Source organism: Acrocarpospora catenulata, assembly GCF_018476525.1.
Classification (GTDB): Bacteria; Actinomycetota; Actinomycetes; order Streptosporangiales; family Streptosporangiaceae; genus Acrocarpospora; species Acrocarpospora catenulata.
This window is the reverse complement of record NZ_JAHCST010000006.1, coordinates 1-57,671: the sequence shown is the minus strand read 5'-3', so window position 1 is coordinate 57,671 and position 57,671 is coordinate 1. Positions and strand designations below refer to the sequence as shown.

Annotated in this window: 47 protein-coding genes (1 of these 47 running past the window's edge); 26 read left to right on the top strand and 21 right to left on the bottom strand. The window is 69.8% G+C overall.

Annotated elements, in window-relative coordinates; translation table 11 throughout:
• From KIP79_RS08115 to KIP79_RS08105, 3 genes are all read right to left on the bottom strand, one after another.
• Positions 1 to 283: the start of an enoyl-CoA hydratase/isomerase family protein gene (locus KIP79_RS08115; RefSeq protein WP_214104068.1), read on the bottom strand. It extends 479 nt beyond the left edge of the window; only the first 283 of its 762 coding nucleotides appear in the window; its start codon is at positions 281 to 283; the stop codon falls past the left edge of the window.
• Positions 284 to 389: 106 nt separating this feature from the next.
• On the bottom strand, positions 390 to 1,643 hold the full coding sequence (locus KIP79_RS08110) for a CaiB/BaiF CoA transferase family protein (protein WP_214104067.1): 1,254 nt from the start codon (positions 1,641 to 1,643) through the stop codon (positions 390 to 392).
• Positions 1,640 to 2,797, bottom strand: a complete 1,158-nt coding sequence (locus tag KIP79_RS08105; RefSeq protein WP_214104066.1) for a CaiB/BaiF CoA transferase family protein — start codon at positions 2,795 to 2,797, stop codon at positions 1,640 to 1,642. The genes KIP79_RS08110 and KIP79_RS08105 overlap by 4 nt, the downstream gene beginning before the upstream one ends.
• Positions 2,798 to 3,088: 291 nt before the next feature.
• On the opposite strand from KIP79_RS08105, the gene KIP79_RS08100 reads away from it, so the two are divergent.
• The 4 genes from KIP79_RS08100 to KIP79_RS08085 all read left to right on the top strand — a co-directional run bounded on the left by KIP79_RS08100 (position 3,089) and on the right by KIP79_RS08085 (position 7,599).
• The gene (locus KIP79_RS08100; RefSeq protein ID WP_250212876.1) at positions 3,089 to 4,222 is read left to right on the top strand and encodes an NAD(P)H-dependent flavin oxidoreductase; all 1,134 of its coding nucleotides are present in this window, start codon (positions 3,089 to 3,091) and stop codon (positions 4,220 to 4,222) included.
• Positions 4,223 to 4,289: 67 nt separating this feature from the next.
• Entirely contained in the window at positions 4,290 to 5,756 is a 1,467-nt protein-coding gene (locus tag KIP79_RS08095; RefSeq protein ID WP_214104064.1) for a class I adenylate-forming enzyme family protein, read from the top strand.
• A gap of 26 nt (positions 5,757 to 5,782) precedes the next feature.
• On the top strand, positions 5,783 to 6,091 hold the full coding sequence (locus KIP79_RS08090; protein WP_214104063.1) for a hypothetical protein: 309 nt from the start codon (positions 5,783 to 5,785) through the stop codon (positions 6,089 to 6,091).
• A gap of 104 nt (positions 6,092 to 6,195) precedes the next feature.
• Entirely contained in the window at positions 6,196 to 7,599 is a 1,404-nt protein-coding gene (locus KIP79_RS08085) for an MFS transporter (RefSeq protein WP_214104062.1), read from the top strand.
• Between the two features lie 5 nt (positions 7,600 to 7,604).
• On the opposite strand, the gene KIP79_RS08080 is transcribed toward KIP79_RS08085, so the two are convergent.
• The 3 genes from KIP79_RS08080 to KIP79_RS08070 all read right to left on the bottom strand — a co-directional run bounded on the left by KIP79_RS08080 (position 7,605) and on the right by KIP79_RS08070 (position 11,431).
• Entirely contained in the window at positions 7,605 to 8,828 is a 1,224-nt protein-coding gene (locus tag KIP79_RS08080) for a CoA transferase (RefSeq protein WP_214104061.1), read from the bottom strand.
• Between the two features lie 26 nt (positions 8,829 to 8,854).
• Positions 8,855 to 9,919, bottom strand: coding sequence for a MarR family winged helix-turn-helix transcriptional regulator (locus KIP79_RS08075; protein WP_214104060.1), 1,065 nt, complete (start codon positions 9,917 to 9,919; stop codon positions 8,855 to 8,857).
• Between the two features lie 117 nt (positions 9,920 to 10,036).
• Positions 10,037 to 11,431: an MFS transporter gene (locus tag KIP79_RS08070; protein ID WP_214104059.1), complete on the bottom strand. Its 1,395-nt coding sequence runs from the start codon at positions 11,429 to 11,431 to the stop codon at positions 10,037 to 10,039.
• 285 nt (positions 11,432 to 11,716) lie between these two features.
• Here KIP79_RS08070 and KIP79_RS08065 point away from each other — a divergent pair, with 285 nt between their 5' ends.
• From KIP79_RS08065 to KIP79_RS08010, 12 genes are all read left to right on the top strand, one after another.
• On the top strand, positions 11,717 to 12,898 hold the full coding sequence (locus KIP79_RS08065) for an acyl-CoA dehydrogenase family protein (protein WP_214104058.1): 1,182 nt from the start codon (positions 11,717 to 11,719) through the stop codon (positions 12,896 to 12,898).
• A gap of 28 nt (positions 12,899 to 12,926) precedes the next feature.
• On the top strand, positions 12,927 to 14,033 hold the full coding sequence (locus tag KIP79_RS08060) for an acyl-CoA dehydrogenase family protein (RefSeq protein ID WP_214104057.1): 1,107 nt from the start codon (positions 12,927 to 12,929) through the stop codon (positions 14,031 to 14,033).
• Between the two features lie 58 nt (positions 14,034 to 14,091).
• Positions 14,092 to 16,443, top strand: a complete 2,352-nt coding sequence (locus KIP79_RS08055) for a CaiB/BaiF CoA-transferase family protein (RefSeq protein WP_214104056.1) — start codon at positions 14,092 to 14,094, stop codon at positions 16,441 to 16,443.
• Between the two features lie 6 nt (positions 16,444 to 16,449).
• On the top strand, positions 16,450 to 17,607 hold the full coding sequence (locus KIP79_RS08050; RefSeq protein ID WP_214104055.1) for a CaiB/BaiF CoA transferase family protein: 1,158 nt from the start codon (positions 16,450 to 16,452) through the stop codon (positions 17,605 to 17,607).
• On the top strand, positions 17,604 to 18,206 hold the full coding sequence (locus tag KIP79_RS49280) for a PaaI family thioesterase (RefSeq protein WP_214104054.1): 603 nt from the start codon (positions 17,604 to 17,606) through the stop codon (positions 18,204 to 18,206). The genes KIP79_RS08050 and KIP79_RS49280 overlap by 4 nt, the downstream gene beginning before the upstream one ends.
• Positions 18,203 to 18,886, top strand: a complete 684-nt coding sequence (locus KIP79_RS08040) for an NUDIX hydrolase (protein WP_214104053.1) — start codon at positions 18,203 to 18,205, stop codon at positions 18,884 to 18,886. Before KIP79_RS49280 ends, KIP79_RS08040 begins: the two co-directional genes overlap by 4 nt.
• 348 nt (positions 18,887 to 19,234) lie before the next feature.
• Entirely contained in the window at positions 19,235 to 20,800 is a 1,566-nt protein-coding gene (locus KIP79_RS08035; protein ID WP_214104052.1) for an ABC transporter substrate-binding protein, read from the top strand.
• Between the two features lie 48 nt (positions 20,801 to 20,848).
• Positions 20,849 to 21,802 (top strand): ABC transporter permease, encoded by a 954-nt coding sequence (locus tag KIP79_RS08030; RefSeq protein WP_250212896.1) that lies wholly within the window; start codon positions 20,849 to 20,851, stop codon positions 21,800 to 21,802.
• A gap of 14 nt (positions 21,803 to 21,816) precedes the next feature.
• On the top strand, positions 21,817 to 22,722 hold the full coding sequence (locus KIP79_RS08025; protein WP_214104050.1) for an ABC transporter permease: 906 nt from the start codon (positions 21,817 to 21,819) through the stop codon (positions 22,720 to 22,722).
• Positions 22,719 to 23,816, top strand: coding sequence for an ABC transporter ATP-binding protein (locus KIP79_RS08020; RefSeq protein ID WP_214104049.1), 1,098 nt, complete (start codon positions 22,719 to 22,721; stop codon positions 23,814 to 23,816). Before KIP79_RS08025 ends, KIP79_RS08020 begins: the two co-directional genes overlap by 4 nt.
• Positions 23,816 to 24,523: an ATP-binding cassette domain-containing protein gene (locus tag KIP79_RS08015; RefSeq protein WP_214104048.1), complete on the top strand. Its 708-nt coding sequence runs from the start codon at positions 23,816 to 23,818 to the stop codon at positions 24,521 to 24,523. The genes KIP79_RS08020 and KIP79_RS08015 overlap by 1 nt, the downstream gene beginning before the upstream one ends.
• A gap of 89 nt (positions 24,524 to 24,612) precedes the next feature.
• Positions 24,613 to 27,654, top strand: a complete 3,042-nt coding sequence (locus tag KIP79_RS08010; protein ID WP_214104047.1) for a Tn3 family transposase — start codon at positions 24,613 to 24,615, stop codon at positions 27,652 to 27,654.
• A 293-nt stretch (positions 27,655 to 27,947) separates the two neighbouring features.
• On the opposite strand, the gene KIP79_RS08005 is transcribed toward KIP79_RS08010, so the two are convergent.
• The 3 genes from KIP79_RS08005 to KIP79_RS07995 form a co-directional block, all read right to left on the bottom strand.
• Positions 27,948 to 28,910 (bottom strand): acyl-CoA desaturase, encoded by a 963-nt coding sequence (locus KIP79_RS08005; RefSeq protein ID WP_308169618.1) that lies wholly within the window; start codon positions 28,908 to 28,910, stop codon positions 27,948 to 27,950.
• 91 nt (positions 28,911 to 29,001) lie between these two features.
• A complete protein-coding gene (locus KIP79_RS08000; RefSeq protein WP_214104045.1) occupies positions 29,002 to 29,325 on the bottom strand; it encodes an STAS domain-containing protein in 324 nt (107 codons plus the stop codon).
• A gap of 133 nt (positions 29,326 to 29,458) precedes the next feature.
• Complete coding sequence (locus KIP79_RS07995) at positions 29,459 to 30,013, bottom strand: DUF5994 family protein (protein WP_214104044.1); 555 nt, start codon at positions 30,011 to 30,013, stop codon at positions 29,459 to 29,461.
• A gap of 533 nt (positions 30,014 to 30,546) precedes the next feature.
• Here KIP79_RS07995 and KIP79_RS07990 point away from each other — a divergent pair.
• The 3 genes from KIP79_RS07990 (at position 30,547) to KIP79_RS07980 (ending at position 34,030) form a co-directional block, all read left to right on the top strand.
• Entirely contained in the window at positions 30,547 to 31,719 is a 1,173-nt protein-coding gene (locus KIP79_RS07990; RefSeq protein WP_308169617.1) for a ferredoxin reductase, read from the top strand.
• A gap of 11 nt (positions 31,720 to 31,730) precedes the next feature.
• A complete protein-coding gene (locus tag KIP79_RS07985) occupies positions 31,731 to 32,843 on the top strand; it encodes a fatty acid desaturase family protein (RefSeq protein WP_214104043.1) in 1,113 nt (370 codons plus the stop codon).
• 218 nt (positions 32,844 to 33,061) lie between these two features.
• The gene (locus KIP79_RS07980) at positions 33,062 to 34,030 is read left to right on the top strand and encodes a tyrosine-type recombinase/integrase (RefSeq protein ID WP_214104042.1); all 969 of its coding nucleotides are present in this window, start codon (positions 33,062 to 33,064) and stop codon (positions 34,028 to 34,030) included.
• A gap of 35 nt (positions 34,031 to 34,065) precedes the next feature.
• Here KIP79_RS07980 and KIP79_RS07975 read toward each other — a convergent pair whose 3' ends face one another.
• The gene (locus KIP79_RS07975; protein ID WP_214104041.1) at positions 34,066 to 34,377 is read right to left on the bottom strand and encodes a hypothetical protein; all 312 of its coding nucleotides are present in this window, start codon (positions 34,375 to 34,377) and stop codon (positions 34,066 to 34,068) included.
• 198 nt (positions 34,378 to 34,575) lie between these two features.
• On the opposite strand from KIP79_RS07975, the gene KIP79_RS50005 reads away from it, so the two are divergent.
• Positions 34,576 to 34,833 carry an oligopeptide/dipeptide ABC transporter ATP-binding protein gene (locus tag KIP79_RS50005; protein ID WP_372453546.1) on the top strand — a complete coding sequence of 86 codons (258 nt, stop codon included), beginning with the start codon at positions 34,576 to 34,578 and terminating at the stop codon, positions 34,831 to 34,833.
• A gap of 10 nt (positions 34,834 to 34,843) precedes the next feature.
• On the opposite strand, the gene KIP79_RS07965 is transcribed toward KIP79_RS50005, so the two are convergent.
• On the bottom strand, positions 34,844 to 36,229 hold the full coding sequence (locus KIP79_RS07965; RefSeq protein ID WP_214104040.1) for an amidohydrolase family protein: 1,386 nt from the start codon (positions 36,227 to 36,229) through the stop codon (positions 34,844 to 34,846).
• Positions 36,230 to 37,276, bottom strand: coding sequence for an enoyl-CoA hydratase/isomerase family protein (locus KIP79_RS07960; RefSeq protein ID WP_214104039.1), 1,047 nt, complete (start codon positions 37,274 to 37,276; stop codon positions 36,230 to 36,232).
• 193 nt (positions 37,277 to 37,469) lie between these two features.
• Between KIP79_RS07960 and KIP79_RS07955 the strand changes: the two genes are divergently transcribed.
• From KIP79_RS07955 to KIP79_RS07945, 3 genes are all read left to right on the top strand, one after another.
• The gene (locus KIP79_RS07955) at positions 37,470 to 38,078 is read left to right on the top strand and encodes a TetR/AcrR family transcriptional regulator (RefSeq protein ID WP_214104038.1); all 609 of its coding nucleotides are present in this window, start codon (positions 37,470 to 37,472) and stop codon (positions 38,076 to 38,078) included.
• A gap of 235 nt (positions 38,079 to 38,313) precedes the next feature.
• Positions 38,314 to 38,544 (top strand): hypothetical protein, encoded by a 231-nt coding sequence (locus KIP79_RS07950; protein ID WP_214104037.1) that lies wholly within the window; start codon positions 38,314 to 38,316, stop codon positions 38,542 to 38,544.
• Between the two features lie 290 nt (positions 38,545 to 38,834).
• Positions 38,835 to 41,576, top strand: coding sequence for a beta-L-arabinofuranosidase domain-containing protein (locus KIP79_RS07945; protein WP_214104036.1), 2,742 nt, complete (start codon positions 38,835 to 38,837; stop codon positions 41,574 to 41,576).
• A 518-nt stretch (positions 41,577 to 42,094) separates the two neighbouring features.
• Here KIP79_RS07945 and KIP79_RS07940 read toward each other — a convergent pair.
• Together KIP79_RS07940 and KIP79_RS07935 are read right to left on the bottom strand one after the other, a co-directional pair.
• The gene (locus tag KIP79_RS07940; RefSeq protein WP_250212874.1) at positions 42,095 to 42,943 is read right to left on the bottom strand and encodes a class I SAM-dependent methyltransferase; all 849 of its coding nucleotides are present in this window, start codon (positions 42,941 to 42,943) and stop codon (positions 42,095 to 42,097) included.
• A 126-nt stretch (positions 42,944 to 43,069) separates the two neighbouring features.
• A complete protein-coding gene (locus KIP79_RS07935; protein WP_214104035.1) occupies positions 43,070 to 43,777 on the bottom strand; it encodes an alpha/beta hydrolase in 708 nt (235 codons plus the stop codon).
• 325 nt (positions 43,778 to 44,102) lie between these two features.
• Here KIP79_RS07935 and KIP79_RS07930 point away from each other — a divergent pair, with 325 nt between their 5' ends.
• A complete protein-coding gene (locus KIP79_RS07930; protein ID WP_214104034.1) occupies positions 44,103 to 45,083 on the top strand; it encodes a LysR family transcriptional regulator in 981 nt (326 codons plus the stop codon).
• Here KIP79_RS07930 and KIP79_RS07925 read toward each other — a convergent pair.
• The 3 genes from KIP79_RS07925 to KIP79_RS49275 form a co-directional block, all read right to left on the bottom strand.
• Positions 45,035 to 45,391, bottom strand: a complete 357-nt coding sequence (locus KIP79_RS07925; RefSeq protein WP_214104033.1) for a hypothetical protein — start codon at positions 45,389 to 45,391, stop codon at positions 45,035 to 45,037. The two genes, KIP79_RS07930 and KIP79_RS07925, sit on opposite strands and share 49 nt — an antisense overlap.
• Before the next feature lie 342 nt (positions 45,392 to 45,733).
• Positions 45,734 to 46,486, bottom strand: a complete 753-nt coding sequence (locus KIP79_RS07920) for a MerR family transcriptional regulator (protein WP_214104032.1) — start codon at positions 46,484 to 46,486, stop codon at positions 45,734 to 45,736.
• 7 nt (positions 46,487 to 46,493) lie between these two features.
• On the bottom strand, positions 46,494 to 47,516 hold the full coding sequence (locus tag KIP79_RS49275) for a CPBP family intramembrane glutamic endopeptidase (protein WP_214104031.1): 1,023 nt from the start codon (positions 47,514 to 47,516) through the stop codon (positions 46,494 to 46,496).
• 667 nt (positions 47,517 to 48,183) lie between these two features.
• On the opposite strand from KIP79_RS49275, the gene KIP79_RS07910 reads away from it, so the two are divergent.
• Positions 48,184 to 48,369 (top strand): hypothetical protein, encoded by a 186-nt coding sequence (locus tag KIP79_RS07910; RefSeq protein ID WP_214104030.1) that lies wholly within the window; start codon positions 48,184 to 48,186, stop codon positions 48,367 to 48,369.
• A gap of 402 nt (positions 48,370 to 48,771) precedes the next feature.
• On the opposite strand, the gene KIP79_RS07905 is transcribed toward KIP79_RS07910, so the two are convergent.
• Entirely contained in the window at positions 48,772 to 51,936 is a 3,165-nt protein-coding gene (locus KIP79_RS07905) for a hypothetical protein (RefSeq protein WP_214104029.1), read from the bottom strand.
• 292 nt (positions 51,937 to 52,228) lie between these two features.
• Between KIP79_RS07905 and KIP79_RS07900 the strand changes: the two genes are divergently transcribed.
• Positions 52,229 to 52,402, top strand: a complete 174-nt coding sequence (locus KIP79_RS07900; RefSeq protein WP_214104028.1) for a hypothetical protein — start codon at positions 52,229 to 52,231, stop codon at positions 52,400 to 52,402.
• Here KIP79_RS07900 and KIP79_RS07895 read toward each other — a convergent pair.
• From KIP79_RS07895 to KIP79_RS07885, 3 genes are all read right to left on the bottom strand, one after another.
• Positions 52,389 to 53,150, bottom strand: coding sequence for a hypothetical protein (locus tag KIP79_RS07895; RefSeq protein WP_214104027.1), 762 nt, complete (start codon positions 53,148 to 53,150; stop codon positions 52,389 to 52,391). The two genes, KIP79_RS07900 and KIP79_RS07895, sit on opposite strands and share 14 nt — an antisense overlap.
• Before the next feature lie 377 nt (positions 53,151 to 53,527).
• Positions 53,528 to 54,016: a hypothetical protein gene (locus KIP79_RS07890; RefSeq protein WP_214104026.1), complete on the bottom strand. Its 489-nt coding sequence runs from the start codon at positions 54,014 to 54,016 to the stop codon at positions 53,528 to 53,530.
• A gap of 780 nt (positions 54,017 to 54,796) precedes the next feature.
• Positions 54,797 to 57,671, bottom strand: a 2,875-nt coding sequence (locus KIP79_RS07885; protein ID WP_214104025.1) for an ATP-binding protein, incomplete at its 5' end; no start/stop codon positions are given.

Here is a 57,671-nt window from a genome sequence, read left to right as displayed (position 1 = left end):
GCTTGGCCCGGTGGTTCTCCATGTACAGGTCGACGTTCTTCGAGGTCGCCTGCTGTTCCAGCGGGGTGTCGCCGGTGTTGGCCTCCTTGATGTCGCGACCGGCGCAGAAGGCCCGGCCGTTGCCGGTGATGATGCCCACCGCGATGCCGTCGTCGGTGTCGACTTCGGTGTAGGCGGCGCGAAGTTGATCGAGCATCTCGGCGCCCAGCGCGTTCATCCGTTCCGGGCGATTGAGGCGAATGATCGCAACAGAACCGTTTCGTTCAAGTTCGACGTAGCTCACCGATACTCCGTTTCCGTCAGGTTAACCATTGCCGAATGTGGCACAGTTGCCTACACGTTGGCAAGTATTTTCCAGGGTGGATCGAAGGTGCTTGCGGACCCCGAGATCATCGTCTGAATCGCGGCGCCGTGCCGATCACACCGTCGGCTTCGAGCCGCCGGACGTCGTCATCGGTCAGGCCGAGTTCGTTGATCAGTACTTCCTCGTTGTGCTCGCCCAGGGTCGGCGCGGGCCGGTTCCGCCTCGGGGGGGTCAGGGAGAGCCGGACGGGAGGGCCGGGGTAGGGAAACGTTCCGACCACGGCCCGATCGACCATCCGGAAGAACCCCCGGGCGTTGAGGTGAGGGTCATCAAGCACCTGGGCCGCATCCTGGACGGCCCCCGCCGGGATGCCCCTGGACTGCAGTTCCCGCGCGAGCGAGGCAGGCGAATGGTGCAGGGTGAACGCCGAAACGCGCGCGTCGAGGGCGTCCTGATCGGCGATCCGGCGTTCCCGCGTCGCCCATCTCGTGGTCTCGTCGTGGCCGAGGCCGGCGAGCCGGGCCAGCTGATCCCACTGTTCGTCGTTCTCGACGGAGATGGCGATCCACTGATCCTCGCCCAGGCCCGGATAGACGCCCTGCGGGGCAGCCGTGGCGGATCGGTTGCCGCGCCGCGGCGGCTCGGCGCCGGTCAGCTGCGTCTTCAGCAGAGCCGCGCCGATGAACGGCGTCAGCGCCTCGATCTGCGCGACCTCGATGTGCTGGCCCCGGCCGGTGAGGCGCCGGTACCGCAACGCCATCGCGACCGAAAGGGCACCGACGACGCCGGCGTTGGGATCGGCGAAGGCGGTCGAGGGCAGCATGGGCTCGCCGGGGTCCCCGGCCAGCGCTGCGATGCCCGCGACAGACTCGGTCGCGAACGCGGTCGCCTTGAAGTTCGCCCACGGCCCCTCCGCGCCGAATGCGGGCATCGAGACCATGATCAGCCTCGGGTTCTCGGCGGTGAGGCCGGCGTAGTCGAAGCCGAAGTTCTTCATGACGCGCGGGGTGAAGTTCTCGACCACCAGGTCGGCCCGGGCGATGAGGGCGCGGGCCAGCTCCCGGCCGCGGGGATGGTCGAGATCGAGGGTGATGCCGCGCTTGTTCTCGTTCACCGCGTTGAACAGGGGGGACCACTCCCACGCCTGGTCGAGATCTTCTGGACCGTCCACGAACAGGGCGCGGGACGTTCGCCACCAGTCGGTCCTGGTACATGACTCGATCTTGATGACGTCGGCGCCGTGGTCGGCCAGCATCTGGGTCAGGGCGGGTCCCGCCCACCCCATGGTGAAGTCGACCACGCGCAACCCGCTCATCGGAGCCTGGCTCGAATCGTTCATGCCCTCACCCCTTGCGGTGTCAAGCTGTCGAGGACCTCGGCGGTGTGCCGGCCGGGTGTCGGCGCGGGCCGGCGCAGCCATGGCGTGGCGAGCATGCGGCTGGGCGGGCCGGGATACCGCAGCGTGCCGGCGAGGGGATGCTCGGCGGTGACGAAGTAGTCGCGCGCGGCGTACTGCGGCGACGCCAGGACGTCGGCGGGCGTCAGCACCTCCGCCGAGATGACGCCGAGCAGTTGCGCGGTCTCGAAGAACTCGCGCTTCTTGAGGTGGGCCACGTGCCGGTGCAGGACCTCGGTGAGGGCGGCGCGCTCGGCGGCGGTCGTGGCGGAACTCGGATCGGGCGGGATCTCCGCTCCGGCCAGGATCACGGTCCAGAACTCCGCCCACTCCCGGATTCCGATGATCGCGACGTGGCCGTCGGACACCGGGAGCACCAGCCAGGGCGCGCCGAGGATGTTGCCGAGGCGCCGGCGGGTGTTGCCGGTGTAGGCGAAAGCAACATGGTCGTAGAGGAGGCAGGTGGCCGCGACCTCCAGGGCCGCGACCTCGACCGTCTGGCCCGCTCCGGTGGCTTCGGCGTGGAGCACGGCGCTGACGCAGCCGAAGGCGGCGTGCGTCCCGGTCAGGAATGAGACGTACGGCCCACCGATGAAGGTCGGCTGTTCCGTACGGCCCTGGGTGGCGGTCCAGCCGCCCAGCGCCGTGAGAACGAAGTCGTTTCCGGCCCACGATTCGTAGGGCCCGCCCGGACCGAAGGTGGAGATCCTGGTGATCACGGCGCCGGGGCGGGTCGCGCCGGCGTCGATGGCCGGGGCCGGGCCCGTCGCGGCGGGCCAGGCGTCGTCGGTGACGACGATGTCGGCCGTGGCGAGCAGGCGCGACAGCAGGTCTCGGCCGGTCTGGGTGGTCATGTCGAGGGTGACGGACCGCTTGTCGGCGTTCACCAGCAGATCCAGCGGCTCCGGCTCTGGCGGCGGGTGGCCGGGCGGTGGATCGACACGGATGACGTCCGCGCCGTAGCCGGCCAGCAATCGGGAGCAGTACCGGCCGGCGATGCCGCCGGTGAGCTCGACCACCCGCAGGCCGGCCAGCGGTCCGGGGATCGCGTCCCGTGGCGGTTGCGGGCGTTCGCGGGTGTCGTCGGGGGATGCCATGGCCCCCTCCTTTCTCCTTGCCGCAACATATTTTCGTACGGTCTGGCAAGTATCAAGGGATGGGGCGAGGGTCAGGTATCCGCCGGTGCCCGCCTGTGAGGGAATCGCTGCGCGCCGTGCCCGATGTTCGCAGGAAGGTCGTGGGCGGGTTGCCGATCCAGTTGACCCTCAGCCGCGCCGTGAGGTATGCATTGGGGGCCGAAAATATATGTGTGTGTTGTTACGCAATCATCTTCGCCGCAGCGGTGGCTAGCTCGTCGTTCCCTGGCGGTCGAGGTCAGGAGGAGTTCCTTGAACAAGTTCGCGTCGGACTTCGGGATCGAGTACCCGATCTTCGCGTTCAGTCACTGTCGAGACGTGGTGGCCGCGGTGTCGCGTGCCGGAGGTGTGGGGGTCCTGGGCATCCTGGCGATGCAGCCGGAACAGATCGCGATCGAGATGAAGTGGCTCGACGACAACTGCGCCGGCAAGCCCTACGGCGTCGACGTCGTCATCCCGGTCCGCACGGTGGACCGGGAATCGGGGCTGACCGACGCGGCCGCGGTGACCGACGACCTCGCCGCGATGATCCCGGCCGGGCACCGCGCCTACGCCGAGGCCCTGATGGAGAAGTTCGGCGTCCCGCCGGCGCCGCCCGCCACACACCAGGACGGCCACGGCTTCACCACCGCGGGGTTCACGGCGGCCGGTGGTGCCCAGCAGATCGACGCCGTGCTGGAGGGGAACGCGTCCTTCCTGGTGAGCGCGCTGGGCCCGCCCCCGGCGGATATCGTCGAAGCGGCGCACCGCAAGGGCATCAAGGTGGGCACACTCGTCGGCAAGCCGCACCAGGCGGCCCGCAGCGCCGCGACCGGCGTGGACTTCATCATCGCCCAGTCCTACGAGGCGGCCGCGCACACGGGGGAGATCGGCAGCATGGTCCTGATCCCCGACGTCGTGGACGCCGTGGGCGACGTGCCGGTCCTCGCGGCGGGCGGCATCGGCACCGGCCGGCAGATGGCCGCGGCCATGTGCCTGGGCGCGAAGGGCGTCTGGACCGGCTCCATCTGGCTGACCACCCACGAGTCCGGGACCGATCCGTGGATGATGGCGCGGATGTGCGAGATGACCTCGACCGACACCGTCCGGTCCAAGGCACAGACCGGCAAGCCGAACCGCCAGATGCGGACCCCGTGGACCGAGGCCTGGGACGACCCGCAGGGGCCGGGCTGCCTGCCCATGCCGCTGCAGTACATGCTCTTCGCCGAGTACACCGACCGTGCCAGGCGCGCCGGCGTCAACGAACTGGTCGGCTCCCCGGTAGGACAGATCGTCAGCCGGATGAACCGGGTGCGCTCGGTCAGCGAGGTCGTCTACGAGATCGTCGAAGAGTACGCCGATACCATGCAGCGCGTCTCCTCGGAGTTCTCCCTCCCCGAGGGCTGATCGGTCCGGTGCGCCCTGTTCCCTGCAACGTGAGAGGTGAAGCTTGAGTATCTCGCTGATACTTGAGATGGCATTGTCCGCGACGCCGGACCGCGTGGCGATCAGCAGTCCCGCCGCCACGCTGACCGTACGGCAGTTCGCCGACCGGGTGGACGCCGTCGCCCAGGCGATCGTGGAGGCGGGGGCGGGAACCGTCGCCTATCTGGGCGTCAACGGTCCGTCGTTCCCGATCGCGATCTTCGCCTCCGCCCGGGCCGGCGTGCCCGTCTCCCCGTTGAACTACCGCCTCGGCCAGGCACAGCTGAACGCCGCGCTCGACCGGCTGGACCGTCCACTGATCATCGTGGATGAGGCGCTGCGCGACATGGTGGTGGCCAGGTCCTCACCCCTCCTGGCGACCGCGGATCTGCTGACGCGGCCCGCCAAGCCGGATCAGGACGCGCCGGGCTGGCCGGAGGAGTCCGCGCCCGCCGTGCTGCTGTTCACCAGCGGGACCACGTCAACACCCAAGACGGTCGTGTTGCGCCACTCGCACCTGATGTCCTACGTCGTGCAGACCGTCGAGTTCGGGTCGGCCGAGGAGTCGGACGCCGCCCTCATCAGCGTTCCGCCCTACCACATCGCCGGCGTCGGCACCGTCCTGACCAGCCTCTACGCCGGCCGGAGGATGGTGTACCTGGAGGACTTCTCGGCCGAGGGGTGGCTGCGCGCGGCCCGCGAGAACGCCGTCACCACGGCCATGCTGGTGCCGACCATGCTCGCCAGGATCGTCGAGGCGCTGGCGGGCAGGCCGGCGGACCTGCCCCGGCTCCGATCCATCGCCTACGGCGGCGCCCGCATGCCGGCGCCGGTTCTGCTCAAGGCGTTGCGGGCGTTCCCCACCACGGGGTTCGCCAACGCGTACGGGCTGACCGAGACGAGTTCCACCATCGCCGTGCTCGGACCGGAGGATCACCGCGAGGCCGCGGCCTCCGACGATCCCGAGGTCAGTCGGCGGCTGGCATCGGCGGGGCGGCTCGTGCCCGGCGTGGAGGCGGAGATCCGCGACCCCGACGGGAACCCGCTCCCGCCGGGCGAGGTCGGCGAGTTGTGGGTCCGCGGCCCCCAGGTGTCGGGGGAGTACCTCGGGCAGGGCTCGGTGCTGGTCGACGGCTGGTTCCCCACCCGGGACCGGGCGTGGCTGGACCCGGCGGGATTCCTCTACATCGAGGGCCGGGCGGACGACACGATCATCCGCGGCGGCGAGAACATCGCGCCCGCCGAGATCGAGGCCGTGCTGGTCGAGCATGCGAACGTGCGGGACGTGGCGGTGGTCGGCATGCCCGACGACACCTGGGGGCAGCGGCTGATCGCCGTCGTCGTCCCCGCGGACGGCGCGGAGATCTCCGAGGAGGAGCTCCGGTCGTGGGTGAAGACCCGTCTTCGCAGCTCAAAGACCCCCGACCAGGTCCATGTGTGGACCGAGCTTCCGTACACTCCGACGGGCAAGCTGCTCCGGCGGGACATCGTCCTGGCCCTGGCCTCGGCGGACTAGCGGCACCCCGAACTTTGGGAGGAAACATGCGCGTACGAACCGGGCAGCGGCTGCAAAGCCAGGTCTGCACCGCAGAGTTCATCGTCATCAAGGCGCCGGACGCGGAGATCGACCTCACCGCCGGCGGCCAGCCCGTCGTCGAGGTCGGCGCGGACGTGGACCAGGGCCTGGCCCCCGACTCTGCGATGATGGGCGGCACCGCCCTGGGCAAGCGGTATGTGGGCCTGAGCGGCACCCTGGAGGTCCTGGTCACCAAGCCGGGCGCCGCAACCCTGGCGAACGCCGGACAGGTCCTGCAGCTCAAGGCCCCCAACCCGTTGCCATCCACCGACTGAAAACACCTGTAACGACAACACCGGATTGGACAGGCCGGGGATGGTCTTCTCGCAACTGTGTGTGGCCGTCCGCCGGCCCTTCCACGTTCGTACGGGGTGCCGGAATGGGTGAGCGGATCCCCCCGGCGTTCCGGCGGAGCGTCGCGTTGTTCACCCTCTGCCTGACCCAGGCGATGAACTCCTCCGACGTGACGATCGTCAACGTCGCCCTGCCGGAGATGCGGCTGGCCCTCGGCTTCGGCACGTCCACGGTGTCCTGGGTGCTCAACGGCTACCTGGTCGCGCTGACGGCGACCCTGCTGATCGCCGGACGCCTCTGCGACGTGTTCGGCCCGCGACGGATCTTCCTGCTCGGTGTCACCGTCTTCGTGGTGGCCTCGGCCTCCTGCGGCCTCAGCGCGAGCGCGGCCGGGCTCGTGCTCTCGCGCGTCGGCCAGGGATTCGGCGCGTCCCTGGCGACCGCGGTGGAACTGGCGATCCTGGCCCGGATGTACACGCGGGAGGGCGCCCGCGCGAAGGCCCTGTCGATCATCACCGTGGGCTCCATCCTCGGCTCCTCGTTCGGCCTGGTGGTGGGCGGTGCGATCACCCACTGGATGGGGTGGCGCTGGATCTTCGGCATCAACGTCGCGCTCGGGCTCGCCGTCCTGGTCCTCGGACGGGTCTTCCTGACCGCCGACGCCGTCCCGGCCCGCCGGGAGATCGGCGTCGTGCCGGGGGTGTTCGTGGCCGGCGGTCTCGCGGCCTGGGTCACGGCCATCGTCAGCGTCGGCGAGAGCGGCCGCCCTTCCACGTTCACGGGCATCATGGCGGTCGCCGGAACCCTGTCACTGGCGGGCTTCGCTCTCGCGCAGCGCATCGGCCGCGCGGAACTGGTCCCGCTGTGGATGCTCAGGTCACGGCCGATCATCGGCAGCGGGGTCGTGCTGGGCATCGCCAGCGCCTGTCTGCTCGGCCAGTTCTTCCTCCAGACCCAGTACCTGCAGAGCGTGCTGCACTACGACAGCTGGGACACCGGCTTGGCGTTCATCCCCATCAACGTGGCCATCGGGCTGGTCTCGCTGGGCCTGGCCAGGCCGCTCATCGACCGGTTCGGAGCGGGCCGGGTCGTGGTCGTGGCCATGCTGGTGCTCGCCGCGGGGCTCGCCGTCTACGCGCGGCAGCCGTCCTCCGGCCTGTCCTACTGGGTGGACGTGCTGCCACCGATGCTGCTGATCGGTTTCGGCGGCGGACTGTCGACGGTGGCCGCGACGGTGGCCGCGCTGGCCGGGGCTGAGCCGCACAACGCGGGCGTGGTGTCCGGGCTGATCAAGTTCCTGCAGATGGGCGGTGGCATCGTGGGCATCGCCGTCTTCGCGTCCGTGGTGGCCATCGCGGGCATCATGGCCGTCACGGCCTCGGCGGGCCCGGCCACCTTCGCGGCCGGCCTGCATGCCGCCTTCCTGACGGCGAGCGGTCTGGCGCTTGCCGGGGCGACGATCGCCGGGTTCGCCATGCGACGCGCCTGAGGGACTCACGGCAGGATCTCGGCGTTGTCCGCGCCGGAACGCCCGGCGGCGAGGCGGGGGATCCGGCCGACGGGCGGAGCGACGGGGAACCGGCCGCCGTCGGTGTGCACCCACCATCGGCCGCCCACGCGCGTCACGGTGTGCGGTTCGACCGCGCCCTCCGCCGCCTCGGCCGCCACGTGGTGCATCGAGACGTCGATCAGTGCGGACGCCGGGCGTAGCAGCGCCTCCGCCGCGGCGGCTGCGGCCGCGCAACCGGTGAGCGGGTCGGCGATGGCGTCGCCGCAGGGCAGGATCGTGCCGCCGTCCGCCACGAACAGGCCGGCCCCGGTCGCGACGTCGTCGCCGAAGCCGATGGTGTTCGACGCGCGGCCGCGGGCCGTGATCGACAGCCACGAGGTTCCCGAGGCCACCACCTCGTGGGCGTCGATGCCGAGCTGGGCGAGGGCGCGCGGGCGGGAACTCTCGATCACCAGGTCGCTGCCGGCGATCAGCGTCCGCAGCCTCGCGAGGTCTCCGGCGTCGGCGAAGTTCAACGACACCATGCGATGGCCGCCGTGCAGCAGGTCGAAGAACCTCGCGGGGCCCCGGCGCGCGCCGTCGGGACGTCGCACGTCCTCGACCTTGACCACCTCGGCGCCGCCGAGGCCCAGCAGGTGGGCGCAGAGTGGCCCGGCCCACAGCGCGGACAGGTCCACGACGAGGGGACGATCGCGCATGCGCGGCCTGGTCCGGCCCGGCGTCAGCGATACGGCCGGGCGGCCCGCCTCGGCAACCCCCGGCGCGGAGCAGGCCAGTCCGAGCAGGCGGGCACGCGCGACGACGTCGGCCGCGCGCTGCCGGCCGGCCCACCGACCGGCCGCCGCCCACGGGTCAGGCCCGGCATTCCCCTCGATCAGCGCGGGGACGAGGTCGATGTCGCTGTCCCGGGGAAGGGACAGGCCCACCCAGCCGTCGACGGTGGGCAGCGCCCGGAAGGCGCCGCCACACGACCAGGGGCCGTTGCGGGTGAATCCCGCGATCGCCGCGCGCTCGCCCAGCAGCCCTACGCCGGGCAACCTCGGCACCACGCCGGTCCGGTGCAGGGTGGCCTCGGCGACGCGCCGCAGCGCGCGCCGCACCGCCGACGCGGGCGCTCCCGGAGCGGCGCACGGCGGCCCGCCGCGCCGGCCGGTGAGCGCCATCGCGCCGGACGCGGCCCAGTCACCGAGCGCCGAGCGGCCGCTCATGGCATCGGGAACCGCGGGCTCCGGGTTCAGCGGGCCTTCGTCGGCTCGTCCAGCGAGGCCGCGCGGAGTGCGGCCGCCGCGAGAGGCGAGGAGGAGGGGACCGACCATCCGGCCGCGTCGACGTGCCCGGTCGCCAGGATGCGGATATAGCGGTCGAGCAGACTCATCACCTGCTGGACATCCTCCCGCGACCAGGTGCGGACGGCCTGTGCGATCCCCGCCTGCTGGACCTCGTTGACCCGGGTGATCAGGGCGACGCCCTTGCGGGTCGCCTTCAGCCGGCTGCTGCGGCGGTCCAGCGGGTCCTTGGCGCGCTCGATCAGCTCGTGGGTCTCCAGGTCGCGGGTGTGCTTGCTGATCCGGGATGACTCCATGTTCATCCGCTCGGCCAGCTCGGACACGGGCAGCGGACCGTGGCGGGCGATCACCCGGAGGGCGTCCACCGTCCGCATCGGCACCGGCGACTTGGTCTCCTTGAGGAGGTTGCGGTGGCTGGTGGGGCTGTGCGCCGCCGCCCCTGCCCATTCCACGAACTGCAGGATGACCGGGCGGAACTCGTCGAGGGCGCGCTGGCGGCTGGTCACCGCCGCCTCGTCGGCGGGCGCGGGCGGGCCGGCCGGTGCCCGCTCGGGGCCGGACTCGGTCGCGGTCAGGTCGTGGTGCAGCCGCCGCAGGTAGGTGGTCAGGGTGACGATGTCCTCGGTGCTCCAGTCGGCCAGGGCGACCAGGTAGTCGTTGGTCCAGACCTCGCGCCAGGACGCGACGACCCGCCGCCCGGCCTCGGAGGTGGCGACCCGGCTGCTGCGCCCGTCGCGCGCGTCCGCCGTCCGCTCGATCAGCCCGAGTGACTCGAGGTGGAACAGTTGCCGGCTTGCCCGGGAGGGGTCGACCTCAAGCCGGACCGCGGCTTCGCCGATCGTTATCGGCGCCTCGACATCGAGCAGCGTCAGCGCGTGGGTGTCGGTGAAGGTGACATCGAGGCCGGAGTTCGCTCGCAACCGGGCGTTCTGCTTCAGGCTGCGGGCGCTGGCCGCGATCAGGTGCACGAACCGCGCCACTGCGGCCACGTTGTGGCTGGTGTCCGCTCTCATGATGTCAAGCGTACGGCATATGTCGGATGAATGCTGCGCAACCCTTCGCGAGGTGGCGCCGCTGGCCCGATCGGCGGACGGAGATAACCCGCATGTGACATAGATGCTACAGGGCAGTCATAGATTCGGCCGAGGTGGGAAGCGGCGCACCACGCTCGCCAACAGTGCGCAGGCCAGCGCGGCCCCGGCGGCGGTGACAAAGAAGACGGTGAAGGCCGTGCCCGCCGGGTGGCCGTCGCCGCCGGCGCTGAACCCGGTCTGCAGGCCGGCCAGGGTGGCGCTGGCCAGCGCGCTCCCGATGGCGCGGAACAGGGCGTTGATGGCGTTCGCGGCGGCCGTGTCCCGGCGGGGCACATGCTCCATCAGCAGCCCGGGCAACGCGGCGAAGGTGAGGGCTCCCCCGGAGGCCGTGATCAGGGAGGTGATCGCGATGTGCCACAGGCTGTCGGTGGCGTTGAGACGCAGGACATAGCCCGCACCCATCACCAGGCTCCCGAGAACCAGGGGGAAGGCCGCGTCCCGCGCATGGACCAGGCGTGCGGACACAGGGGACAGGACGAGGAAGACCATCGTCCCCGGCAGCAGGCAGAACCCGACCGTGGTGAGGGAGGCGCCGAACCCGTACCCGGTCGAAGTGGGCAGCTGCACCATGACGGTGGTAGCCAGGAAGTTGGCCACCCCGGCGAATCCGATGAAGCCTGCGGCCACGTGGCACAGCAGCACCGGTGGCGCGGCGGCTCCGCGCAGGTCCACGATCGGGTGCCGGGTGCGCAGCTGGTACGCGCTCCACAGGGGGGCGACCAGTACGGCGAGGGTGAGCGCCAGCAGGGTGAACCAGCTGCCCCAGCCCCACTCGGCGCCTTTGGTGATCGGGATGAGCACGCCGAGGAGGACGACGGAGAGCCCTGCCGAGCCGATCCAGTCCACCCGGCCGCGGCCGGCCGGTTCCGCGCTGGGCAGTACGGCGTACGCCACCGTGGCGGAGACCGCGCCGACGGCGGCGGACAGCCAGAACACGGTTCGCCATGGCAGGTGATCGACGACGAGGCCGCCGGCCAGCAGGCCCGCACCCGCGCCCATGCCCACGGTGGAGCTGATCACGCCGATCGCCATGGGCACCTGGGCCGCCGGCAGCCGGTCCCGCAGGATGCTGATCCCCAGCGGGATGACGCCGCTCGCGGCGCCCTGCAGGACGCGACCGGCGAGCATGGGCGCCAGGCCAGGGGCCAGGGCGCAGATCACCGAGCCCGTCACCAACGCGGCGAGGCTGGCCAGCAGCATGCGCCGCTTGCCGTACATGTCGGCGAGCCTGCCTACGATCGGGGTGGCGACGGCGCCCGCGAGCATGGTGGAGGTCGCCATCCAGGAGGCGTTCCCGACGCTCGCCTGGAGCAGTGCGGGGAAGCGCGGGAGCAGCGGCATCACGAGCGTGAACATCATCGACACGACCAGTCCGCACGCGGCGAGTGACGCCACCACCGCCCGGGAGGAGGACGCTCCGCCCCGGCTCATGGCGGGCCGCCGTACGGCGCCGACCCGGACCGTCCTTCCACCGCGCTGACCACAGTCCAACGTTCATTTATATGCGGCATACATGTCAAGCATTTTCAGGTAGGCACGCTCTACCCTCAAGTTGCCCTATGATCTGGCTGGATGTCAGATGCTGGCTATCTGTCAAATTGTTTACCAGAGGTATCGACACGGGCGCCGGGCACCGGCTAGCTTGGGCTGGCGCCGTCGAAGCCCCGCTGGTGATGAACCCGCCCTGACGGCGGTGAGGGGATGAGGAGGCATGCGGTGTACCTGCGATACACACCCGAGCAGATAGCTCTCCAGGAAGAGCTCCGGGCCTACTTCGACCAGATCATGACTCCCGAGTTGCGCGAACAGCTCCGCAACGGCTACTCGGTGCCGGAGGCCACCGACGCCTACCGTGCGGTCATCCGGCGGCTGGGCCAGGACGGATGGCTGCGCATCGGCTGGCCCAAGGAACTGGGCGGGCAGGGCCGCACCATGGTCGAGCAGGCCATCTTCAACGAGGAGGCCGCGTTCGCCGACGTGCCGACCCCGTTGCTGACCATCAACAGCGTCGCCCCGGCCATCGCCGCGTTCGGCACCGAGGAGCAGAAACGCACCATCCTGGCGGGCATCCTCGCCGGTGAAGTGCATTTCGCCATCGGCTACTCCGAGCCGGAGGCGGGGACCGACCTCGCCTCCCTGCGCACCCGGGCGGTGCGGGACGGCAACGAGTACGTGATCCACGGCCAGAAGTTGTGGACCGGCATGATGGAAGCCGCGGACTACATCTGGCTCGCCGTGCGGACCGACCCCGACGCGCCCAAGCACAAGGGCATCTCGCTGCTGCTGGTGCCCCGCCACTCGCCGGGGATCAGCTCCACCCGGCTGGCCACCGTGGGCGACCACTCCGTGGCCGCGGTCGGCTTCGACGGCGTGCGGGTGCCCCTGGACAGCTGCATCGGGGGTCAGAACAACGGCTGGGCGCTGATGACCGGGCAGCTCAACTCCGAGCGGGTCGCGCTGGTGTCGACGGCGGGCGTCCGCAAGTCGCTGGATCAGGTCGCGCGGTGGGCCGCCACCCAGGAAGGCGACAGCGGCCGCCTGATCGACCAGGAATGGGTCCGGCTCAACCTGGCCCGGGTGCGGGCCAAGACCGAGTTCCTCCGGCTGCTGAACCTGAAGCTGGCCAGCTCGCTCGACAGCGGGCAGCTGGCGCCGGGTGACGCCTCGGCGGCGAAGGTGTTCGGCAGCGAGCTCAACGCGGAGGCCAACCGGCTGCTGATGGAGGTCGTCGGCGAGGACGCGCTGGTCGCCTCCGGCGAACCCGGGGCGGTACTGGGCGGGCACCTCCAGAAGTTCCACCGCTCGGGCAACGTGCTCACCTTCATCGGCGGCACCAACGAGATCCAGCGGGACCTCATCGCGCAGCTCGGCCTGGGCCTTCCGCGGACCCGGCGATGAGGCGCGTCAACGCATGACAGGAGACACGATGGACTTCTCGTTCGACGCCGACCAGCTGGAGATCCAGCAGCTGGCCGAGCAGATTCTCACCGACAAGGCCACTGCGGCGCGGCTGCGCGAGCTGGACGTCCGGGCCTCGCCGGTGGATGAGGAGCTGTGGCAGGAGCTGGCCCGCGCCGGGCTGCTGGGCATGGCTCTGGGGGAGGACGTGGGCGGCGGCGGGGCGGGCTTCCTTGAGTTCTGCCTGGTGCTTCAGTGCGCCGGCGCGGCGGCGGCGCACCTGCCTCTGATCGACGTGATCGTGTCGGCCGCCCTGCCGGTTGAAAGGTTCGGGTCCAAGGAACTGCGTGCCCGGCTGCTTCCCTCGGTGGCCGACGGGTCCGCGTACCTCACGGCCGCGCCGGACCGACCGGACGGGCGGGCCACCGTCCGGGCGGCCCGGGACGGCGAGGACTGGACGCTGAGCGGCGTGCGGTCGCTGGTGGTGCTGGCCGACCGCGCGCTGCGCGTGCTGGTGACAGCGGACGACGAGCAGGGACGGGCCGGCCTGTTCTGCGTCGACCCGCAAGCCGCCGGTGTGCTGCTGGAACCCCAGCAGACGATGACGGGCCGGCCCGCGCACCGGGTGACGCTGTCCGGTGTGCGGGTCCCCGCCGAGGATGTCCTCCTCCCGCCCGGCGAGGCGGACGAGGCGCTCGCCTGGCTGCGCGACCGGGTGGCAGCCGCTGTCTGCGTCGAACAGCTCGGCGTCTGCGCCGTGTCGCTTCGCCTCACCGCGGAGTACGTGAGCGAGCGGGAGCAGTTCGGCCGCCCGATCGGCACCTTCCAGGCGGTCGCGCACCGCGTCGCCGACGCGTACATCGACCTTGAGGCGATCCGGCTCACCACCTGGCAGGCGGTGTGGCTGCTCGACCAGGACGGTGACGCGCGGGAGGAACTCGCCATCGCCAAGTGGTGGGCGGCCGACGCCGGCCCGCGCATTCTCCAGGCCGCTCAGCACCTGCACGGCGGCATCAGCGTGGACCTCGACTACCCGGTCCACCGCTACAGCCTCCTGGGCAAACGGAACGAGCTCCGCCTCGGCGGGCCCACCGCCCAGCTGCGTGACGTCGGCGCGCTGCTCGCCCGCGACTAGGCAGCCGACCACGACAGAAGCGACGAGAGACCAGGAAACAGGAGAAGGACACGCGTCGATGAGCGTCCCGAAGGATTCAACCCAGCCGCTGGCCGGCGTCCGCGTCGTCGAGCTCTCGCGCACCCTGGCCGGGGCGTACGCGGGCAAGCTGTTCGTCGACCTGGGAGCCGAGGTACGGCTGGCGGAGCCGACCGGCGGACACCCGATGCGCACCGGGGAGGACGGCCGGACCGATGCCCTCTTCGCGTTCCTGGCCGCGGGCAAGGAGTCCTTCCTCGCCGACCTCGACGCGGTCACCGCGGCACCCGGGGACGTCGACGTCGTCATCGTCGAGAGCGAGGCAGCGTCGGCCGCCGAACGCCTCCACCGGCTCGCCGAGACGACGGTCGTGGCCTCCATCACGCCGTGGGGCCTCACCGGCCCCTGGTCCGCGGGCGAGCGGCCGTACTCCGAGTTCATCCTGCAGGCGGAGGGCGGCTCGGTGGCCATGCGCGGCGACCCCACGTCGTACCCGCTGATGGCCGCCGACCAGCCCGGCTACTGGGCGGCCGGAGCGATGACGGCGGCCGCCGCCGCGGCCGCCCTGCGCGTCCTGGAACGCCACGGGCGCGGCGAGCTCATCGACGTGTCGCTGCTGAACGTGACGGCGTACGTGACCAACCTCTTCACCGACGCCGCCGCTGCCATCCGCGAGACGAACGACTTCGGTTCCGTCACCCGCCGGCGCATGACGCCGTCCGTCGAGCGCGCCGCCGACGGCTGGGTCGGCTTCAACCTGGCCTCGGCGCAGAACCTTGAGGACTTCATGGTCCTCATCGAACGGCCGGACCTGCTCGCCGACGAGGAGATGCTGACCTACGACGGCCGGTACCGCCGGGCCGAGGAGTGGAACGCCGCCGTCCAGGAGTGGACCAGGCGGCACAGCGTGGCGGAGATCGTGCGCATGGCCGCCGATTTCCGCATTCCCGCCGCTCCCGTCCACAACGGGCGCACGCTCCTCGACGATCCGCACGTGCGGGCCAGGGAACTCTATACCTCCGACGCGACCGGCCGCTTCCGGCATCCGGTCGTGCCTTACCTGTTCGACGGCCGTCGGCCGGCGTCCGGCCGTCCGGTGCCGGGACCGGCAAGTGCGCCGGGGTTGGGCGGGCGGCCGACGGCCCGGCACCCCGGTTCGCCGGGACAACCGAGCCTGGCCGGGGTCCGCGTACTCGACCTGACGTCATGGTGGGCCGGGTCCTTCGTGGGCACCTTCGCCGGGTCCCTGGGCGCCGACGTCATCAAGATCGAGTCCACCCGGCGGGTGGACGGCTGCCGGATGGTGGGCGGCACGTTGACGACCGCGGCCGACTGGTGGGAGCACAGCAACTTCTTCCTCGGCATCAACCACAACAAGCGCGGGATCACGCTGGACCTGACGCACCCGCGCGGCCTGGAGCTGTTCCGCGACCTCATCGCGGTCTCGGACGTGCTGCTGGAGAACTTCTCCCCGCGGGTGCTCGAACAGCTCGGCCTCGACTGGGACGGGGTGCGCCGGATCAACCCCCGGCTGGTGATGGTGCGCATGCCGGCGTTCGGGCTGACCGGTCCCATGCGGAACATGACCGGCTTCGCGCAGACCGTCGAGCAGTTCTCCGGCATGTGCTGGACCACCGGCTACCCGGACGGCCCGCCGCTGAACACGATCGGCCCGGCCGACCCGATGGCCGGCGCGCACGCCTCGTTCGCACTGCTGGCCGCCCTGCGCGCCCGGGACGCCACGGGCGCCGGGACCCTGATCGAGTCGCCGCTGGTCGACGCCGCGCTGACGATGACGGCCGGACAGGTCATCACCTACACGGCGTACGGGCGGCTGCCGACCAGGGACGGCAACCGCGCCGCCGGGATCGCCCCGCAGGGCGTGTACGCCTGCCGCGGCACGGAGAACTGGCTGGCGCTGTCGGTCGTCACCGACGCGCACTGGGCCGCGCTGCGCGACTACACCGGCATCGACCGATGGTCGGCCGACGAGCGCCTGGCCACCGAGGCGGGACGCCGCCAGCAGCATGACCTGATCGACACGGAGGTGGCCGCCTGGGCCGCCGGGCGGGTCCTGGAGGAGGTGGTCGGCGACCTGGTCGCGCTCGGCGTGCCGGCCGGCCGCGTGGTCGACAGCCGGTGCGTCCACGGCCGGCCCCAGATCGCCGCGACGGGCATGTTCGAGCCGGTCGTCCATCCGCTGGCGGGGGAGCTCCCGCTGCCCGTCCTGCCGTTCCGGTTCGGCGGCGTCCGGCAGTGGTCGCGACTGCCCGCGCCCACGGTGGGCCAGCACAACCGAGAAGTCCTCGGCAGCGTCCTGGGCCTGACCGAGACGGAGATCGAGAAGCTGGCGGCCGAACACGTCATCGGCAGCCGACCGGATGGGGTGTGAGCACCTGTGACCACAACGAAGGCGCCCCGCGGACCCCTGGCCGGGCTGCGGGTAGTGGAGATCGCCGCACAGGGACCAGGACCGTTCGCCGCCATGATGCTCGCCGACCTCGGCGCCGACGTGGTGCGGGTGGACCGGCCGTCCGCCTCGGGCGGGCCCGGGCAGGCGGCCGTGGACGTCGTCGGGCGCGGCCGCCGGTCGATCGTGCTGGACCTGAAGGACCCCCGGGGCGTGGACGTGCTGCTGCGCCTGGCCGACACCCGCGACATCCTCATCGAGGGGTTCCGCCCGGGAGTCGCGGAACGTCTGGGGTTCGGACCGGAGGTGTGCCTGCGCCGCAGGCCCACCCTCGTATATGGCCGGGCGACGGGCTGGGGACAGCGGGGCCCCAAGGCGTCCCTGGCAGGTCATGACGCGAACTACATCGCGACCACCGGGGCGCTGCACGCCATCGGCGTCGAGGCAGGCCCGCCGGTCCTGCCGCTGAACCTGGTGGGCGACTACGGCGGCGGCGGCATGCTCCTGGCCCTCGGGGTCATGTGCGCGCTCTGGGCCGCGTCCCGGTCGGGACGCGGCCAGGTCGTCGACGCGGCGATGGTCGACGGTTCGGCCCTGCTCATGGCCCAGATGTACAGCATGCTCGCCACCGGTTCGTGGAGCGTGACGCGGGGCGTCAACATCCTCGATTCCGGCGCCCACTTCTACAACGTCTACCAGACCGCCGACGGCGAGCACGTGGCGGTCGCCGCGATCGAGGCGCCCTTCTACCGGCGGCTGCTGGACGCGCTCGGCCTGGACCCGGCGGACCTGCCCGCCCAGCACGACCAGAGCCAGTGGCCGCGGATGAAGGCGCTGTTCGCGGAGCGGTTCGCCGAGCACACGCGGGACCACTGGTGCGCGTTGCTGGAGGACACCGACGCGTGCTTCGCTCCGGTACTGTCCATGGCCGAGGCGCCGCAGTACCCGCACCACCGGGACCGGGACACCTTCATCAAGGTCGACGGTGTGGTCCAGCCCGCACCGGCCCCCCGGTTCAGCCACACACCCACGGCGTTTCCCGAGCCGGCCCCCACTCCCGGGCTGCACACCGCGGACATTCTCACCGAGCTCGGGCTGGACGCCGGTGCGGCGGACGAGCTGCGCCGCGACGGAGTGGTCGCGTGAACCCGGCAACCAACCCGCAGGCGGCGTACCAGGCGCTGGTCACCACCATGCGAGAGACGCTCGACAGCGTCATGCACACCGCCGTCGGCCATGCCGAGCTCGCCGTGATCGCCGGGCAGCTCCAGGACATCACGCGCACGCTGCTCGGGCGCACGCGTCCCGACCCGTGGTTCTGGTCGAGGGAACCTCCGGCGGCGGTCACCGGAACGATGGCCGATCCCGCCCCGGCCGCCAACGGCTGGGCCAGCTGCAACCCGGTCGCCCCGCCGCTACTGCTGGAGATGGACGATCAGACGATCGTCGGCACGGTCACCCTGGGCGCAGCCTACGCGGGGCCGCCCGGCCTCGTGCACGGCGGCACCGTCGCCGCACTCATCGACCACGCCATGGGCATCTACCTGGCCTGCGTGGGCCGGGCCAGCATGACCGCCAACCTCAGCGTCGACTTCCTCGCGGGGACGCCCCTGTTCCGTCCCCTGACGGTCCGGGCCGGCACCCGTGAGGTTTCCGGGCGCAAGACCACGGTGTGGGCGTCGGTGCAGGCCGACGACGTGGTGACCGCCCGGGCTACCGGACTGTTCGTGATGGTGAGGCGATGAACGACCAGAGCACGCCCGGCCTGTCGACCGCGGCCACCTGCGTGCTGATCCGTGACCGGGACGGTCGGCTTGAAGTGCTGCTGCTGCGCCGCAACTCCGCCGGCAGCTTCCCGGGAGCGTGGGTCTTTCCCGGCGGGCAGGTGGATCCGGCCGATGCCGGACCAGCCGATGACCAGCAGACCGTGGCCCGCCGGGCGGCCAGCCGTGAAACGGCCGAGGAGGCCGGCCTGCTGGTGGCCGCCGACGCGATGGTGCCGTTCTCCCACTGGACGGCGCCCGAGCAGGCTCCGCGCCGGTTCCGGACCTGGGTCTTCGTCGCCCCGGCGCCCTCCGCCGACGTGGTGGTGGACGGGCGGGAACTCCTCGACCACCGCTGGTTATCGCCCGAGGAGGCCTTGCGAGAGCACGGGGACGGCCGGCTGACCCTACTGCCGCCGACCTGGCTCACCCTGTACGACCTGCGCCAGGACGGCTCGGTGGCCGAGGCGATGGGCAGGCTCTCCATACGGGAGCCGGAGAGCTTCGCGGGGCGGGTCATCCGCGAGGACACGGGCATGGCCATGGTTTGGGCCGGTGACGACGAGTACGACGCCGACCGGCCCCGGACCGGCCGGCGGCACCGGCTGCTCATGGGCACGTTGCCCTGGCAGTACGTCCGGACCGCATCCCCGCCACGGTAACATCGTTGCGAAAAAGTTGCTTGGCAATAGGCATATAAATCGCTGCCTCCGCCGGTCATGAGTACGGCCCGGTGCTACAACGCAGAGTAAATAACCAGTTCAGAACGTATCTGATGGTGCGGGAACAACACCGTTGCCCACCCGCCAAGGTAGATGTATCGTTTCGCGCAAGTAAATAACCCGGAAGGGCGGCCGATATCGCGGTCGCCACTCGCCCGCGCTCCAGGCACCCGCCCGCCGACCGGTTGGGCGACACCCAGGACCGCGTGGACGGAGATCCATGGCTGCACGAAGCGGGTTTCCTCCATCTAATGCACCTGATCCATCCCTCTTGAGAGGAAACTACCGATGAGGCCGACTTCCTCGACCCGGTTGGCGTCGCCCCTCGTCGCCGCTTTCACCGCGTTAACGCTGGTTTCGGCATGTGGCGGCGGGACCCCCGAACAGCAGCAGGCCACGGCACCCGTCGGCGAGCCGCAGCGCGGGGGCACCGTGACGTACTCCTTCAGCGGCGACGCGAGCAATCTGGACGCGGCACGGTGCGGCACCGGCGACTGGCTGGCCTGCTCGGCCATCTACGGCACGCTGCTCAACTACAACGCGGCGGACCAGAAGTTCGAGCCGGGGATGGCGGAGTCCTTCGAGACCGAGGACGGCAGGACCTGGACGCTCAAGCTGCGGCAGAACGTCAAGTTCACCGACGGCACGGCGTTCGACGCCGAGGCGGTGAAGTTCAACTGGGAGCGCGCCGCCGACCCGAAGAACCTGTCGCCGGGAGCCCTGGTCGCCAAGTCGATGACGCTGACCGTCGTCGACCCGCTCACCCTGCGGGCCGAGCTCAAGGAGCCCAACTTCCAGTTGCGCTGGGCGCTCCAGGGTGAGCTGGCCATGATCGGGTCCCCGGCCGCCATCCAGCAGAAGGGCCCCGACTTCGCCAACGAGCCGGTGGGCGCGGGACCGTTCAAGCTGCAGAGCTGGGCACGCGGCTCCCAGATGATCCTGGTACGCAACGACGGCTACTGGGACCAGCCGAGGCCGTACGTGGACCGGTTCGTCATCAAGGTGCTCAACGCCGACGACCAGCGGCTCAACGCGCTGCGGACCGGCGAGATCGACGTGATGGCGACCACCCGCGGCGAGTTCGGGAAGAAGGGTGTGGACGCCGGCTTCCAGCTCGCCGAACTCAACTACATCCTCGGTTCCGGGATCCGTATGAGCTTCACCAAGGGCGACCTGGCCGATCCCGATATCCGCAAGGCGGTGGCCCACCTTGCCGACGGGGACCAGATGATCAAGGCGTTCTATCCGGGGGAGACCGTGGCGCGCACCCTCGCCCCCCAGTCGAGCTGGATCTACGACCCCGAGGCCAAGCTGCCGACGCACGACGTCGCCGAGGCGCAGCGGCTGGTCGACGGCTACCTGGCCAGGACCGGCAAGAGCGAGGTCACCATCGCCTACAAGTACATCGGCGGGTCCGCGTTCTCCGACGGGCAGGCGCAGATGATCCAGGCCATGCTGCAGCAGGCAAAGGGCGTGAAGGTCGAGCTCGTCTCGCAGGACTACGCGACCTGGTTCGCCGACACCCAGCGGGGCGACTACCAGCTGCAGTCGTTCGCGGTGTCAGGGGTGAACCCGGACCAGTTGCACAACTACTTCTTCACGGGGGCATCCCGGAACACCACCGGGTACTCCAACCCGGCCGTCGACACGGCCCTGGAGAAGACCCGCACCGCCGCCGAACCGGCCGCGCAGACCGAGGCGTACAAGGAGGCGACCCGGCAGCTTGCCGCGGACGCGGCCTTCCAGCCCTGGTACTACCCGGTCGCCCAGCTGCTCTTCCCCAAGAAGATCCACGGCGTGGTTCCCGCCTACACCTACTTCATGCGCCCCGATCTGGTCTGGCGCGAGTCGTAGCCGAACCATGAACCGCCGTGAGCAAGGGAGAACGAGACGGTGTACCGGATGAATGCCACCGCGCTGGCGGTGCTCCGCAGGCTGGCGAAGCTGGTGCTCGTCCTGTTCCTGGTGAGTGTCGCCGCCTTTCTCCTGCTGGAGCTGATCCCCGGGGACCCGCTGGACACCCTGCTGCCGGAGGGGGCGACCGCGGAGACCCGGGCCCAGCTTGAGGAGCTGTACGGGCTCAACGACCCGATGGTGGCGCGCTACCTGCACTGGCTGGGCGGCGCCCTCCAGGGGGACCTCGGCCGCTCCTTCCAGACCCAGTTGCCGGTGACGCAGGCGATCCTCGAACGGGTGCCGGTGACCGTCGAACTGGCCGCCCTGTCCACCCTCCTGGCCCTCGTCGTGGCGGTGCCCTTCGGGGTGTACGCCGGCTACCGGCCGGGTGGCGTACTGGACCGGGTGGTCACCTTCCTGGTGTCGCTGACGCTGTCGGTGCCGAACTTCCTCATGGGCATCCTGCTCATCTTCGTGTGCGCGGTCACCCTGGGCCTGTTCCCGGTCAGCGGCTGGGTGCCCTGGGAGGAAGGGGCGGGCGAGCACCTGCGCAGCGTGGCGCTGCCCGTGCTGACCCTGGCCAGCGCGGAGATCGTGGTGTTCGTCCGCCTCCTGCGCAACGACATGGTCGCGACCCTGCAGCAGGACTTCGCGCTCGCCGCCCGCGCGCGGGGCCTGCCGACCGCCTGGGTCCTGTTCGGGCACGCGCTCCGCCCGTCCTCCTTCTCCCTCGTCACCGTGCTCGGCGTCAGCCTGGCCAGGCTGATCGGCGGCACCGTGATCGTCGAGAACCTCTTCGCACTGCCCGGCGTGGGCACCCTGGTGATCAACGCGATCAGCAGTCGTGACTACCTGATGGTCCAGGGGATCGTGCTTCTCGTCGCCACCGTCTACGTGGTCCTCAACACGGCGGTGGACCTGTCGTACCCACTACTCGATCCCCGAGTCCGGAAGTCCTGAGGAGAGCACGACCCATGGACGCAGAATCGATGACGGCGACGGGGGAGCGCGCAGCGGCACCGGCGTCGCGGCCCCCGGCGACCCCCACGATGGTGCGCCGCCGGCGCCGACGGCGCGATCTGGCGGTGGTCGTCGCCGCCGTCTGGCTCACCCTGATCGTGCTGGCCGCGATCTTCGCGGACCTGCTGCCGATCCCGGCGCCGGACGCCATCTCCTCCCAGTTCTCACTCGCGCCCGGACTGCGGCTGGAGAACCCGCTGGGCACCGACACACTCGGCCGCGACCAACTGGCCCGCGTGATCTACGGCGCGCGCGTCTCGCTCGCCGTCGCCATCGGCGCCACGCTGCTCGCGCTCACGGCGGGCACGGTACTCGGCATGGTCGCCGGCTACCTGCGCGGACTCACCGACTCGGTCTTCGAGATCGGCACCAACGTCCTGCTGGCCTTCCCGCCGCTGATCTTCCTGATCGCGCTCGCCGCCGTGACCCCGCCCAGCATCCTCACCCTGGTCGTGGGACTCGCGATCATCGGCGTGCCGACGTTCGCCCGGATCGCCCGCGCCAACACCATCGCCTTCGCCAACCGCGAGTTCGTCACCGCCTCCACCGCGATGGGCGCCACCAACATCCGCGTCCTCACCCGGGACATCCTCCCCAACGTCATGCTGCCGGTGACGTCGTTCGCCCTCCTGGTGGCCGCCGCGCTGGTGGTGGCCGAGGGCAGCCTCAGCTTCCTCGGCCTCGGCGTGCCACCGCCCGCACCGAGCTGGGGCGGCATGATCGCGGCGGCCAGGGACCAGCTCGCCGATCACCCCCACCTGGTAGCGGTCCCCGGCGGGTTCTTCTTCCTCACCGTGTTCTCCCTCAACAGCCTGGGCGACTACGCCAGAGGCAAGGTCGGAAAGGAGACCGCGCTGTGAGCACGCTCTTCGCGAACGGCACCCGCACCTCCCCGTCGCTGCTCGACATCCGCGACCTGCGCGTATGGTTCGACACCCCCCGCGGCCTCGTCCGCGCGGTCGACGGCGTCGACCTGAGCGTGCGGCCAGGCAGGACCCTCGGCGTCGTCGGCGAGTCAGGGTCGGGAAAGTCGGTCCTCGCGCGCGCGGTCATGAACATCCTCGCCCCCAACGCGCTCACCTTCCCCGACTCGCGGATCAGCGTGGACGGGCAGGACCTGCGGACGATCAGCAAGGATCAGGCGCGGCACCTGTGGGGCTCCCAGGTCTCGATGGTGTTCCAGGACCCGATGACCTCGCTCACCCCCGTGCTGACCATCGGCAGGCAGCTCACCGAGGTCTTGCGCCACCATCTCGGCATGGACCGGGCCGCCGCGCGCCGCCGGGCCGAGGACCTCCTGCGCCAGGTCGGCATCCCGGAACCGGCCAAGCGCCTGCGGCAGTATCCGCACAACCTCTCCGGGGGGATGCGGCAGCGGGTCACCATCGCGCTCGCCGTCTCGTGCGATCCGCGGCTGCTGATCGCCGACGAACCCACGACCGCCCTGGACGTGACGGTCCAGCAGCAGATCCTCGAACTGCTCGACCAACTGCGGGCGGAGAACGGCATGGGCATGATCCTGATCACCCACGACCTCGGAGTGGTCGCCGGGCACGCCGACGAGATCGCCGTGATGTACGGCGGCCGGATCGTGGAACGCGCGCCCACCCGCGTGCTGTTCGGCGCCATGCGGCATCCCTACACCCGCGCGCTGGTCCGCTCCATCCCGCGCATCGCCGAGCCGAGCCACACCCGGCTACACGCCATACCCGGCCGTCCACCGGTCATCATCGATCCGCCGCCGGGTTGCCGGTTCGCCCCCCGCTGCCCCAACGCCCGGCCACGCTGCCTGAGCGAGGACCCGGCGCTCCGGCGCACGGGCGACGACGACACGCACAGCCACGCGTGCTTCTTCCCGGTGGGCACACCGGAAGGCGAGGCCGCCTTCGCGGCCAACCTCCGCGACGGACGTACCGCGGCGGGTCTCACCGTCACGGAAGGGAGCAGACTCTGATGGCCGGAAGCGGCACCGCTCACCTGCACGACGAGGAGGCAGCCCTGCTGTCCGTGCGCAACCTCCGCGTCGAGTACGCCACCGGACGGGCGGAGAAGGTCCACGCCGTGTCGGATGTCAGCTTCGACATCCGGCAGGGCGAGACGCTCGGCCTGGTCGGCGAGTCCGGGTGCGGCAAGTCCACCGTCGCCAAGGCGGTCATGCAGCTACCCCCGCCCACCGCGGGCAGCATCAGCCTGGACGGGCGCGAGCTCACCACCCTGCGCGGCGGCGAGCTGCGGCGGCTCCGCCGGCGGATGCAGATGATCTTCCAGGATCCGATCTCCTCCCTCAACCCGCTCAGGAAGGTCAAGAACATCGTCGGGGAGGGGCTGCACATCTCCGGCGACCTGTCCGCCGCCGAGATCGACGCGAAGGTGCGCAGGATCCTGGAGGTCGTCGGCCTCGACCCGGACACCGCGGGTGAGCGCCGGCCGCACGAGTTCTCCGGCGGGCAGTGCCAGCGCATCTCGATCGCCCGGGCGATGGTCCTCGATCCGGAGATCGTCATCTGCGACGAGCCGGTGTCGGCGCTCGATGTGTCGGTGCAGGCGCAGATCCTCAACCTGCTGGCCGACATGAAGGAGCGCTACCGGCTGACGATGCTCTTCAGGGGTCCCGGTAGCAATGAAGAAATTTCCAACGGATATACCGCTGACCTGGGCTAATACAGGAGCTTGACCATCTATGGCGGACTGATGATCACTGCCGCTACGTTCGTTCCGGATTCGTCCGGAGCGGCACATGAGGCGGTGCGTTGTCAGAGAAAATGTTCTCCGAAGAGCAGCTGGAACAGCTGCGTTCGTTCCCGGAGATCAGCAGAGAAGAGTTGATCCGATACTTCACGCCCACGGCGGCAGACGTCGCGTTCGTCGACCCGGGTCGCGGGCGGGGCGTGGTGGACCGGCTGGGCATGATGGTCCAGCTGTGCACGCTGCCGTGGCTCGGGTTCGTGCCCGATGATGTGGCCACGGCGCCGCCGGTGGCGGTGGCCCGGGTCGCGGACCGGCTGGGCGTAGATCCTTCGGCGTTATCGCTGTACGGGAATCGGGCCCAGACCCGATCAGACCATCTGGTCCAGGTCGCCAAGTATCTGGAGTGGAAGACGGCTCCTGCAGGCAGCCGGGCGATGAAGGAACTCGAGCAGTTTCTGCTGGATCGGGCGATGGAGCACGACTCGCCGACGCTGTTGTTCAACCTGGCGCGTGAGTATCTGATGGCGGCGAGGGTGATCCGGCCCGGCGCGCTCATCCTGGCGAAGATGGTCGGCACGGCGCGCAAGGCCGCCTCCGATCTGACCTCGCAGATGGTGGCGCACCTGCTGACCGGTGATGTCCGCGCCGACCTGGAGCGGATGCTCGTCGTTGATGCCGGATTGGGTATGACGCGGCTGGAGTGGCTGGTCGCTCCGGCCAAGGACGCCTCGGCGGCATCGGTGAAGACCGCGATCGACAAGCTGACATGGCTGCGCGCGGTGGATGCCCACCAGATGGACCTGTCGGTGCTGCCGAACGAGCGTCGCCGGTTCTTGGCCCAGGTCGCGCGCCGCTCGACCAACCAGGGCCTGGAACGGCGCAAGGAGCGCAAGTTCCCGATCCTGCTGGCCTTCCTCGCCCAGGCTGCGGTCGACCAGCTGGATGAGGTGGTGGGGCTCTTCGACCAGGCCGTGTCCGCGCGGGAGTCCCGCGCGAAGGCCAAGACCGACGAGGCGCTGGTCGAGCGGGCAAAGAAGGGCGAGGCCCGGCAACTGCTGATGGACATCATCCTTCCCGTGCTGGCCGATCCGTCCATTTCCGACGAGCAGGTGGGCGGGCTGTTGCGGGAGCGGATCGGCATGCAGCGGCTGCGGGAGATCACCTCCGATGCGTGGAAGCCGCTGCCCAGGGACCACGGCCGCCTGTCGGAGCTGGAGGCCTCCTACACCTACCTGCGCCAGTTCACCCCGAATGTGCTGGCCGCGATCGATTTCCAGGGCGGGCCGGGCACGAGCGAGCTGATGGAGGCGGTGGCCATCTTGCAGGGGCTGAACCGGCTCGGCGGCCGCAAGGTGCCCGCGGGCGCGCCGACCGGCTTCGTGCCCGCCCGGTACGCCGATTACCTGGAGCGGGCCCGCAAGTCCGGGGAGGACACCGCCTACCGCCACTACTGGGAATTGTGTGTGATCTTGTGCCTGCGCGATGGGCTGCGCAGCGGGGACGTGTTCGTGCCCGGCTCGCGCCGCTACGCCGACCCGGCCACCTATCTCTACACGCCCGAGCAGTGGGAGCCCAAGCGCGCCGAGTACTGCCGCCTGGTGGGCAAGCCGGCCAGCACGGCCGACGCGCTGGAGCAGGGCAAGGAGGAACTGCACGCGGCGTTGACCGGGCTGGACAAGACCCTGGCCGAGGCCAGTCCCGATGACGTCGGCATGGTCCGGCTGGATGAGGACGAGCACCTGGTGGTGCCGCCGCTGTCGGCCGAGGACGTGCCGGCGGAGGCCAAGGCGCTCAAGGACGAGCTGGCCGCGATGCTGCCGTTCGCGCCGATCGCCTCGCTGCTGATCGAGCTGGACGCCCGCACAAGTTTCCTGGACTGCTTCACCCACGCCGGTGGCCGCAAGCTGACCACGTCGGTGGAGACCAAGCGCAACATTCTCGCCGTTCTCATCGCGATGGCAACGAATCTGGGCCTGGCCCGCATGTCGGAGGCCTGCGGGGTGTCCTATGACGTGCTGGCCTGGACGATGGAGTGGTACATCCGGGAGGAGACGCTGCGCGAGGCCAACACGGTCATCGTCAACCACCACTACAACCTGGAGCTGGCCAGGGTGTTCGGCGGCGGCACCATGTCCTCCTCCGACGGCCAGCGATTCCCCGTGCGGGGCAAAAGCCTGAGCGCCCGGACGATGGTGATCCACGGGGGTCAGGTGCTGTCGACCTACACGCATGTCTCGGATCAGTGGTCGACGTACGGCACGAAGATCATTGTGCCGACGGCGCGGGAGGCGCACTACGTGCTGGACGACTTCCTCGGCAACGCGACCGACCTTCCGATCGATGAGCACGCGACCGACTCCCATGGGGCCACGTTGATCAACTTCGCGTTGTTCGACCTGGTCGGCAAGGCACTCACTCCCAGGATGCGGGACCTGGCCCGGGTCACCCTGGTTCGCGACGACACCCCCACCGAGATCACCAAGCGCTACCCGCATGCGGGGCCGCTGCTGGGCGCGCGGTGGAATGAGGACCTGGTCGCCGGCTGCTGGAGCGACCTGCTGCGGATGGCCGGGTCGCTGAAGTACGGCCAGGCCACCGCCTCGCTGATCGTCGGCAAGTGGTCGGCCGCCTCCCGGCAGAACACCCTGGCCGCCGCGCTGAAGGAGTGGGGCATGCTGAGAAGGACCGTGCACCTGGCCAAATACCTGTCGGACCCGGCGTTCCGGCGGAAGATCTCCCGGCAGCTGAACAAGGGCGAGAGCCTGCACGCGCTGCGCAGGGACCTGCACTACGCCCAGCAGGGCGCCGTCACCCGCCCGCACCTGGAGCAGCAGACCGAACAGGCGTGGTGTTTGACCGTTTTGACCAACTCGGTGATCGCGTGGACGACAGAATATTATTCGAGAGCGGTGCTGGAGTTGCGTTCCCAGGGTCGCGAGGTGCCCGATGAGCTGCTGTCGCACATCTCGCCCGGCCACAGCGACAACATCAACTTCTTCGGCGTCATCAACGTGGACGTCGAGGCGGAGCTGGCCAAGCTCGACACCAGTGGATGGCGGCCGCTGCGGCCCGCGCAGCTGCGCGAGCTGGGGCTGATGCCGTGAGCGGCCCTGCGCCGCGCCTATGGCGCGGTCGTGTGAGCAGGACGGTGAGTTGCAGCACGTGGTCGGAGGGGCCGTCATGGTATCGGCGTTAAACGGGGCTGGGCGCGTGTTCTGGCGACGCCCGGGGATGAGGGCGGCCAGGCCCGGCGAGCGCGACTGTTCCAGATCGACCTCGATCTGGAACGGTTGCGAGACAGCAGTCGGCGCGATGGTGGCATGGAACAGATCGCCTGGTGCTGGCCGAGGCCTCGTTTGTCCAGGTCCTTGATGTTGGTCGCTCCCGGATGTCCGGCTCAGCCGGATCCAGGCGCTGGGTCGGTGCGGGTCGCGTCGTGGGCGATGCCGCTTCGGGGCACCGCGTGCTGGCTGTGCAGGGTGTGTTTGCCGGCTACCGTGCGATGGTGCTGGAGGTGGCCGGGGGTGTGCCAGCGCACGTGGGTGGCCCAGTGCAGGCGTTCGAACAGGCGGATGAGCGCGGCCGAGGGATCGATCTGTCCGGGATCGCCGTGCCGGGCGCGGCTGGGCTGGCTGTGATGGCCGTTGTGCCAGCTCTCCCCGAAGGACAGCAGGGCCAGTGGCCACAGGTTGGTGGAGCGGTCGTGGAGTCTGGTGAGGTGGGGCCGGTTGCCGATGGTGTGGCAGAGGGAGTTGACGCTCCAGGTCACGTGGTGCAGCAGGGCGATGCGGACCGGCCCGGCCCAGATGAAGGCGGTCAGGGCGCCGTACAGGCTGCCGCTGATCGCCCAGCCCGCGGCGAACGGCAGGATCAGGGAGGCGGCGCACAGGGCGGGGAAGGCGCGTGAGATGCGCAGCATGGCCGGATCGTTGCGCAGGAGGTCGGGGGCGTAGCGGGCGGCTGAGGTGGGCTCGCCGGTGAACAGCCAGCCCAGGTGGGCGTGGGCCAGACCGCGCAACTGCCCACCGAGGTGGGTGCCGTAGCGGTAGGGGGAGTGCGGGTCGCCGGGGCGGTCGGTGAAGGCGTGGTGGCGGCGGTGAACGGCCACCCAGTCGATGAGGTTGCCCTGGAAGCTCATCGACCCGGCGATGGCCAGTGCGGCGCGCAGCCAGGGGCGGGCGGTGAAGGAACGGTGGGTGAACAGCCGGTGGAAGCCGACCGTCACCCCCAGGCCGGTCACGACGTAGAACACCGTGGCCAGCAGGAGGTCGGTGAGGGTGATCCCGGTTCCCCATGCCAGCCAGATGCCGGCGCCCAGCGCGATGAAAGGCGCGATCGCGATCGTGGCCGTGACAGCCACCTGCCCGGCATGGGCGGTGGGGTGTGGGTCGGTGTGTGGGAACGGTGATAGCCCGTCGTAGGCCTGGTCCGGAGGCTGGTCGTGCATCCGCTTAGGCCACCATCGGCAGGCTGCGGTCCAGGCCGGTATTGCGCAGCAGCTGGGACATGGATGGACGGGGCGCGGTCAGGGCCAGTGTGATGCCCATCGTTCGGGCGCGGTTTTGGATGCCGACCAGGACGGACAGGCCTGAGGCGTCGCAGAATGTGACCCCGGACAGGTCGAGGATGAGCAGGCTGGTGCTGTAGCTCAGCGTGCTCGTCAGTCGCTGGCGAAGCTCTGGGCTGGTGAGAATGTCGATGTCTCCGGACAGGCGGATGATGGTGGGGGCCGATGGGCCGGCCAGCCCGAGCGGTGACGGGTCGATGACGTTCATGGGATCTCCGATCGGAGAAGATTAGGAATAGCAGCGATTTAGGCCCGCCGAGCGGTGCGGTTGGGCGGTGGCGTCCCGGCTCGAACCGGCCGGCGAACGGCGCGCGGTTCGCGCGCGGGTCAGCGAATGGGGTCTACGGCTGGGCGGTGACGTACCCGCCCTCGTTCTCCCAGGCGGGTGAGTCGTCCTCGTATGCCAAGCCGACATCTGGTGCGGTGAAAAGGTGCGCGATGGTGAGGATCTCGGCCGGAGCGAAGCCGGTGGTGTCCTCAGCGGCGAGCTTGAGTCCGGCCTCGGCGGGACCGGTCGTGGTGCCCGGCGGGATGACCAGCAGGGCAATCGGTTCCGCGCCTGCCAGGCTCATGGTGAGCACGTGGGGTTCGGCGTGGCTGAACCAGCCGATTCTCACCTGCCGCCCGCGGGCCGGAATGCGGTGCGGGATGTGGTCCCACTCGTCCTGGCGCAGGCCGATCCGCAGCGTGGTCCCGGCGAGCCGCTGATCGACGGCGGCGATGAGGCCGGGCAGTTCAGCGGCGGCGTCGCGGGAGTAGGGCCACCACGCTCCGTCCACGGTGACGCGCCGATCCCGTACGGGATTCAGGCTGAGCCGGACCGGGGAGTCGACGCGGGGAATCGCGGACGCGACGGGGTTCAGTGGCGTGTAATGAGAAAGAAGTGTTGGCGTCATGGCTTGCCTGGCCTGTCCGAGCCCCTGAAGGGCCGAAGGTGTATCGCCGTGGGCGACGCCAGCCTGATTGCCAACGCTCGAAATGTCCTCGGTTCTTTCATCATACCCCCTGATTTTTGGAATCTCGCAATTCTGGAGGTGGATATGCATTTTTGACTTCCGGAAACGCGTCCCGGCGAAGGCCGCTGACCACCGAAACGGCTTCGAGGATCATGCCAGGGCTGGCGCGGGCCCCCGGCAACCGGCCGTGCCCTGCTGGAGATGCCCATCACCTATGTTGTTTGGCTGGTGGCGGTCGGCCCAGCGCCGCGCGAATCTACTGATTGCGGGTGAAGCGGCGGAATCTCCTTTATGAATCAGCGGGAATTACCCGGATGTGATCGACAGGACTGTCCTCTTCCACGCCCAAGAAAGGCGATCATGCGTGATGACCGTCGCGGACACCCTTGAGCCGTCGGCTCGCCCGCCCGGATCATGACCCGGGCGCGGGAGGTGCTGGGGAAGCTGAACCGGATCGCGGCCGGATCACGCCCGTGATCACTTCAGCTTGGCCGTGGGTTCTGGGGTCGCTGGCCGGGGCCGGGCGGTGGCTGTCGACGCCTCTGTCGCCGGAGGACTACCTTGGATTGCTGGATCCGCTCTGGCCCGCTGGGGAACTGCGCGGCCGGGTCGAGGGCCTTCGCCCGGAGACCGCCGACGCGGTCACCCTGGTGATCCGCCCGGGCCGTGGCTGGCGGGCGCACCGCCCCGGCCAATGGGCCCGGATCGGTGTCGAGATTCAGGGGCGGCGTCATTGGCGGACCTACTCGCTGTCCTCACCGCCGCAGCGGCCGGACGGCTGTATCACGATCACGGTCAAAGCGATCCCGGGAGGGCTCGTCTCCCATCACCTCGCACGGCGTACCCCGCCCGGGACGGTCGTCAGGCTGGCCGGGCCGGAGGGCGAGTTCGTCATCCCGGAGCCGCCACCGCCGCGTCTGCTGTTCCTGACCGCCGGCAGCGGCATCACCCCCGTGATGGCGATGCTGAGCAGCCTGCTGGCCGGCGACATCCCCACCGGCCGCGGCACGGCGAAGGCTTCCCCGGCGGGCGCGCCGGCCGTCCACGCCGGGCGGCCGCCGGGGCACCGGCGAGGCGAGCCGCCCGACGTGGTGCTGGTCCACTCGGCGCCGACACCGGGGGAGGTCATCTTCGGTGAACGCCTGCGGCGCCTGGCCGCGCGATCGCCGTACCTGCGGCTGCATGAGCGGCACACGCGGAGCGCGGGACGGCTCGGGCCGGCGGACCTGGCCGGCCTGTGCCCGGACTGGACGCAGCGTTCGGTCTGGGCGTGCGGGCCGGCCGGGATGCTCGACGAACTGGCGGCCGAGTGGACCGGGCCGGTGGATCGGCTGCACGTGGAGCGTTTCGCCGAGCCCTTCCGCCCGGTGGCTCCGGCATCCGGCACGGCGGGCGGGCGCGTGCGTTTCACCACGACCGGCCGGGAGGCGGACGCCGACGGCGCGACGCCGTTGCTGACCGTCGGCGAGGAGGCGGGGGTTCTCATGCCCAGCGGCTGCCGCATGGGCATCTGCCACAGCTGCGTGGGGCGGCTGCGCTCCGGCCGGGTACGCGACCTGCGTACCGGCCTGATCCACGGCGAAGCGGGCGATCTGATCCAGACCTGCGTGTCGGCCGCCGCAGGTCCCGTCGAGCTGGAGTTTTGAAAGGAACGCGCATGACCGGCACATCACATCTCACCCGGGCCGATATCGAGGAGTTCGGCCGTGAGCTGGACAAGATCCGCGAGGAGGTGCTCGCCGACCTCGGCGAGCGGGACGCCCGCTACATCCGCGGCGTCATCTCCGCCCAGCGCACGCTGGAGCTGGGCGGCCGGGCGCTGCTGCTGGCCTCCTGGCTGCCCCCCGCCTGGGCCGCTGGGACGGCGGCGCTGGCCACCGCGAAGATTCTGGAGAACATGGAGATCGGCCACAACGTCCTGCACGGGCAGTGGGACTGGATGCGCGACCCGAAGATCCACTCGACCACCTGGGAGTGGGACATCGTCTGCCCGGCCAGCCTGTGGAAACACTCCCACAACTTCGTCCACCACACCTGGACCAACGTGCTCGGCAAGGACCGGGACATCGGCTACTCGGTGATGCGGATCACTCCCGAGCAGCAATGGCACCCGATCTACCTCGCCCAGCCGTTCTACAACGCGCTGCTGGCCCTGTTCTTCGAGTACGGCATCGCGATCTACGACCTCGAACTCGAACGCGTCCCATCCGGGGACAAGAGCCTGACCGACGCCCTGGCCCAGTTGCGCGTAGTGGCCGGCAAGGCGCGACGCCAGATCATCAAGGACTACATCGCCTTCCCACTGCTCGCCGGACCGGCCTTCCTGCCCGCCCTGCTGGGCAACCTGACCGCGAACCTGGCCCGCAACGTGTGGGCGCACACCATCATCTTCTGCGGCCACTTCCCCGACGGCGCCGAAGTCTTCACCGAGGACCGCCTCCAAGGCGAAACCCGCGGTGAGTGGTATCTCCGCCAGCTGCTCGGCTCCTGCAACATCGACGGCGGCCCCCTGTTCCACATCATGAGCGGCAACCTGAGCCACCAGATCGAACACCACCTGTTCCCCGACCTGCCCAGCAACCGGTACGCCGAGATAGCGCCCCGGGTCCGGGCCCTGTGTGACCGGTTCGGCCTCCCTTACACCTCCGATTCCCTGACCCGCCAGGTCGGCTCGGTCTGGAAACGCGTCCTGCGGCTGGCACTGCCGGGACCCCGACAGCGGCCACCGGCGGCCACCCCGCCGGCCAGAAGGCTCCATGCCGTGGCCTGACCGGAAGAACTTCGTCGATGGCTGAGCGGCTCAGGGCTCGTGACACCGGATGCCGTGCGGAGTCGCTGGCCACCACCCGGACCGGCAGTGTGGCACAGAACTTCAATTATCTGTCACAATGGCAGCCGGTGGGCCGTGTCGGCCCAGCTCGGCGTCCGCCGCCGCGACGGCGACTCGGCAACATTATGTGTCACATCGCCTCGGAGGAGGACCGCCCCATGTCCGTCGTGGCCTTCCCCGGCCAGCCCGACTCCGTCCCCGACGTAGCTGGCGCGACGATCACGGTCGCGGTCGCGGTCGAGCGCTTTCTCGACTCCATCACCACGGCCACCACCCGCGCCAGCTACGCCGAGACCCTCGCCCGCCTGACGGCCATGGCCGGGCCGGCACATCCCGTCGCCGCCCTGCAGCCCGAGCACTACGCCGCGGTGATGGACCGCTGGAAGACCGCGGCCGCCGCAACCTGGAACCGGCACCTGTCCGCCCTGGTCTCCTTCACCACCTGGGCACAGCGCCAGGACCTGCTGGCCACCAACCCGGCCCGGCGCCTGGAACGGCGCAAGCCCGCCCGGCGCGGCGACCGCGCCATCCCGGCCGCCCGGCTGGAGACGCTCTTCACCGGCCCCGCCCACGCCCTGCGCGAACGGGTGCTGTGGAGGCTCCTGTACGACACGGCCGCCCGCGCCGAGGAAATCCTCACCCTCAACGTCGAAGACCTCGACCTGGAGTTCCGCCGCGCCCGCGTCGTCTCCAAGGGCGGCGCCATCGAGTACGTGCACTGGGCCACCCCCACCGCCCGGCTGCTGCCCCGCCTGCTGACCGGCCGCACCAGCGGACCGGTGTTCCTGGCCGACCGGCGCGCTCCTGCCTCGGGCCCGCGCACGCGGGCGGCCGCCGACATCGACCCGACCACCAAACGCGGCCGGCTGTCCTACCCGCGCGCCGAATACCTGTTCAAGACCGCCTCGGCCACGCTCGACCCGCACCGGCAGGGATGGACGCTCCACCAGCTCCGCCACAGCGCGCTCCAACATCTCGCCCAAGCCGGCCGGACCGCGCCCGAACTGCAGGCCAAGAGCCGCCACCAACACCTGGCCAGCCTCGGCCGCTACGTACGCCTCGGCGAGGAGACCTCCGCCCGCGTCACCGCCGAAGCCGATCCCATCCAGCGCCGCCGTCCTCGCTGATTCCCACCCCCTGCTGATCAGGGCGATCACCGCGCTCATGAAGGCAGCCACACCCGCGGCGCCTGATCGTCGTCGGCGTCGGGCTCGGCCCTCATCCCAGCCGCGGCCAGCGCCCCGGCGTAGGAGGCGACCCGCTGCCCGGCGACGCTCCCAGGGCCGGCGAAGACCACCAGGAACGCTCTGCCATCCCCGCCGCCCTCCACCACAAATCCGGCCCGGCTGTCGCTGAACTCCACGAGCCCGGCACCGCGCAACGCCTCACGGATCCGCTCGGCGTCGCGGTCACGCGCGCTCCACAACGGCCGCAGTCCCTGGCCGTACCCGAACTCCGGCTTGTCGTCGCTCATGGTCCACACCGTAAGCGAACCGAGACCTCAGTCATAGAGCCGTGTATTGTCGCAGGTCAGCGGTATATCCGTTGGAAATTTCTTCATTGCTACCGGGACCCCCTTCATCGCCCACGACCTCGCCGTGATCAAGAACGTCAGCGACCGCGTGATGGTCATGTACCTCGGCAAGGTCTGCGAGGTGGCCCAGCCGGACGACTGTACCGGCACCCTCTGCATCCCTATACCTACGGGCTGATCGGCGCGATCCCGGAACCCGATCCCGACGCGCCTCGGCCCAGGCGCCTGCTGTCGGGGGAGCCGCCGTCGCCGCTCGCGCCGCCGAGCGGATGCCGGTTCCGCACCCGCTGCCACCGGGCGCGGGAGCTGTGCGCGGTCCAGGCGCCGGAGATCGCCGAGGCCCGTCCCGGTCACTATGTCGCCTGCCACTTCCCGATGACCGAATCCGGTACGTAGGCAGGGTCGCTCAACGGGCGCGGTGGACGGCGCGGCCGTCGATGACCGTCATGCGGACCCGGTCCGCGTGCGGCTCGCGTAGCACGTCCCGCAGGGGGCAGTCCAGGAGAACCAGGTCGGCCGCCGCGCCGGGGCGTACGGTGCAGGGCCCCGAGCGGGGCAGGTGGCCCGGCGTCAGATAGCCGTCCAGCGCTACCTCGGCGGGGACCCGCTCGGCAGGTGTGACGGGGCGGCCCGTCTCGGTCGTCCGGTCGCGGGCGGCGGCGATCACCTGCCACGGGTCGGCCGGGCCGTACGGGGCGTCGCTGGAGGCCACCGTGGGCACCCCCGCGCGAAGCAGGCCGCCGTACCGGTACAGGTCGTCGCGCTCCTCCGAGAGCATGCCGGACAGCATGTCCTCGCCGCGGTCGGCCAGGAACGCCGGCTGGGTGACCACGCGCAGCCCATGCCGCCGGAGGCGGTCCAGGCACCAATCGGGCACCACGGCGGCGTGCTCGATCCGGTCCCCGTCCAGGGAGCCGACCTCGTCGAACGCGGCGAGCGCCAGCAGCAGCGCCTCCATGGTGAGACAGTGCAGCGCGACCGGCCGGTCCAGCGCGTGCACGTTCTGAATTTCGGCGGCCAGCCCGGCCAGGTCGGGCAGCGCGTCATCCCGTATGACGATCTTCCACGGCCCGCTGGTGAGCCGATCGCCGACCGTCTCTTCCGGGGCGCCCAGCAGGCGCACCCGTTGGGGGAGAGCGCCCCCCTCCAGTTGGGCGGCGAGCGCGGCGGTCGCCACCGGGTCCAGCGCGGGGGTGGCGTCGGTGACCGACGTGACGCCCCAGCGGGCCAGCGCGGCGGCCAGCGGACGCAGGTCGGGCGGCGTTCGCGCGGTACGCAGCAGGTGGTCGGCCCGCCAGAGCCGTCCGGTGGGTGTGCCGTCCTGTCCGCGTTCGATGCCCGGGTCCCGCAGGCTGTCGAGGCCCAGCAGCCGGATCGCGGCGGTGTTGAGCATCCACATCGAACCGCCTCGGTGCTGCAGCCGGACCGGGCGCCGCGGGTGCAGCAGGTCCAGTGCGCGCGCGTCGAGCGGCCCGGCGACCGACTCGGCGTACCCGACGCCCCGCACCCAGCCCGCGGCGTCGCCGGACGCCGTCGCCAGCGCCTCGCGCAACGCGTGCGCGTCCCGTACGGCGGGTGGCCCGCACGCCACCGAGGTCAGGGCCGCCGCCCAGGCGAACAGGTGCACGTGGTGGTCGGTCAGCCCGGGGAGCAGCGCCCCGCCCGCGCCGTCCACCGCCTCCTCACCCGGAAGCGGGCGCAGCGTACCGGCCTGCCCGACCTCCGTGACCCGGCCCCCGGCCAGCCGTACGTCGGCCCGGCAGCCGCGGATCTCGACCTCCCGCAGCAACATTCAGGCAGGTGATATCTCGTCGACCAGGCCCCAGGACAGGGCCGACTCGACATCGAGGGTCACTCCGGTCAACGCCAGCCACGCCGTACGCCACCGGCCGATGCGGCGGGCCAGGCTGACGGTGCCGCCCGCGCCGGGGATCAGGCCCATGGCCAGTTCCGGCAGCCGGAAGCGCGTCCCCGGCCTGGCCACAACCCGCCCGACGAAGGAGGGCAACTCGATGCCCGCCCCCACGCAGTTGCCGTGCAGGTACGCCGTCGTCCGATCGGCGACCCGGTGCAGGCCGAGCCCCGCCGAGCGGGCGATGCGCAGCACGTGACCGGTCGCGGGGTCGGGCGTGGTGCCGAACTCGTCCAGGTCGCCACCCGCACAAAAGTCAGGCCCGCGACCGTGCAGCTCCACCCGCAGCGACGGGTCGGCCGCGGCCACCGTCAGGGCGTCCGCCAGCGCGTCCCGCATGGCGGCGTTGAAAGCGTTGCGCCGCTGCGGGCGGGACAGGAAGATGCGCAGCGTGCCCGCCTCGACAGTCAGCTCGACCGCAGTGCCGGAGTCACTCGGGCGGCGGGGCGGTCTGCCGGTCAGCCAGCGGGCGAATCCGGAGCCGCCGAGCAGCGTGGAGTAGGTGGCGGACTCGGCGACCAGCGCCGCCGGGACCGCCAGTCCGGCTTGCACATGCAGGAGCTGGTGCAGGCTCACCGCGGCCGTCGGCTGCGCGTGTACGACCTGTTCCAGCGTCTCCAGCGCCGCATCGACGTCGTCCACGGGCACGGTGAAGGGCCAGCCCTCCTCCTCCCGGGAGGCCTGGCACAGGGTGAGCGTGCACGCGACGGCCAGGCGGAGCGCCTGCGGGGAGGGATCCCCGGGCAGCACCCCGACGGTCACCTGGGGCCGTGTCCCCAACCGGTCGGCCAGCTCTTCGGGCTGGATGCCGGCCGGGGCGGTGGCGAGGTCGACGACCCGCAGGGGTTGCGCCGGGACGCCCTCAGCGGTGAAGGACTGCGGCACATCCAGCAGGCCGAGCGATTCGCGGACCGTGAGCATCGCCATTCCGTTCTGCCTGGGAACAGGCGGGAGCCGTGTCGTACGACGTCATGGGGCCGACTCTATGGCAGACGGCGACGAGCACGCGCCGCTCCAGTCCTGTCGGTCGGCGTGGGCGCGCGGGAGGTAGAGGGTCTCAGATGGTCCTGCACAGTAGGGGCTAACATGAACACTGTTGTACGTACTAGAAAGGGGACGGATGGTGACTCAGCCCCAATCGCGGCCGTCCGCTAGGGAAGGTGTATCGGATCGCACGAGGCGCGCTGACGCCCGTCGCAACATCGAGTCGATCATCGCCGCCGCCACCCGGTTGCTGGCTGTCGACCCTGACGTGAGCGTCAACGAGATCGCCAAAGCCGCGGGTGTCGGACGGGTCACCCTCTACGGTCATTTCGACTCACGAGCGGCCCTCATCGCCGAGGTGGGCGAACGAGCGATCGCGCAGACAGATACTGCGTTGACGAAAATAGACCTCGGTGGCGATCCGCAGGCGGCCCTCGGGCGCCTACTGGAGACGACCTGGCACTTGACCCACCGATTCGGGGCCCTGGTCATCGCAGCGTCGGACGCACTGCCACCTGATGCCATGCACCGAGCACATGAGGAACTCGCGGTCCGCGTTCGCGCCCTGTTGGAGCATGGCCGGAAGACCGGCGAGTTCCGTGACGACATGCCGATGGAATGGCAGATCAGTGTCATCCAGGCGATCCTCCATGGTGCATCCGCTGCGGTGCACCGCGGCGACATCACAGCTGACGATGCGCCCACACTCGTTCGCGAGACAACTCTCGCCGCACTCTCGGCTTGACCGCGGTCGGCATCACCCACCGCCCCAAAGCGTAGAAATCATACAGACAACCCCACTGACCTGATCAATGTGGCGTTGGAGGAACTGGTCCGCAGACGGTGCGAGCTGCCCGGCTACACAAAGCTGGACGCGATGGCCCCGGCGATCCGGACCGAGGTGAACTCGGGGATGTTCGCCGCGGTGGCCGGGCGGCTGGACCGGGCGGCCCCGGGCGCGGCTGCTGGTGGTGGATCCGGTGAGCCGCCGCAGCGAGTTCGACCGGTTGAAGGACGTGGCCAAGGCGGCCACGCTCGGTAAGTTCAAGCAGCGGCTGGCGCTGCTGGCCGACATCGAGGCGATCGGGCCGACCAGAGCGTGGCTGGAGGGAATCCCGCCGGGGAAGGCCGCGCATTTCGCGGGCGAGGCCCGGGTGTGGATCGCTCTCATGAGTGGGGGGCTCCTCATGCCGTTAGCGCTAACACTTTGAAACCAGAAGTTAACAACCGCGACAGTAGGCGGGTGCGGCTTGCACTGTCAAGACTGCGAGGAGCGCTCCAATGCAAGCAACTTACCGTGGCCATTGACTCCGGCCGATTTTCTTTCATATGTTCTTAACAGCCCCGCAATGTTAGCGCTAACAACCCACTCGTCCAACTCAAGCGGCCGTGCTCGCGCCGGCCGCTCCGCATGTGCCCATTTCGCCCACTTCCAGGGGCAGACGGCCGGCACCGGCCAGTAGGGCACGGTCGGAAAGTTCACCCACTTCAAGGAGGCGCTGTGTCGTCCGGATCTCTCAGTCGGCGTCATCTGCTGCAGGCTGCTGCTATCGCCGCCGCCGCTTCGGCCGTCGGTACGTTCGGGGGCAGGTCCCCGGCGAGCGCGGCCCTTCCTCCGGCAGGTGCCGAAATCGGCGTCTCCGCGTACGAGTTCGACCTCGGCCGGGTGCGGCTCACTGCCGGCCGGTGGCTCGACAACCAGGATCGGACCCTGAACTACCTGCGGTTCGTCGACGTGGACCGGCTGTTGTACAACTTCCGGGCCAACCACGGCCTGTCCACCAATGGTGCCGCCGCGAACGGCGGGTGGGACGCCCCATCGTTCCCGTTCCGCACCCACGTCCAGGGACATTTCCTCACCGCGTGGGCCCAGGCGTATGCCGTGCTAGGCGACACCACGTGCCTGGAGAAGGCGACCTACATGGTGGCCGAGCTGGCCAAGTGTCAGGCCAACAATGACGCCGCCGGGTTCAGCCCCGGCTACTTGTCGGGGTTCCCCGAGTCCGACTTCAGCAAGCTCGAAGCCCGCACGTCGATCAACGGCAACGTGCCGTACTACTGCATTCACAAGACCCTGGCCGGCCTGCTCGACGTGTGGCGCCACATCGGCAGCACCCAGGCCCGCGACGTGCTCCTCGCACTCGCCGGCTGGGTCGACTGGCGGACGGGCAGGCTGACCACCGCTCAGATGCAGGCCATGCTGGGCACCGAGTTTGGTGGCATGAACGAGGTGCTGGCCGACCTGTACCACCAGACCGGTGACGCCCGTTGGCTCACCGCCGCCCAGCGGTTCGACCACGCCGCCGTCTTCGACCCCCTGGCTGCCAACCAGGACCGGCTTAACGGCCTGCACGCCAACACGCAGGTACCCAAGTGGATCGGCGCGGCGCGGGAGTTCAAGGCCACCGGCACCACCCGCTACCAGGACATTGCCACCAACGCCTGGAACATCACCGTCGGCGCGCACACCTACGCGATCGGCGGCAACAGTCAGGCGGAGCACTTCCGCGCCCCCAACGCGATAGCCGGATACCTCGCCAACGACACCTGCGAGCACTGCAACAGTTACAACATGCTCAAGCTGACCCGCGAGCTGTGGCTGCTGGACCCGGACAAGGTGGCGTACTTCGACTTCTACGAGCGAGCACTGCTCAACCACGTCATCGGCGCGCAGAACCCCGCCGACAGCCATGGGCACGTCACGTACTTCACGCCGCTCAGGCCGGGTGGCCGCCGGGGCGTGGGTCCTGCGTGGGGCGGCGGCACCTACAGCACCGACTACAACTCCTTCTGGTGCTGCCAGGGCTCGGGCATCGAGGTGAACACCAAACTGATGGACTCCATCTACTTCCACAACGGCACCACCCTGACCGTGAACCTGTACGTACCGTCGAGGCTCACCTGGTCACACCGCGGGATAGTCGTGGAACAGAAGACCAACTATCCCGTCAGCGACACCACGACCCTCACAGTCCGCGGCAACGTCAAGGAGACGTGGACGATGCGGTTCCGCATCCCGGCCTGGACGAGCGACGCCACGATCAGCGTCAACGGCCAGCCGCAGGACGTGGCCGCCACGCCCGGCACTTACTCGAGCCTCACCCGGTCCTGGTCCTCGGGGGACGTCGTCACGGTGCGCCTGCCGATGCGGGTCGTCATGGAGGCCGCCAACGACGACCCCGCCGTCGCCGCCATCACGTACGGTCCGGTGGTCCTGTCCGGCAACTACGGCGACACCAGCCTGCGCGCCCTGCCGTCCCTCGACCCCACCTCGATCACGCGCACCAGCACCAGCGCGCTCGCCTTCACCGCCACCGCGAACGGGACCGCTGTCGACCTCGGGCCCTTCTACGATGCCCACGGGCACAACTACACCGTCTACTGGAGGACCGGTCCGGGAGGCGACGACAACACCGCCAGTTTCCGTCTGGTCAACGCCGCCACCGGACTCGTACTCGGCATCCAGAACATGTCCATGGCCGACGGCGGGCTCGCGCTCCAGTGGGGCGACAGCGGCACCGCCGACCACAACTGGCAGTTGGTGGTCGACGGGACTGCCGTACGGCTACGCAACGTCAACAGCGGCAAGGTGCTGGGCGTGGAGAACATGTCCACCGCGGACAACGCCCGCGTCCTGCAGTGGGCGGACAACGGCACCGCCGACCACCAGTGGACCATCGTCGACGCCGGCGACGGGTCCCACAAGATCCGCAACGTCAACAGCGGCAAGCTACTGGCCATCCTGAACGGCTCCACGGCCTGGGGGGCCCAGGCCGTGCAGGACCAGGACAACGGCACCCCGGACAACCAGTGGCGATTCGTACCCGACGGCGCAGTCCGGATCCAGAACCTGGCCAGCGGCCTCGTCCTCGGCGTGCAGAACATGTCCACCGAGAACGGTGCACTCGTCATTCAGTGGGGCGACAGCGGGACCGACGACCACGTATGGACTGCGATCGTGGACACGAACGGCTACCTGCGCTTCCGCAACGCGCACAGTGGCCGGGTGCTCGCGGTCGAGGGCGGGGCCAGCGGCAACGGCTCCCGGATCGTCCAGGCGGCGGACACCGGGGGGGCCGACCGCCGATGGCGGCTGCGCTACGGTGCCAACGGATACTTCCGCATCCAGAACGCCAACGGCGGCCGGGTCCTCGGCGTCACTGACATGTCAACCGCACAGGGTGCCCAGGTCCTGCTCTGGGACGACAACGGCACCAACGACCATCTCTGGCGGTTCATCTAGACGATCAATTCCGAAGTTTCGGCACGCGGACGTAGCACGAGTCTCCATGATCCGGTTGTACTGACCGACCTGGAGACCCTTATCACCGCAAATCGCCGGGAGTGGGCGCCATGCCGCAGCGACGCCGCTCGCGTCGGCGACGGAGGGCCAGCAGGCCGCTGTAGAGGCCGACGCTGGAGCCGCCAACTCCAGAAGGGTGGCGAGGAAATCCAAGATCGCCATGGAGACCTTCCGTGTGGGGTGAGGGCGTCGCCGCTCACCAGCTCAGGTGTTGTCGATCTCCAGCACAGCGGCAGGCGTGGGCGTCCTGCCAGGTCATGGGTCGCATTCGAGCCAACATCGGGCCACCAAGATCCACCCTGTCAGGTGAGCAGGGGCAGAAGGTCATGTCCCTGGTCATCACCGCCGGTCAGCGGGGAGACCCGCCGCAGTTCCAGCCCGTCCTGGCACACCGGTGGTCCGCCCGGCGATCAGGCGCAGGTGCATGCCGTGCCAGTGGATCGAGGGTGCGGTGGTGGTCAGTGACGGCGGGCTGTGATGATCCAGGCACGCGAGTCGAAGTACACACCGCTGTCGGTGTTGTGGGCGGCGAGGGTGGCGCGTAGCCGCGTGCGTGATTGCTCGGCTGTGGCGGTGTCGAGGTTGGCAAGCAGGTCTTTGTATTCCCGTAGGCGGAGCACGTTATCGAAAGCGGTGGCGCTGTCCGGGCCGTAGTAGACGGGCTCGTGCACGTCGGTGAAGCTGACTTGCGTGAAGCCTGCCGCCGCCAGGATGCCTTGGGTGATGGTCGGGTCGGCGAGTGAGAACGGGCCTGGACCGCCGGTAGGAGGGGCGGGTGCGGCTGTTGCGGTGGTGAGGGCCTGGCGGATCGCGGAGGCCCATTCATTGCGGTCGCGGTCTTGCCAGACCAGCAGCACGAGGCGCGCTGCGGGACGCAGAGCGCGCCCGATATTGGTGAAGGCGGCAATTGGGTCGGCGAAGAACATCGCTCCGAACCTGCTGATACAGAGGTCGAAATGCGCTGATGGGAAGCGGTGAACCTGGGCGTCCGCTTGCTGGTAGGTGACGTTGGGCAGTCCCTGGTCGCCGCTGAGCTGACGGGCCCGTTCGAGTATTGGTGCGGACAGGTCGACGCCAACCGCGCTTCCGGTGACGGCGGCGCGGGCGGCCTCGCGCGTGGACTGCCCCGTACCACAGCCGATGTCGAGCACACGGTCGCCCGAGCCGACGCGGGCAGCGGCACGGAAGAGTTCGTTGTGCAGACGCAGCTCTGCGTCGTAGTCGAACAGGTCGGTCTGCCTGGTCCCGTACTCACCGGCGTTCGGCTCGGAGTTCGGCCGCATCTGGGTGCCCTGCTGGTTGGACATCACCCTCACCGGATCCTCTCGATACCGATTCGACATGTTGGTTTGGTCGTGTGGATGTCGATGTCCCAAGGCTCTATCGGGCCTTCGCGGAGTACGACGCCCGGCGGGGCCAGCCACCGTCGAGGTTCACTGCTTGATCCTCATGGCGGACGCGGCAGCCGCGTAGCCCGCCAACATGTCCGCCACCTCTTTGGGGCGGCTGAGTGCGACGCAGTGGCCGCCCGCGATCTCGTCGGGAGCGATACCCAGGCGCTCGGGCACCAGCCGGCGAAAGAAGTCCGGCGGGAAGAAGCGGTCCTCGCCGCAGAGCACGAACCTCGTCGGCACGTTCGGCCACGCATCCAACGGCCACGGAGCGGCCGATGCGGCCCTGGACGGATGGTCGCGCTCCTTGCCCATCGCCTCCTCGGCCAGCTCCCGGGGTACATCGTGGTAGAAGCTCACGAATGGATCCGCGCTGCCGGTCAAACCGCCATCGCGCTTGGCCTGCTCCTCCACCGCGCTCTGGCAGCCGGTGTTGGCCCACCACTCATTCGGCGACTCACCCGGCGACGGGATCATGCCGGCCAGGAGGACCAGCACATCGACGGGCAGCCGATCGGCGACCAACGGGGCGGTGAACGCACCGAACGAGTGGCCCACGACGACCAGGTCCTGCTTGTCATCGATGGCCTCGACCACGGCGTCGGCGTAGTCCGCAAGGGTCTTCGACTCGTCATCACCCGGAAGGTCGGGAGCCAGCACGTCGTGCCCACACGCTCGTAGCTCGGCCTCCACCAGGTGCCAGGACCATCCGACGTCTCCTCCGCCGTGGATCAACACGAATGTGCTCATCGGACTCTCCCTTGATTGTTGGAACCCGGATTCATCGACGGAACTCGGAGCGCACGACGACGGCGACCGCGAGCACCACGGTCACGCCGAAGGCCAGGCCGGCTCCGCCTCGACCATGATCCGGATCCCGAGGTAGGTCGAGCCCTAGACGACTTAAACGATCGCCAGGGCGACCCCGACGAGCAGGAGAGGGCTTCCAGCTTTGTCGGTGCAACGGTGGTTACTGTCATGCCAGCCACGCTAGGAGCCAGGTGCCATCGTGAAAAGCGATTGTTTCCGATCAACTCGATCGTTAGAAGCAATGGCTGGAAGTACGCTGGGCCCCGTGACCGATCTCGAACTGCGGCACCTGGCCGCGATGGCGGCTGTCGCCGAGGAGGGCTCGTTCGGCCGGGCGGCGGCCCGCCTCGGCTACACCCAGTCGACCGTGAGCCAGCAGATCGCCGCGTTGGAGAGGTCTGTCGGCGGCCCGGTGTTCGACCGACCGGGCGGGCCCAGGCCGGTACGGATCACACCGCTCGGCGCCGTCGTCCTCGAGCACGGACGGCAGCTGCTGGCGAAGGCGGCAGCCCTGGCCGAGGCCGTGGACCGGTTCCAGGCCGGCGACGGCCGGATCGACATCGGCACCCTCCAGAGCGTATCCACGGTGATCTTGCCGGTCGTCGTACGTCGGCTGCGCGACGAGCACCCCGGCTGCGACATCCGGCTGTCTGAGGAAGAGCCGGAGGCGCCTCAGATCGGCGACCTCGACCTGCTGTTCTACGACAGCCCCCTCAACGGCGACGTCGCGCATGTCAAGCTGCTCGACGATCCGTACCTGCTGGTGACCAGGCGCGGCACCTTCTCCGAGCATTCTGTCCCGCTGGACCAGCTCGACGACGCACCGCTGGTGGCCTGGCCGTCGACCTGCGACCAGCCCAGGATGGAGGAGGCATTCACCCGCGCCGGCGCGAACCCGAAGATCGTCTTCCGTACGGCAGGCAACGAGACGCTGCTGTCGATGGTGCGAGCCGGGATGGGATCGGCGGTGCTGCCGTGGCTCGCCATCCGCGCTGCCGGCGCCGAGTCCGACGACCGGCTCCGCGTCCACGAACTGCGACCGGCCATTCCCCCACGCGAGGTCTGCCTGCACTGGCGGGCCGGCCGTACCCACTCTCCCTTGGCAGCCCGAGCGATCGAGATCGCCATCGAAGTTGCGTCCGACCTGGCCGACGAGCGTGCGGAGAGCGCCTCGGGGAGGGCCCCAGGGTTTCCTGGTCAGCCTGTGGTTTCAGTGAGACGAGCTTCCAGGGCGGCGATCATCTGAGCGAGCAGGCCGGTGTTCTCCTGCTTGACCACCTGGGGGCCGACCTTGTCGAGGCCGGCGACCTTGGTGATGCACTCGTCGACGGCCATGGCCATCGTGCCGAACTCCTGGCGCGCGATCGACTTGTCGTTGCCGGCCTCGAAGGTGGTGGCGCGGTGCATGTCCTTCATCGCGGTCATCGCGGTGCGGGCGCCGAACTCATCGCCTAGGCCCTGGCGCATGTAGCGGGTGACGAAGACCCGGCACCGGGCGGGGCTTTGCGATGGCAGGAATCTTTCCAGGCGGTCGCCCCGGTTGGCCGCGACCACGCGGGCGACCTTGACGGCCCGCCGCAGGCGGGCGCCGTCCTTGATGCCGACGTTAATAAAGAAACAGCAAAATCGCCTACTACCTGGGAAAACTCCCTCAGTAGTTTAGTTGACAGGACGCGGCCGTGGTTGCTGCGCAGCCAGATCATCACTTCTGCGACGTCGGTCTCGGCGCGGGTCCAGCCCGTCTCATCACGGCGGCGGCTCACAGGAATTTCCGTTCTCGTCCATGAAAGCCGCGAGCGCGGCGTCGTCCAGAGCAGCGCCGGTGGCCATGTCACGAACGGCGGCGATCGCGCACTGCGCTCGCGATCACCCTGCCCTGAACCGGCGGCCTCGGGGTCACGGGGCATCGTCGCCGGTGTCGGCACCGTCGTCGTCGGCCTCGTGGAGCAGGTGCGCTCGACGGAGCACGTCGACCTGAGCGGGGTTGTAGAGCGCCCTGAGGGCGTGACCGACGGCGCGCCGCGCCGCCTCGGCCTGGCCTGGCGTGGTGGCCCGCGGCTCCAGCGTCACGCCGTGTGCGGTGGCGCCCGGGACGATGAAGGGCGCGAGCTGCTCGGCGAGGGCCTGCCTGGTGGCATCGTCGGCGTCTTCGGGCAGGTCGCGGAACGCCTCATCGAGATCGTCGTTCGGGTGTGCCTCGAGCGTCCGGCGCAGCACCTCCATCGACTCGTCCGAGAAAAGCTGGGCGTAGATCGTCAGCAGGGCGCGGTCGTTGTCGCGCAGGTCCTGGACGAGGCCGCTGAAGCTGGTCGGCACCTCCGGTGGCGCACCCGGCTGCGCCAGGATGGCCAGCTCTCGCCGGATGCTCTCCAGCCGCCGGACCGTCGCCTCGAGCTCGGCGTCGACGGTCCGGAGGACCGAGGCCTGCCCTTCGCTGCTCGTGCCCATCTCGGCCACCTGTGCGAGCGGCACACCGAGCCCGGTCAGGCGCTTGATCTGCAGGAGCCGCGTCAGGTGGTGCACCTCGTAGCGCTTGTAGCCGTTGGGCTCGCGGTCGGGCTCGTCGAGCAGCCCGACCTGGTGGTAGTAGCGCACCGTCTTCACCGTGATGCCCGCCAGGTCGGCGATCTCGCGTGTGCTCCAGGTCATGGGGTCCTCACCTCGTCGTCCGGTGCCGGTTCCAGGTCGTGATCCGTGCATGTCGCTCGCGCATCCAGACGAGTACGACCATGGCGATGTTGACGGCGGCGAGGATCAGGAGGGCCGCGTCACCGGTGTCGGTGGACCGGTCGATGATGTATGCCTCGCCGTCAGCCATCAGCGTGTTGACGCTCGAGAACAGGACGTTGTTGGCGATGTGGAACGCGGCCGGCGCCTCGATGCCGCGGCTGATGATCGCCATCAGTCCCGTGGCAACGCCGATGAAGGTGTAGTAGCCGAACAGCCAGGGGTCGCTGGAGCCGTGAGCGACCGCGAAGGCCAGGCTGGAGACCACCAGACCGACGGCGAGGGCCGGGCGAACCGCGCGCACCCAGGACGCGGCGGCGGGCAGCACGGCGCTGCGGAACATCAGCTCCTCGCCGACGGACTGGAGCGGGGTGCTCATCACGGTGATCACCAGCATGAGGATCGTCGTCCCGGAGACACCGAACGCGACCCAGCCTGGGGACTCGGGGGCAACCAGCGCCACCACGCCGATGCCGACGCCCACCAGCAGGGCCGCGCCGAGCAGGTACTGCGCCAGGCGTCGACCGTCGAACGCCCGTGGCGAGCTGATCAGGCTGCGCCACGGCACCTTCGCCAGCCGTGCCAGCAGCAGGATCGCCACCACGCCCGAGATGCCCACGCTCAGGTTGATGGCCAGGAGCTTCAGCGGGGTGAAGGTGGCGGACATCGGGTCGTCGCTGCCCTCGATGACGCCCACGACCTGGTACAGCAGGATCTGCAGGAGCACCATCACGACCGGCGGCACGAGAAGGACGACCAGCGGCCTCCACCAGCTCATGCGGACGTGGGCACCGAACGGCCGGGAGCCGTCGACACCCGGCTCGCGACGTCCGGGTGCCGGGCCGTCGGCCTGGTGCGGTGAGCTCGGGCGCGCGGCCGTGGCAGGGGTCTGGTCGGGTCCTGGCGAGGGCATCGGGCGGTCCTCCTGGGCCGAGATGGTTGTTCCACGCACCAGCGAACACCGTGCCCTGGGGGCACACTCAAGCGGGTGACCTGTCTCCCCGCCATCTCTACCTCAGGTGGTGATCTCACGGCATCCGTTCGCCGTGGCCGCAAGACCATGTCGCATCGAGAGCATGGGGGGCGCCGGTGACGTCGAGGGCGCGCGGCGTGCCCACGTGTGGAACGATGTTCGAGCGCGAGTGACGGTGATGTCTGCCCGCGACAGAGCGGCCTGCACTTACATGGGGTGCCGGTAAGAACGCTGTCATACGGCCCAAACCCGGAATGATTGAGCTGGTGGCTGCTGCGCGCCCGTTACGTTCGTAGACCACCAGGACTTCGCGACCGATCCGGGCCGTGGACCCGGGCGTGGGATCTTGTGGCGGTTCCGTTCCGCTCCGCTGGCGGTCGGCCACCGATTCCAGCACCGCGACGGCGGTCACTGCGCCATCCTCCTCGCGTACGGCGGCGGCCAGCTGCGCGGCGCGGGATACTCATGCTGGTCGTCGGCGGGTGTCCACGGTGAAGATCGTCTGACATGCCGGCCGGAGTCGTTGTCGGGTTCCGCTGCGCCGAGGACCGTGCCGCTCTTACTATCCGTCACCGGGTCGGTACAGGGGGATGTCGCTGGGAGGGGGTGGGCATGCAGGAGCTGGAGTGGATCACGGCTCGCCGGAGTGAACTGGACACGCTGGGGCGAGGAGTTGGCCAAGCAGCTGCAGGAGGTCCATGCCGAGCGGGAGGAACTGCTGATCGCCGAGCGGGTCCTGAACCGGCTGGCCGAGCAGGCCCGGGCCGCGGCGGAGGCCGCCGCGACCGTGGCCCCGACTCCCGCCCGGGTGGCGGGGCGGCGGTCCTGCTGATCCCGCATCGCAGCGAGAATCCCGACGAGGCCGCGCTGCCCGCTGACTACCGCAAGATCCTGGCGATCGTGCGGGCCGCCGACGGCCCCGTCCAGGTAAGGGCGGTGGGCGAGGAACTGGGCCTTCAGGTGACGGTGCGTGGCAAGCTGGAACCGCTGCGCGCGAAGATGACCAAGCTCGCCGGCCGCGGCTGGCTGCGCAGGCGAGGCGACGGGCGGTTCACCGCACGCTTAGTGGTCTGCGGCGGAAATCCGCGCCGTCGGTGCGAGCACGCCCAGGCGATCCTCACCGGTGCCGGCTCGGCCGCCACCCGCCTCCCCCCTCTACCTCGCCGCAGTCGCGAGGCTGGTGGCTTCCTCCCGCCGTGTGAAGCCCCCGATATCGACCCTCCTGCTTCTTGGGTCACTGCAGGTCATCCCACGTCCAGGGAACCGCGGCGCTCCCATCGGGTTCCCGCCCGAACCGGAACCGCTTCCGATGATCACTGATGGCGAGGAAGTGATGGAGTTGCCCTACGGCTAGAAGCCGGTCGGCCAACACTGCGGCCTGACCGAGCGCCCCGGCCTCCCCCAACCTGCGCAGCAGCCGGTCTGCGGCGAAGGGGTCGTCGAGGGCGACGTGAGCAGCGGCTCGCTCAGCCAGGGCCATGTACTGCTCGTGCGCTCCGGCCTCCTTCAGCGTGTCTAGCAGCCGAATCAAGGCGTCCGGGCTGCCGAGGTCGACGTGCGCGGCGGCTCGCTCGCCCAACGCCGTGAGCTGCTCGTGGGCCCGCAGCCTGCCCAGCAGAGCGGCCACGGCGTACGGGTTGTCGATGGCGACGCGGGCGGCGGGATCGCGCGCCAGCAACGCGCGCACCTGGTCATGCGCCGCTGTCTCCCACAGCGCGCCCAGTAAAGCGGCGACGGCGGACGGCTCGTCGAGATCGGCCCGAGTGGCCGGATCGCGGGCCAGCAACGCGCCGACCTGGTCCAGAGCCCCGACCTTCCGCAGCATGCCCAGCAGAGCGGCCACGGCGTACGGGTCGTCGAGATCGGCGACGGCTCGCTCGGCCAGCGCTGCTACCTGTTCGTGCGCCCCGGCCTCATTCAGCCGGTCCAGCAGAGCGCCCACGGAGCCCGGGGAGTCGAGGGTGACGCGGGCGGCGGGGTCGCGGGCCAGCAGCACGGCGACCTGGTCGTGCGCCCCGGCCTCATTCAGCCAGTAGAGCAGCGCGGCCGCGAGATCCGGATCGTCGAGTGCGATCTCGGCGGCGGCTCGGTGAGCCAGCGCGGTGACCTGGTCGTGCGCCCCGGCCTTCCGCAGCATGCCCAGCAGATGGGTCAGCGCGTAAAGGTTGTCGAGATCGACGTGGGCGGCTGCTCGTTCGGCCAGGACGGTGAGCTGCTCGTGCGCTCTGACCTCCCGCAGTCTGTTCTGCAGCGCGGCGACGTCGTATGGGGCGTCGAGGGAGACACGGGTGGCGGGATCACGGGCCAGCAGCGCGCTGAGCGGGCCGGTAGCCCCGATTTCTCTCAGCCTGCCCAGGAGCCGGGCAACACCGGCCGGGTCGGCGAGGGCGAGGTGAATGGCAGCCCAGTGGGCGGGGCGGTGGTCGGCAGGATGCAGAAAATGCAGGCGATCAACCAGATGGAAGGCGGTCTCTGGGTCGCCGCCGGCGGTGGCGTTCTTATAGAACTGGGCGGCGTCGCGGTACAGACCACGGCGCCAGGCGGCGTCCCCGAGCGCTTTCAGGTCGCCGGGCAGAGCGTGGGCGGCGCCGGAGGTCCAGAAGTGGATCGGCGGGATCTGGTCGTGGCGGTGGTGGCGGCCGGGCTGGTCGAGGTAGTCGGCCAGCGGGTACATCTGCCCGGATCCGGCCTGCGTCGCGGGGGTGGTGGCAGGGCTGGTCCGCTGGTTGCGCGGAGCCCGGGTCTTGATCGGGGTAAGGATTCCGGAGATGCCGTTGGCAGGGGTGGCCGCATGGTCCAGTGCCTGCTGCAGCCAGTCGTCGCCGGTCTGCTCCCATTGGCTGTCGGTCAGGTATCCGGGGGCGGCATCGGCCAGCAGCGCCAGGGGTAGGTGCGGTCCACAACCGAGGCGGCGGGCGTCCATCGCGGCGTGGATCAACGCGCGGGTGGCGGGCGGGGCGTCGTGGTAACGGGCCAGCAGGACCGGCCCGCCGGCCAGGTACTGGGTGATCTGGCCGTCACGGGTGTGTTCGGCGGCTTGGCCGAGGCGCGGATCAGCTGTGGCCTGCCCGGTCAGGGCGTCCAGGTCGGCGCCGGTGAAGGCGTCCGGGACGCCGATCCGATGCCCGTCCAGCAGTTCCCGGGCCTGCGCGTGCGTGTCAGATTCACCAATGCCGGGGCGGGTGGTCAGGGTGTCCCAGTAGGCGGGCCACAGGGTGGCCAGCACCAGCACCGGCCCTCGCGCTGGGTCGCGCAGCAGTTCCCGCAGCCCGGCGGCGACCTGCTCTCCGAGTGCGGGGTCGGCGAGGTAGAACTGGGCTTCGTTCAACCACACCACCGTGTAGGGGCCGATCCGTTCCAGGTCGGCAAGCGCCGCGTCGGGGCGGGTGGGGTCGATGGGATGCCACAGCCGCCACGGCCGGTCGGGCGCCTGGTTCTGGGGCTGGTCGCGGAGCGGGTGCAGCGCCTCCCAGCACGCCCGGGTCTTGCCGGTCGACGAGCCGCCCACCAGCACCGCGATCCGGCTGGTCCCGGCGGCGGCAGCCGCCACCACCTTGCCCAGCGCCCGGTCATGCTCGCGGCGCACGTACGCGGGAAGGAGCGGCAGGCCGTCGGCCCCGGAGTCGATGGCGTGGTGCACTTCCAGGGCGAACGGATCGTTGACCTCGTGCAGCGGCCAGCCCAGCGGACGGCCCTCCGTGCCGGATCCCGCACGTGAATCGGTGTCGGGCAGGCGGTTGACCAGTTCGGCCAGGTGCTGGCGGGATTCCAGTAGCAGGTCGAGCATCACCTGCTGCTGGATGCGGCCGAAGTGGTGTCGGGCGTCCTGTCGTGCCAGGCTCTGCTGGACCTGTGTGACCGCTTGTTCCAGGTTGTGCAGGAGCGGGCCCAGCCCCGCCACCTGGTCGCCGAGGCCGGCGAACCCTGCCATCAATTCGCGCAGGAGCTGGTGCTGGCCGGTGGAGACGACTTCGCCGACCACGATGGTGGTCGCGTCGATCCGTTCCAGCACCAGCGTCAGCGTGACGGCCAGCGCCTGCGCCTGCTGATCCTGCGTGGCCAGCATCTGCTCGATCCGGTCGGCGAGCTCTTGGCGCACCCGCTCGGCGAAGACTTCCTCGTCCGGATCGTCATCCGTTGCCGGCCGGGCGGCGTCGTCGGGGCTGGTCTCGGCGTCTGCGTCGGCCGGCGTCGGGTCTGCAGGGGAGCGCCTGCGGGTGCGGATCCGGGCGGCGTCCAGGGATTCGCTGATGAGGGTGGCCAGCACGTTGGCGCCGACCGAACCGACCACATTCAATCCCGCCGCGGCCGCCAGCAGCCCCGGCTCGGCCAGCCCGACCGGGATCAACGCGCTGGCGCACAGCCCGGCCAGCATCGCCCGCGGGCTCGCCCACGCCACACCCCGTGAGGCAGCCTCGCGGATCCAATGGCGTGCGCCGTCTTGGGCGGCGGCGATCTGCCGATTGCTGTCTGCCTGGGACGAGTCGGGCGGTGGCAAGGACGATTCGTTCGCGTCCGGTCTGCTCACCTGCCAACCCCCGCCGTCCGGCCTGCCGTCCACATCCACGCTCGAGCCCATCGGGCGTCTCGCCGTGACGGCACGCCTGTGGGCATATCGGTTCGGAGCGGGCGATCGTAACCATCAGGTGTGGGGGAGGCCTCAGCCGCCTGGCCTCGAACGCATCCGCGCCTTGCAACACCTCAGGCCTGCCGTCTACGACCTGTTCGCCTGGCTGGCCCGCCACGACCTGACGATCGCCGGCCCGGCGCTGGAGGAGCACCTGATCGACGCCGACGGCGGGCACGCGGTGGTGCTGGACGTCCCGGGCCAGGCCACGTCGGCCGCTCCGGTCACCATGGTTTGACCACCGACTTCCGGGGTGGCGCCTTGATCTCCACCCGGGTGTCCCAGCGCTTGTAAAAGGTGGTCAGGTTCACGGTCTCGTTGGATTCCGCGTATCCGGCCATGTCCCAGATGATCGACGCGGTGAATCGCCGCGGCAGGTCGTCGGGACCGGCCCACAGACGCCAGTTGACGCGCCCGCCGACCGAATCCGGATCGAACCTGAACCGGACGCCGGCCAATGTGGTCGCGAAAGCCGGCACGTCGACGAAGCCCGTATACAGGGTCGTCGGCACTCCGTCTATTTCGCCACCGGGCACGCCCGCGGAGGCGTCCGGCTCGATCAGGTCGAGGAAGGCCGAGTTGACGCCGCTGATGACGTCGGCCGCGTAGTGGAAGCCGCCGCCGTCATTGCCGAAGTCCTCCCATTTCGCGGAGCGCGGATTTCCTGAGAGCGAGGTGGTGCGCTTGTAGCTCTGCTGCCCGATCGTGATGATACGGACCCGCGCCTTCCCCAATCCGGTCTCGCCGATGTACGTGACGTCGGAACGGGCGATCCCCGACCGGTTGAACCGGAAGGCGCCCGCGCTTGTCTCCGTGTTCAGGAGGTCGTACGTCTTCTCGCGTGTCCTCGTCGAGAAGTACACGCCGCCGTTCTTGGCGGAATGGCGCAGGACTGCCTGCCTGACGTCGCCGAAGTACGGATCCGCTTCGACCGGCGAACCCGAGAGGAGTAACGACGCCGCCACCACGATCTTCAGTGCGATCATGCCCCGATTGTCGATCGCCGAGGTCTCGGCGCCGTCACGAGCGGGGCAGACCGAAGACGGCGCCCGCCGTCTTTGCCAGCCCTGCTGTTACGGAGCGACCGCCTTCAAAAAGGCGGAACCGCTGGTGTTGCACATCGACCCGACGAAGCTGAAGTTCCTGATCCGCGATCGTGCCGGTCAGTTCACCGGTGCCTCGGTGTTCGCCAACGCTGACCTTCGAATCCTTACAAGCCCACCGCAGGCTTGTCCTCAACGAGTGCCAGATCGCCGGCTGGCACTACCGAGAACTGGCAGGTCAGACATCGAATCCCATTATTGAGCCCCACAAGACCGACCGCCGACCCATCCGACCGCATGGTCGCGAGGGCCTGCTCCCGTCAGCGGCTGTGTTTGAGATGGAAGCGCTCTTCGAGCGCCTCCTTTATAGCTTTATATCGCTTCTGGTCGGCCGCGTTCAGGCGGCTGTAATAATAGATGGCCTTCTTGGCGTAGTCCTCGCGCATCTCCGGGCTGATCTTCCTGGCCCCTGGCTTCTCCTCAGCGGTAGCAGACTGTGCATTGGCGAGAAACTCACGCTTCTCATTCATCTTGTCCGGCCGATTGAGATGGAAGCGCTCTTCGAGCGCCTCCTTTATAGCTTTGTATCCCTTCTGGTCGGCCGCGTTCAGGCGGCTGTAATAATAGATGGCCTCCTTGGCGTAGTCCTCGCGCATCTCCGGGCTGATCTTCCTGGCCCCTGGCTTCTCCTCAGCGGTAGCGGACTGCGCATTAGCGAGAAACTCACGCTTGTCATTCGGGTTGTCCGTCCCCGGCTTCGAATCACTCGCCTCCGGCCCATCCAGCTTGTCCAGCTGGAACTGCTTCACGACAAACTTCCCTACCGCCTCCCGAGTCGGCTCCCCTTGCTTGGGCTCTCTTGGCGTCGGCGGCTTGTGTTCCACTGACTTCGGCCTTGACTCATGCGGCTTCTGCCCGCCGTGCTTGTCACCCGGGTGCTTCCCTGACTTCGGCTGTGACCCACGCGACTTCTGCACCCCTGACTTCGGCTGTGACCCACGCGACTTCTGCACCCCTGACTTCGGCTGTGGCGCAGGTGACTTCTGCGTATACTGCACCTTGGACTGACCCGAACCCTGCTGCTTCTCCCCACCCGTGGCCGACAACGCAACGGCAAGCGTGAGGGTCGGCTCTGTCGGGGCGGTGGGAGTGTCGGCCCTCGCTATCGATGTCTGTCCAGCGCTCGTATCTGGACGGTCGCCATCGGCGGAGTGGTTTGCCGGTGTTTCGCCGGGCGGGCGCAACGGCGACAAGGTGGGGTGTTCCGCGCGGGCCGAGATGTCGGTCACCGCACGCCTGGTGTCGTTCGTGTTCGCGGCCCGGTCTCCGCCCTTGTCTCCCACTTGGCGGTCCGGGTCACGATCGCCCACGTCAACGCCACGGCTTTCGCGCCGCCCGCCGCCGACACTCGCCCCGCCGCCCAGGGGCGACAACTCGGGATGCTCGCTGCGCGTCGACATGTCCGTCACAGCCCGACGCTCGCCCCGGTCGTTCGGTCGCTCGTGCCTCGCCTCAGCAGAGGCTTCCGGATTCGCGTTTTCTCCGCCGCGGTCTCTCATTGCCGCCGCTCCGTTTCTCGACTCGGGAGATCAGATGCCCGTGGTGGCGCTGCCTGTCGCCTCATAGGCTCCGTACGCCTCGCCCAGTACGCGGTTCAGGATCCGCTGTATGTTGCGCGGGGATTTGTTGCGGTCGTCGTGCAGCATCTGCTGTTCGAAGCACAGGGCCACCCGCCCGGCGTTCATGTTGATTCGGTCGTGCAGTTCCGGGGGCAGATCCGCTTCGGGAGGCTCGATGATCCCGAAAGCCGCGTCCTGGCACACCCGCCATGTCTTGATTCGGCGGCGATCCGGGTCCTCGCCGTCGATGTCGTCGGCCTCCCGCCATGCTTGGTGTTCCCGGTGGCCGGCGACCACGTCGGCGACGGCATACCGGTACAGGCACACCGGTGGGTCCTGCGTGCAGATTCGCTCGCATCCCGAGTATGGCGCGAAGATACGGGCGTGCAGCCGGTGTGTGGTGTCCCGTAGGGCGGCGCGCAGCCGCGTGGTCGTAGTGGGGTCGTGTCCGTCGAGCTTGTCGAGCAGGACGGCGCGGAGGCGGTCGCCGAGTTCGCTGGTGTCGGCGTACAGCCACGCGCCCTGTGCGCCGCGTCGTTGGGCGTACCAGTCGGCGCCGTGACCGGCCAGCGACCGCAGCAGCCGTCCGAGGTCGGTTCGAGGCGGGCGGCGGGCGCTCACCACGCTCTGGAGCTCCGGCCAGAGCCGGTCCAGCGCGTAGTCCTCATCGACCGTGGACAGGACGATCCGGCTTATGGTGCGTTGTACATACTCGTCGGCGGCGAGCCGCCGCGCGGCCGTACACGCGCCCTCGTCGCCAGCACAGGTCTGGGCGCAGAACGGACGCGCGAGGTTCAGGGTCGCCAACGACGGATCCGACCGTCGGCGGGCCATGTGCCGTAGGACGTCGCCGTGCGTGAACGGGGTCTCGGCCAAGGCGTCCTTCACCAGCGGGATGCGTACCAGTACCGGAGAATCGTCGCCGGTGCTGAACACGGCGGCCTCGCCGACGGCCATGACGGCGAGAGCGCGGGCCTGTTCCTCGTCCATCACCATGGAGCCGGCCATGGCAGCGCGGTCGTCGGCGGCGACGAGACGGTGGGCGATCTTGAGGTCGGTGTTCTTGATGACGCCCGGCGCCAGGCGTACCGGCACCTGATCCGCGATAACGACGCCCTGCCCGTACACGCGGATCTCGGCCAGCAGGTTCGAGAACGTCTCCACCGCCTGGCCGCGCGGGTCGGCGGACTCCTCGGGCCGCGGCCCGCTGATGCCGGTGTCGCTGAGCAGCCGATGGGCCTCCTCAATGACCAGAAGGTGGACCAGGTCCGGTCGGTGCCCCGCGACGCGGCGGTGTTCGGCGAGCCGGATCAGCAACAGCGCCGCGACGAACGCCTTGTCGCCGTCGTCACCCAACGACTCCAGCTCGACGATCGTGGGTTGCCCGAACAGCTGCTCACTCGGCATCGAGCGGGACACGTCGAGCATGGCTCCCTTCCCGCCGGTACGCAGGCTCTCCAGCCGGGTGACCAGTGCCGCCCGTAGGTCCCCGGCGATGCGGTCCTCGTAGCCTAGGGTCGGAATCACCTCCTGGACCTTGGCGACCAGGTCCGCCAGCGTCGGATAGGCGAGGGCCGGATCGTCGCCCGGACGCAGCCGGATGTTGGTGTTCCACCGCAGGTCCCAGCCGCGGTCGGCGTAGATCTCGTACAGGCAGCGCTCGAGAATCTGGGGCAACGGCGTCCACATTCCGAATGCGACGGAGAAGGCCGAACGGATCAGGTCCAGGTGCTCACTGACGGGTATGCCGTCGGGCACCTCGAACGGGTTGAGCGGCAACGGCGCGAGGTCGGCCCGGCCGGCGGTGAAGACGCGCAGCCGCGGTGCCAGTACCGGATGGCTGAGCAGCGACCGGTACTCGGCTTTGGCGGGTTCGATGACCAGGAACGGCACATCGGCCGAGTCGGCGGCGGACAGCAGCGACAGGATGGTGTTCGTCTTGCCCGAGCCGGTGACGCCGGCGACGAACACATGCCGGGTCAGCGCCCGCAGGTTCACGCGGTACTCGCTCGTGGTTTCTCGCTTGCGTGCCACGATCCGCCCAATGGGTACGCCGTCGTCGCTCACGGCCGATGGCGCGGTATCGAAGCGAGGGACCGTCTCGACCCGGAATCCCGGGGTCTCCAACTCGGGCAGGTGCGCGTACGCGGCCAGCTGGGTCGTGGTCAGCAGGGTCTGAAACTCGAACGGGCGCCGGTAGGGCTTGCCCGGCCGGCTCTCCACCTCCTGGTCCGGCATCACCCAGTCCCGGGCGAGGGCCACGGCGGCGGGCAGGTCGTGGATCCGCACCGGTTCCGGCAACGAACGGGCGCCGGAGAACTGGCTACGCCAGGCCGCCGCGAGCCTCGGATAGCTCTGCTCGTCACCGATCAGATAGACGGCGGTTCGCCACGCCCCGGTGGCCATGCCGTCGTTCAGCGAGGTGAGGGTCACCTTGAGCAGTTCGCCGTAATGCTCGGCCAGCGGGCTGGGTGCTCCCCGGTCCTTGGTCTCGGTCTCGACGGCGCGCAGTTCGTTGAGCACCTGATCGCGGATGGCCGAGACGCGATGGTGGTCGACCGGGTAGGCCAGCACGAGCGCAGACCAGGTCGTACCGGTGAGGGAGCTGATGACGCGGTCGATGGGAGCCGACCCTTCACCGTCCTCGATGCCGGTCGGGTCGGGAATGCCCAACGCCAACCCTCCCAAGGACACCGGCGATGGCGGAGGCCAGGCTGCCGTCGCCGGCTCCTCCGCGAGGTCGACGGTGGTGTAGAGGCCGCCCATGACGGCGCTGAGGACATCGCGCCGTCGATCGTCGTCCGCCGGGCTCACCGCCGCCGGCGGCGAACCCGGCGGGGGGGGG

What these genes read in the sequence shown, in the direction of transcription:
- KIP79_RS07920 (WP_214104032.1), bottom strand. Translation starts at nt 46,486, where the DNA reads ATGACCTGGAGCACACGCGAGATCGCCGACCTGGCGGGCATCACGGTG.
- KIP79_RS07955 (WP_214104038.1), top strand. Translation starts at nt 37,470, where the DNA reads ATGGTGACTCAGCCCCAATCGCGGCCGTCCGCTAGGGAAGGTGTATCG.
- KIP79_RS08075 (WP_214104060.1), bottom strand. Translation starts at nt 9,919, where the DNA reads ATGAGAGCGGACACCAGCCACAACGTGGCCGCAGTGGCGCGGTTCGTG.
- KIP79_RS07985 (WP_214104043.1), top strand. Translation starts at nt 31,731, where the DNA reads ATGACCGGCACATCACATCTCACCCGGGCCGATATCGAGGAGTTCGGC.
- KIP79_RS08080 (WP_214104061.1), bottom strand. Translation starts at nt 8,828, where the DNA reads ATGAGCGGCCGCTCGGCGCTCGGTGACTGGGCCGCGTCCGGCGCGATG.
- KIP79_RS07895 (WP_214104027.1), bottom strand. Translation starts at nt 53,150, where the DNA reads ATGATCGCACTGAAGATCGTGGTGGCGGCGTCGTTACTCCTCTCGGGT.
- KIP79_RS07960 (WP_214104039.1), bottom strand. Translation starts at nt 37,276, where the DNA reads ATGGCGATGCTCACGGTCCGCGAATCGCTCGGCCTGCTGGATGTGCCG.
- KIP79_RS08110 (WP_214104067.1), bottom strand. Translation starts at nt 1,643, where the DNA reads ATGAACGATTCGAGCCAGGCTCCGATGAGCGGGTTGCGCGTGGTCGAC.
- KIP79_RS08030 (WP_250212896.1), top strand. Translation starts at nt 20,849, where the DNA reads ATGAATGCCACCGCGCTGGCGGTGCTCCGCAGGCTGGCGAAGCTGGTG.
- KIP79_RS07980 (WP_214104042.1), top strand. Translation starts at nt 33,062, where the DNA reads ATGTCCGTCGTGGCCTTCCCCGGCCAGCCCGACTCCGTCCCCGACGTA.
- KIP79_RS08040 (WP_214104053.1), top strand. Translation starts at nt 18,203, where the DNA reads ATGAACGACCAGAGCACGCCCGGCCTGTCGACCGCGGCCACCTGCGTG.
- KIP79_RS08060 (WP_214104057.1), top strand. Translation starts at nt 12,927, where the DNA reads ATGGACTTCTCGTTCGACGCCGACCAGCTGGAGATCCAGCAGCTGGCC.
- KIP79_RS07940 (WP_250212874.1), bottom strand. Translation starts at nt 42,943, where the DNA reads ATGTCCAACCAGCAGGGCACCCAGATGCGGCCGAACTCCGAGCCGAAC.
- KIP79_RS08105 (WP_214104066.1), bottom strand. Translation starts at nt 2,797, where the DNA reads ATGGCATCCCCCGACGACACCCGCGAACGCCCGCAACCGCCACGGGAC.
- KIP79_RS08015 (WP_214104048.1), top strand. Translation starts at nt 23,816, where the DNA reads ATGGCCGGAAGCGGCACCGCTCACCTGCACGACGAGGAGGCAGCCCTG.
- KIP79_RS07935 (WP_214104035.1), bottom strand. Translation starts at nt 43,777, where the DNA reads ATGAGCACATTCGTGTTGATCCACGGCGGAGGAGACGTCGGATGGTCC.
- KIP79_RS08090 (WP_214104063.1), top strand. Translation starts at nt 5,783, where the DNA reads ATGCGCGTACGAACCGGGCAGCGGCTGCAAAGCCAGGTCTGCACCGCA.
- KIP79_RS08025 (WP_214104050.1), top strand. Translation starts at nt 21,817, where the DNA reads ATGGACGCAGAATCGATGACGGCGACGGGGGAGCGCGCAGCGGCACCG.
- KIP79_RS07975 (WP_214104041.1), bottom strand. Translation starts at nt 34,377, where the DNA reads ATGAGCGACGACAAGCCGGAGTTCGGGTACGGCCAGGGACTGCGGCCG.
- KIP79_RS08000 (WP_214104045.1), bottom strand. Translation starts at nt 29,325, where the DNA reads ATGAACGTCATCGACCCGTCACCGCTCGGGCTGGCCGGCCCATCGGCC.
- KIP79_RS07965 (WP_214104040.1), bottom strand. Translation starts at nt 36,229, where the DNA reads ATGTTGCTGCGGGAGGTCGAGATCCGCGGCTGCCGGGCCGACGTACGG.
- KIP79_RS07995 (WP_214104044.1), bottom strand. Translation starts at nt 30,013, where the DNA reads ATGACGCCAACACTTCTTTCTCATTACACGCCACTGAACCCCGTCGCG.
- KIP79_RS08035 (WP_214104052.1), top strand. Translation starts at nt 19,235, where the DNA reads ATGAGGCCGACTTCCTCGACCCGGTTGGCGTCGCCCCTCGTCGCCGCT.
- KIP79_RS08085 (WP_214104062.1), top strand. Translation starts at nt 6,196, where the DNA reads ATGGGTGAGCGGATCCCCCCGGCGTTCCGGCGGAGCGTCGCGTTGTTC.
- KIP79_RS08055 (WP_214104056.1), top strand. Translation starts at nt 14,092, where the DNA reads ATGAGCGTCCCGAAGGATTCAACCCAGCCGCTGGCCGGCGTCCGCGTC.
- KIP79_RS08070 (WP_214104059.1), bottom strand. Translation starts at nt 11,431, where the DNA reads ATGAGCCGGGGCGGAGCGTCCTCCTCCCGGGCGGTGGTGGCGTCACTC.
- KIP79_RS08095 (WP_214104064.1), top strand. Translation starts at nt 4,290, where the DNA reads ATGGCATTGTCCGCGACGCCGGACCGCGTGGCGATCAGCAGTCCCGCC.